Genomic DNA, 55575 nt, shown 5'->3' on the forward strand with positions numbered 1-55575 from the left:
AAAAAAATAGTAGGACAAACCAATGCCTTGGTTCGTCCTACTAATCTTAGTATGTTTTTTATGTTGAAAAATGTCAGGAAATGGTCTTGACCATATGATGGAAAGGCTCACCGATAATGGTCCAAGGCTCCGTTATGGAATAGCCCAGGCGTTTGTAGAGGCGGATCGCTCCTTCTTTACCAATATCCACATTCAACGAGAGTTTGCCGCCTCCTTCAGCCAACACGCGTTCTTCTGCGAATTCAAATAGCTTCGAGCCGATTCCTTGCCCCTGGTAGGCTGGATCGACTGAGACAGTATCGATATACCATTCGTCAAGATGGGCTTCCGGTTCAATGGAACGATCATGGCCTTGCTTTTTCAGTTGATCAATTAAATAGCGGTCCAGGGCTTCAGCTTGATTGCCGTGATAGAGCACCAAGGCGCCCGCAATAGTGCCATTGACTAAAGCGGTGTAGGTATAGTGATAGCTATGGCGTGTATGTTCCCCGCGTACCATCTCCGCAACTTTTTCCAATACGGCCCCTGGCTCTTTTTGTGCCGTCATATGATCGGCGATTTCACCGATGGCATTAATAATGAGCGGCGCTACGTTTTCTGCGTCTTCTGGCCGTGCTTGTCGTATAATGACATTCATACGGTATTCCTCCTTTTCTTACTCAACAATTAAATTATAGCAAGGAAGAAGCCATTTAACATGAAGGAGGTCAACAGATGGTAAAAACAAAGCACGTCCTGACATACGGAGATGCATTTGTGGATTATATCGCAGCGGATACTGATAATTCTTCGTTCAACCGCCATTTGGGTGGAGCGACAGTGAACGTGGCTGCAGGCATCAGCCGGTTAGGCCTGTCCTCGAGGTTTGTCACCATAACAGGGGACGATGAGACATCAGCTTTTGTACGCAACGAACTATTGAAAGAAGGCGTGGATTTGTCGCACGCTATTCAGGTGCCTGAAAAGCGGGTAAGCGGTGTTTACATCCACCTGACACCTGAATTTGACCGTGTGTTTGCAGATTACGTCAATGAAACGCCCGATCTTCAAGTTGGAGGACACGAACTGGAGAAGAAGGCTTTTGAAAAGGCCAGCATTTTTCATTTTTGTTCGGGAACACTATTCCATCCCGAAGCGAGGGAGACGACCCGGAAAGCTCTGGAACTGTCAAAAGAACATGGCGTCCTATGTTCATATGACGTCAATATTCGTCCATTGCGCTGGGAAAGTGAAGAGCTTTGCCGTGAAACAGTTCTCGAATTTCTGCCATCAGCAGATATCGTCAAACTGACGACAGCAGAATTGGATTTCTTAATGGAAACTGAGTCTATGGAGGAAGGGCTTGAACGGTTGTCCGGTTTTGCTATTCCTTTGGTTTTTGTAACGGATGGTGAAAATGGGACGCATGCTGTTTTCCAGAATAAAGTTCATCATGTGCCGGTTGTTCCGGTACAGCAAGTGGACACTACGGGAGCAGGAGATGCTTTTATGGCAGGTGTCATCCGCCACGTCCATTTGCAAGGCTTGCCTGGTACGGAGCAGGAGGTCATTGCCTGTGCTGATTTCGGCAACAAATTGGGAGCGCTTTGTGCGACAAAGGCCGGTGCGTTGACGGCGATGCCGCGCATTGAAGAAATAGCAAAAATCACTAATCAAGGGAGTGGAGCGTTATGACATTGCATAGCTTTCATTTAAAAGCAGATTGGCCAGGTCTCCGCAATGATGTGGGAGACATTGAAGTCGGGGGGCTAAAAACCCAAATATCCATTCCGCCTGAAATGGATGGACCGGGAATTGGTACAAATCCAGATGAAATGCTGTTGGGCGCTGCCGCGACTTGTTACATTATTACACTTGCAGCAATGATGGAACGCAGCAAATTGGAAAAGCAGTCTCTGACGATGGAATCAGAAGGGATTGTGGAAGTGGAAAAAGGCGTCATCACGTACAAACGCATCATCCATAAACCACTTGTGGTCCTAAAAGCCGATGCTTCCGAAAAAGATTTGGCTTTGGCACAGAAACTGGCTGAAAAAGCTGAAAGCTCCTGCATGATTACACGGGCTATCAAAGGCAATGTAGAAATTGAATTGCAGGCTCAGATTACAACAGGCCACTGAATTTCGAGAAATCCTTCATCCTTTATAGATGAAGGATTTTGTTTTGGCTGCCTTTTGCTCCCATGTTTATAAGGATATATACCGGGTAGGGTACTTAGAGAGCGAAACTAAAAGGAGGAATAAGATTATGTTTAATTACACAGTGGATACATCAAAGACAGTCAATGAGGCGGTTGAAGCTTTAGAAGAAAATTTAAAAGCAGAGAAATTCGGGATTCTCTGGAACTTTGATTTAACTGCCAAGCTCCAGGAAAAAGGAGAAGATTTCGATACCCCCTACACTATTCTGGAGGTCTGCAACCCGAAAGAAGCGAACCGTGTGTTATCGGAAAACTTGATGATCGGCTATTTCCTGCCATGCAAAATCGTTGTCTATAAAGAAAGCGATGGAGTGAAAATCGGAATGCCGAAGCCTACTGCCCTAATCAGTATGGTGGAAGACGAGAACATCAAATCGATTGCTGAAGATATTGAAGAGCGATTGATCAAGTGCATCGATCAATCTGCATAACTTGCTGCGCGGTCTGCGAACAGTTGATTTAACCATGTTTCTTAAATCGATTTTATTGCGAGCTAATAGGTTGACTTAATACCCTTAGGGGTATAATATAGGGGTTAGTTAAACATTCTTATATTATTTATGGGAGGCATAGTTAAGATGAAATACGACAAACTTGTTGAGAATCGATTGAAAAGAATAGAAGGCCAACTTCGCGGTGTCATCAAAATGGTTGAAAATGATGGAGAATGCAGAGACGTAGTCATGCAACTGTCCGCGGTAAGAAGCGCAGTTGATCGCGCCATTGGTGTTATTGTCAGCGATAACCTGGAGACATGTGTACGCGAAAGCATCGAAAAAGGCGAAAGCACTGAAGGCATGGTAAAAGAAGCTGTCGACTTGCTAGTGAAAAGCAGATAAAGAAATTTTTGTTTGACTTTCAGAAAGACATGCTTTAATATACCCTATAGGGTATGAAAGAAGTGCGGCGCCACTATAAAACGTCATTTTTTTTCGAAATAAAATATACCCCCACGGGTAATTGGAAATGGAGGCAATAAAATGGCACAAGAACAAAAGAAGACGACAATCGTATTATTCAGCGGGGATTACGATAAGGCAATGGCAGCTTACATTATCGCCAACGGTGCTGCTGCATACGATCATGAAGTGACAATCTTCCATACATTTTGGGGATTGAATGCATTACGGAAAGAAAATCCGCCAGCGTTGAAAAAAGGGCGTCTGGAAACGATGTTTGCGAAAATGATGCCAAGAGGTGCAGATAAACTTGGTTTATCGAATATGCAGTTCGGCGGAATGGGACCTAAAATGATCAAGCAAGTCATGAAAAAGCACAATGCACTGACCTTGCCCCAATTAATTGAAATGGCAGAAGAACAGGACGTAAAAATGATCGCTTGTACGATGACGATGGACCTTCTTGGTTTGCAGAAAGAAGAACTATTGGATGGAGTCGAGTATGCAGGAGTCGCTGCTTATCTTGGAGATGCCGAAGACGGCAACGTCAACCTATTCATCTAATCGCATTTACAGCAGAAGGGAAAGGTGCAGCATGGAATGGATACTATGGGTTCTAATTGGAGCGGCAGCTCTTTGGATAGCTTACCGATTTACTTCACCGGCTAAAGGAATTCAGTCGATATCTACAGAAGAAATGAAAACGCAGCTTGGCAAGAAAGATAAGCAGTATATCGATGTTCGGACACCGGGAGAGTTCAAAGGGAACCACATTAAGGGTTTTAAGAACATCCCATTAAATGAGTTGCCAAAACGGATGAATGAACTGTCAAAAGAAAAAGAAGTACTGGTCATTTGCCAAAGCGGTATGCGCAGCAGCAAAGCCAGCCAATTATTGAAGAAGAACGGATTCACCACCATCACAAATATTAGAGGCGGTATGAGTAGCTACCGCGCATAAAGGAGAAATTATAATGAAAACAATGACAACTCAGCAAGTTCGGGAATTAGTGGAAAGCAAACAAACAATCAATTTGATTGATGTTCGGGAAACCAATGAAGTTGCAGCCGGGAAGATTCCAGGCGCTATCAATATTCCTTTGGGCTTACTGGAATTTCGGATGAATGAGCTCGATAAATCGAAAGAATACATCATGGTTTGCCGTTCAGGCGGACGCAGCGGACAAGCCACCAATTTCCTTGAAAACCATGGTTATAAAGTGACCAATATGGATGGCGGAATGCTGGATTGGAATGGCGAAACAAACTAAACGCCTGCTGAAGAACAGGCAAATTTCCAAGGAGGAATATAAATGGTACAAACTGATTTAATATTAGATGCAAAAGGGCTGGCATGCCCGATGCCAATCGTGAAAACAAAAAAGATGATGAAGACGATGGATTCAGGAAAAGTATTGGAAATCCTTGCAACAGATAAAGGTTCAACAGCTGATCTGCAAGCATGGGCAAAGAGTTCAGGCCATCAATATATCGGCACTGAAACCGAAGGGGGCGTCTTACATCATTTCCTTCGCAAGGATGGAGCAGGAGCTCCGGAAGAAACCATCACTATTCCAAAAATTTCACTGGCTGATTTCACTCAAAAGGTGGAAGCTGATGAGCACATGACAATTTTGGATGTCCGTGAAAAAGATGAATTTGAAGAAGCCCATATTCCGGGAGCAATCCATATCCCTCTAGGCGAAGTCGAAGCACGAATGGATGAATTAGCCAAAGAAGATGCAATTTATATCATTTGCCATTCAGGCAGAAGAAGCGGCATTGCAGGAGATATGATGACCAAAAATGGTTTTGGCACTTTATACAATGTAGTACCTGGTATGAGCAACTGGACAGGGAAGACAGAGTAAAAAAATTTAGAAAAATATATACCCCTGGAGGTAATTTTAATATGACTGTAAATGCGATGAAAGCAAGTGAAGTAGCAAAGAAAGTAGTGAACAATCAGCCATTGTTCATTCTGGATGTACGAAATGGAGATGCCTTTGCAGATTGGAAAATTGAAGGTCGCAATGTTCAGTATTTGAATACTCCTTATTTCGATCTATTGGACGGCGTCGAAGAAGTGGTTTCAGACTTGCCGACGGACAGAGATATTTTAGTAGTCTGTGCAAAAGAGGGTTCTTCTGTTATGGTGGCGGAAATGCTATCCGAGGAAGGCATCGATGTGGCCTACCTTGAAGGCGGAATGAAAGCCTGGAGTGAGCACTTGGAACCAGTAAAAGTCGGTGACTTGCAGGGGGGCGGAGAATTATACCAATTTGTTCGTCTTGGCAAGGGATGTCTGTCTTATATGGCCATCTCTGAAGGCGAGGCAGCCGTTATCGATGCAACCCGCATGGCAGATATCTTCTTGGACTTCGCGCAGGAAAAAGGCGCAACGATCAAACATGTATTCGATACACATTTGCATGCGGATCATATTTCCGGTGGCCGTGCAATTGCAGTAGCAACAGGGGCAAGCTATTATTTGCCGCCTAAAGATGCAGAAGAAGTAGTGTTCGACTACACAGCTTTGGAGAATGGCTTGGAAGTGGCGATCGGAAGCTCGAAAATTGAAATTGAAGCGTTGTATTCACCGGGGCACACGATTGGATCTACATCATTCATCGTAGACCAACAATATTTGATGACAGGTGATATTTTATTCATCGACTCTATCGGCAGACCGGACCTTGCCGGCTTGGCTGACGACTGGGTTGGAGATTTAAGGGAATCATTATACACACGTTATCAGAAATTGGCGGATGAGCTCATTGTATTGCCTGCTCATTTCATGATCATCGAAGAATTGAACGAAGATGGCAGTGTCGCTAAAAAACTGGGCGATCTGTTCAAGGAAAACCACGGCTTGAATATCGCAGATGAGCAAGAATTTCGAGATATGGTTACCTTGAACTTGCCGCCGCAACCAAATGCTTATCAGGACATCCGCAAAACGAATATGGGCAAGATTACTCCTGACGAAGAAGTACAGCGTGAAATGGAAATCGGGCCAAACCGTTGTGCGGTTCGTTAAGCACCGATTTATGGCAATCGATATTCCGCAAAACAGCTGGCTTGCCTGGTGGCCCGTGTTGCTTTGCTTCATATTCAAGTGGCAGCTAAGCACCGAATCTTATAGAGAAAGAAACTTAACATTAAATAAAACCCAAAAGGAGAGATTTTGATGAACGCAGATAAAGTATTAGACGCAAAAGGGCTGGCATGCCCGATGCCGATCGTAAAAACAAGAAAAGAAATGAAGGAAATGGAAAGTGGGCAGGTTCTTGAAATCCTGGCAACCGACAAAGGCGCAAAGGCGGATCTGGTTGCATGGGCAAAATCAGGTGGACATGAGCTGCTGGATTCGCAGGAAAATGGCGATGTCTTTACATTCTGGATCAAGAAAGGCTAAGAGCCGGATTAAAGGGCATCGCCATGATGTCCTTTTCCCTTTTAGAGAGGTGAAAAGAAATGAGTCTGGACTTTATCATTGTCATTTTTCTCATTGGCTTTGTAGGTTCCTTTATTTCCGGAATGGTGGGGATCGGCGGTTCGATCATCAAGTATCCGATGCTGCTCTATATACCGGTGATGCTGGGCTTTACTGCATTCAGCGCACACGAAGTTTCGGGCATCAGTGCCATCCAAGTCTTTTTCGCGACCATTGCGGGTGTTTGGGCCTACCGTGGCAGCGGTTATTTAAATAAAACCTTAATCGCTTATATGGGGGGCGCCATTTTAGTGGGCAGTTTCATCGGCGGCTATGGTTCGACTTTGCTGTCTGAGCAGGCCATCAATATTGTCTATGCAGGATTGGCCACCATTGCAGTCGTGATGATGTTCATGCCGAAAAAAGGCGTCGATGACATCCCACTTGACCAAGTGTCTTTCAATAAATGGCTGGCAGCAGGATTGGCGTTTATCGTCGGTATTGCCGCTGGAATTGTGGGGGCGGCTGGGGCCTTCATCCTTGTGCCTATCATGCTTGTTGTCTTAAAAATTCCAACTCGAATGACAATTGCGACGTCGCTTGCGATTACATTTTTGTCATCCATTGGTTCGACAGTCGGCAAAATCGTTACGGATCAGATCCTTTATGGACCGGCAGCTGTCATGATTGTTGCAAGTATACTCGCAGCACCCCTTGGAGCGAAGCTGGGACAAAAAATGAATACCAAGTATCTACAATGGATTTTGGCCTTGCTGATTTTAGGCACAGCCATTAAAATTTGGACAGATATTCTTTAATTGAAAAAGAGAGGGTGCCATTTAAAGGCATCCTCTCTTATTTGTCGGCGCTTTGTGCGCTGATTTTCTCGATGCGGTCCGATGGATAGGTATAGTTGCCGGTCCGTTCGATTTGTGCGACTTCATACATAGCAAGCGCCACGTTCCTTGCTTCGACAGGTTTATATTTCTTCATTTTCCCTTTCAACAATTTGCTGATGGCTGGGCTTAAGACAGTTGCGGCTTTTTCGCCTAAGCGGAATTCCTGGCGATCGCCGAGCAGCAAAGAAGGCTGGAAAATATGAAGTGCCGTCAAGCCTGTTTTCTTCAAACGCACTTGGAGTTGTCCTTTGGTGCGGCTATAGAAGACTTTTGACTCCGCGTCCGCCCCTAAAGCCGTAATGATCAAAAAGTTCTTTACCTGCTGCGACTTTGCCAATTCAGCCATCCTTAGCGGATATTCGTAATCGACTTTTTTGAATGCACTTTGTGATCCCGCTTTTTTGATTGTGGTACCGAGGCAGCAATAAACATCGTCTACATCAAAGTGATTGGCATAATTGTCCAGTTTGTCGAAATCTGTGACCACCTGTTCGAGTTTTTCATGTGCCATGTCCAATGGGCGGCGAACCAGAACTTTTACCTCTTTGTAATGAGGGCTGTTTAAAAGGATATGGAGCAATTCGTTGCCGACCAGTCCGCTTGCACCTGCCAGTAAAGCAGTTTTGTTAGTCATAGTGAACGACTCCTTTTTCGATATGTTCTTTCTGTTAGAACTTACTATACCCCAATTTGCACGGAATTGTCTTTTTGCTTTTATTCTTTGGCTGAAGCAGTACAATAAGAGTAAGATCGAAGGGGAGGAAGAAGCGCATGAAACCAGTGATCGTCGCTGAAAAACCAAGCCAGGCTAAAGCCTATGCCGAAGCGTTCAAAAGCGTGAAACGCGATGGCTATATTGAAGTCGCTCCCGATGCGATTTTTCCGGAAGGCGCCTATATCACTTGGGGAATCGGACACCTTGTGGAACTGAAAGAACCGAAGGCCTATGATCCGAAATGGGGCAGATGGTCGCTGGCCGCGTTGCCGATTTTGCCGGACACTTACCAATTCCAGGTGGCAAGAGGCAAAGCGCAGCAATTCGGCATCATCAAAAAATTGATTTTTCAAACCGATACGGTCATCAACGCTTGTGATGTTGACCGGGAAGGATCCAATATATTCTATAGCATTTACTACCAGACGGGTGCAAAAAATAAAAAGATCAAACGTTTATGGATCAACTCCCTCGAAGTGGATGAAGTGCGGAAAGGCTTCCAGGAATTGCGCGACAATCGGCAGGACTTATTATTGTACCAGGAAGCCAAAGCGCGCCAGATCAGCGATTGGCTGGTGGGAATGAACGGATCCCGCCTGTATTCCTTATTGCTTCAGGAAAAAGGAATACGCGAGGTATTTGCGATTGGGCGTGTCCAGACGCCGACTGTCTTTCTGATTTATCAGCGGGAAAAGGAAATTGAAGCATTCGTGCCGGAGCCTTTCTATGAAATTGAAGGTGTATTCGATGCGGAAAAAGGCCGCTACAAAGGCAAGGCGAAGTTGCGGGCCAAGGAACGGAAAGAAGCGGAAGAGCTCTTGGCTAAACATGAGATTGCCGCAAAAGAGGAAGGCATCGTAACGCAGGTGAAAACTACGGAAAAGCGTACCCCACCGCCACAGCTTCATTCCTTATCGACATTGCAGGCAACAGCCAACCGTAAATGGAAATACAGCCCTGCGAAAGTTTTATCTGTCATGCAGGGCCTGTACGAAAAGAAACTTGTCAGCTACCCAAGAACCGATACCCAGCACATTACACCGGGCGAGTTCAGCTATTTGGCAGGCCAAGTTGAAAAGTATCAGAAGCTGATTGAAATGCCTTTTCCGATCGCCTCGAAAGCACCGAAAAAGCGTTTTGTGGACAGTTCCAAAGTACAGGAGCATTATGCTATCATTCCGACAAAAACCATACCGACAGCCAGAAAATTGGAAGGGTTGGCGAAAGACGAACGCAATCTGTATGAAGAGGTCTTGCGGACGACGTTGGCGATGTTCCATAAAGAGTACCGCTATGCTGAAACCAAAGTGACAACAGACGTCAAGGGGTTGACCTTTTTCACAACCGGCAAAACCGAGCTCGAAAAAGGGTGGAAAGAGCTTTTCCCTCCTGCCAAAGAAGCAAAAGCGGAACCGTCTTTGCCGGAACTGCGGGAGCAGGAACGGGTAAAAAGCAAAGTTGACATAAAAGAAGGCATGACGATTCCGCCAAAGCCTTATACCGAAGGCCAATTGATCGCCATGATGAAAACCTGCGGAAAGCTTGTCGAGGATGTGGAAGACACCGAGATCCTTAAAGAAATTGAAGGGCTTGGAACAGAAGCCACAAGAAGTGGAATCATTGAGACGATCAAGCGGCATGAATATATTTCGGTTTCTAAAAATATCGTTTCGATTACAGACAAAGGCCGAATCCTATGCCAGTCCATCGAAGGGAATCTATTGTCCAGTCCGTCGATGACTGCAAAATGGGAGACGTATTTAAAGAAAATAGGAAGAGGCGAAGGTTCGGCTGAAGTTTTCCTGGCTACCATCGGCAAATTTATCCAGAAGCTGCTTGATGAGGTACCGGGGCAAATGCAGAAAAACGGGTTGCCGGCACAGCTGGCGACGCCGAACGCCAAAGACGAAATTGCCCCTTGTCCAAGATGCAAGACAGGCATGATCGTCTCGAGAAGAGGCTCTTACAACTGCACTGAACACGCCAATGGCTGCAAGCAATCGTTTCCAGCAATTTTCTTGAAAAAACGATTGACCGCTAAACAAATTGAATACCTATGCACAAGAGGCAAGACGCCGGTCATTAAAGGTTTTGTTTCAAAAAATGGCAAAAAGTTCAACGCCAAACTGGTGTTGGAAGACGGTAAATTGAAAATGGAGTTTTAAGTGGGCAAGCGGATTTGCGAAGGGGCCAAAAGCCTGATTGGTTGCAAAGGTTCTAGTCTTTCTTTGATAATGAAAGTGAAGATAAAGCACAATGTCCAGAGGAAAGGGAGTTTCGCATGAAGTATAATTTCGATGAAATCGTCAACAGAAGAGGCACTTACTCCATGAAGTGGGATGGAGGAGAGCTGATCAAACAATTCGGGCTTACAGAAAGATATGACGAAGACACCATTCCGTTGTTCACTGCCGATATGGATTTGCCGGTTCCCCAGCCATTGGTGGAAGCATTGCATAAAACGGTGGATCACCGAATCTACGGGTATTCCGTGTTTCCGGATGAATATTTTGAGGCTATCCAATCCTGGCTGCAAAAGCGGCATGGCTGGAAAGTCGAAAAAGAGCAAATCGTCTATAGCCCAGGAACGGTGCATGCATTGAATATTGCGGTTAAGGCATTCACGAATGTGGAAGACGGCATCATCATCCAGCGTCCTGTTTATCCTCCGTTTACCTCAGTGATTGAAGGAAATGGCCGAAAAGTAGTCAATAACGCATTGAAACAAGATGCTGATGGCTATTATTCCATCGATTTTGAGGATTTTGAAGCTAAAGCAAAGGATGACCAAACGACAATGTTCATTCTCTGCAATCCGCATAATCCGACAGGCCGGCTGTTTAATGAAGAAGAGTTGAAAAAAATGGCGGCCATCTGCCATGAAAATAATGTATTGATTGTAGCGGATGAAATCCACGGAGACTTGCTGCGCCGTGGCAAGGAATTTATTCCGATGGCAAAAACAGCTGACCATACGGACCATATCATCACCTGTACCGCCATCAATAAAACATTCAATGTAGCGGGACTGCACTGCACCAACGTCATTATTTCCGATGAAGAGCTGCGGACTAAATTCGCTACTGAAATGGGCATGCAATTGGCGTCTCCATTCGCCATCTCCGCTTTGATTGCGGTTTATAACGAAGGTGAAGATTGGCTTGAGCAGTTGAAAGACTATGTCGATGGGACAATGGCATATATCAAGGAGTTTTTAGCTGAAAAGATGCCTGAAGTGAAAGTGGCCATTCCGGAAGGCACGTACATCATGTGGCTGGATTTCAGCGGCTACGGTATTTCAGCGAAAGATATCCACGACCGCATCTACAATAAAGCCAATGTTTTATTGGAAGACGGCAGTATGTTTGGTGAAGAAGGGGAATTCTATCAACGAATCTGTACGCCTTCCCCGCGGCCGCTCATTCAAGAAGCATTGGAAAGAATCGCTAAAGAATTCGAAGACCTATCCGGAAAAGGCAACAAATAAAACGAATTTCTGAATTTACACGCAATTGAATATGCTGATAACTTTACCTTGGATAAGAAGCCTAGTATAATAAAAACACTTGGAAAACAAATAGTGTTTCCGACTTTGCACACAATTTCTCTGCCCATTCTATTGCTTACTTACACATTTGGTAATTTCATATGATGGTTAAATATTTCAGACAATAGAGCTGATATAAAAGCCGAAAAGAATCCTTTGAAAAAGGGGGTTCTTTTCGGCTTTTTCTATTTCTGAAAAAGAAAGGAATGAATGGTATGTATTATTTCATTGACCATAAGAAAAAGCAGATTCACCAACGGCAATTTGCCGGCGATCGTTGTGGTTTCGTAGAAACACCTGTGGAAAAAAGAGAATTTACGGATGAGGTCGAATATATTGAGCAGCTGGAAGAAAAAAACTCTTATGAATTTTGCCCCTATTGCCAATCAGCTCAAACCATCAGCAGCTAGAAATAATTTTTAGAGAGCCAAAGTTGCTGTGCCAGCTGGTCAGGCTCCTTATAAAAAAAGACTATAGACAGCTCGAACCCTTCGAGTTTGCCTCTAGTCAGCAAAGCCGGCTGGACAGCTGGCTTTTTTTATTTAGGCGTTTCCAGCAACAGCACAATATACCCTTTATAGGTTATGAAATTCCAGTCAAGGAATACCTCCATAATGGGTTGCCCTAAGATGGCTTCAATCTGGGTCTGCAAAATCAATCGGCGTTCCAACGGCCGCTTAACCAATTTCAATTCTTCAATAAAGCCGCCTTTGATCAGCTCTTTTTCGATTTCCACAAAAATTCCCGAGCGCTCAATCAATAATGTTCGGTTATTCAGCCAATACAGTTCAGTGGACTCAGGTGTTTTTTGTGCTTTGCGGCTGGCTTCCATGACTTCCTCACGAATATTCTCCACTTGAATGTCCGAATCCCATTCAAAATCAGCTGCAGGCGTCTTATCAGGCATAATCGCCAAAATCATGCCTGTTTGATCATCTAAATTCCAGTCTGCATAGACATCTTCAATATCGATTTTGCCGATCTTCCATAATTCCAATTTGATATCGGCGACCAGTTGGTTCATCAGAAGGTCACGTGTTTCCAACACTCTTCGGTGCTCTTGCTGCTTCATTAGGATTTTTTCAGTGGGAGCCAAAAATCCACGAAGATGTATGGTAATAAAAGGAGGCTTGACTGTTACGAAGACCGATGTTGGGCCTTTTCCGAAATGGTCACGCAGTAAAGTGGAAATATAACTGCCGACTTCAGTGTGGATTGTTTTTTCATTGGGCATAATCTGCTCTCCTTTTATCCGTAAGTAGGCCGAGTTGGCCACTGGCGGCTAATTGGCTTTATTATACGGGATTCGTCAGATTTATTAAAGAAATCGGATAGCGATAGTGGAATTACGCTGAATTTGTTTGCGAGATGAGCTGATATGAAGGGTTTAGATTTATTGGTCTTATTGGCTCATGATTTTGGTTTTCTTATTGCGGTGATTGTTTTAGGCCTACAGAATAAGGGTATTATTTGGAAAAAGCTGAAATCTATACTTATGAGTTTTCAAAAAGCCGATTTAATGAGAAAGGAGAATTCCATGCCTTCAACTACAGTCAAAACCACTGACTACACAAAGGAGAAAAACCGAAGAGTCCATGCCAAAAGAAACGTTTGGTCAGGCTTCCTGTTTGGAGTCGGGTTGGTGGCTTTCATTGATGAAACGGTCTTTCATCAATTACTGCATTGGCATCATTTTTACGATAAGTCTACAAGCGATGCAGGATTGGTATCAGATGGTTTTTTTCACGCCTTCAGCTGGTTTGCGACCGTAGCTTCCTTATTTCTCCTTGCTGATCTTCAGCGCCGCAAAGCCTGGTGGCCCAAGCGCTGGCTAGGAGGAATGCTGATGGGTGCTGGAGCCTTTCAGCTTTATGACGGTATTGTCCACCACAAATTATTGGAGCTCCATCAAATTCGCTATGGGGTGGAGTTGCTGCCCTATGACCTTGTATGGAATATAACAGCAGTAGTCATACTGGCCTTAGGGATATTTTTGCTTTATAGAACACCCAATACGCCAGTAAAGTCGAATGGCAGCAGAGAATAGAGTCGACGCAATGAATGGATAGGATAAAGAAGCGCTTCACATGAAGGAACTCGATGTGAAACGCATTTTTTATTTTTCATATTTGCCTTTTAAAGGAACGAATAACACTTCGTTCAGTAGCGTTGTGTGGATTTTGCCCTGGTCATCTTTTTCAATCAACCGCAATTCCTGGCTGAAAGAACTTCCGACAGGAATGACCATTTTCCCGCCGATTTCCAATTGTTCCAGGAGCTCTTTTGGCACTTCTGCAGCGGCAGCTGTCACCATAATCCGGTCATAGGGAGCGAACTCTTTCCAACCTTCACTGCCATCCCCCAATTTAAAATGGATATTTTGGAAGTTCAATTGAGCCAACCGTTCTTTTGCGCGAGCATGCAGTTCTTCGATTCGTTCGATGGTATAGACGGATTCTGAGAAAGCGGCAAGCAGAGCAGTTTGAAAACCTGACCCTGTGCCCAGCTCTAAAACTTTCTGTTCTGGATGAAGATCAAGCGCCAGCGTCATTTCGAGAACCAGGGACGGCTGTGAAATCGTTTGTTCAAATCCAATAGGCAGGGCTTGGTCAAATACGGCCAGGTCTTTATTGGAGTCCATGAAAAAGCTGCGGTCCATTTGCTTAAAGTAAGAAATGATTTCCTTTCTTTGGCTTTTCATCGCGTATCCCTGCTTTCTTTTGCTATTGTTTTCTTATTTGAGTACGTATGCCATGCATTTTCGAATAGGTCTTGTTACATTGATTTTAAAGGATGTAACTAACGACTGTATAGTATTTGCTCTGTGCTTTCTTGCGCAGCGGCAGAAGAACCAGAAAGGTGGGTGCTCAGCCAATGAACATTGAAACAATCGAAAAAGGCCTTTATCAAAACGGGGGACAGCTGGAGCTGGCCACTTTTGGAATGGGTTGTTTCTGGGGGCCGGAAGCCCGATTCGGCAGTATGCCTGGAGTTATACGCACCCGTGTCGGTTTTGCAGGCGGCCACACAGACTCGCCGACATACCGGGAAATGGGTGACCATACGGAAACCGTCCAAATTGAATTTGATCCTTCCATCATCAGCTATACAGAGGTACTTAAAGAATTTTGGCAAAACCATTACCCGAATAGGGACAATTATAAAGGAAGACAGTATATTTCATTGCTTCATTACCATACAGAACAGCAGCACAAACTAATTGCCGAAGCCAAAAAAGAAATGGAAGGTCAGTTGAGGGAGACGGTCGAGACGGAAATTTCACCTTTTACTGAGTTCACCACAGCTGAAGAACGCCATCAAAAATATTATTTGAAACGATATCCCAAGGCTTTGGAACAATTGTCAGGGCTGTATCAGGACCAAGAACTGCTGAGGGATTCAACTTTTGCCGCACGGCTGAACGGTTTTGTGAAAGGTTACGGAACAAAAAAAGGTGTAATCGAAGAGCTGGAAAAATGGAACATCGGAAGAGCCGAGAAGCTGTTTTTAATCGATCTCTTTTCAAAGATGAAGTGGTAAGCCGAAAAGGGAGTTCATGCCCCAGCTCTGTCTGACAAGTCAGGAGGGATATGATGGACTTGCTGCCGACAGATTATATGGAGATTGTGACCCGTTTGCTGGCTGCAGCTTTTTTTAGTGGCTTGATTGGCATTGAAAGGGAAGCGAAAAACCAGCCAGCGGGACTTCGGACACATTTATTGGTCGGGATTGGTTCATGTCTGATGATGATTTTGTCGATAACCGGCTTCGATTCCTTTCTCAACAGCGACAACAGTGCAATCCGTTTTGACCCTGCCCGGATTCCTTCCTATGTCATCAGTGGCATCGGTTTCCTGGGAGCGGGCACCATCATCGTCCATCGGGGCTCTGTCAGAGGGCTGACGACTGCTGCTTCTGTCTGGGTAGCATCGGGCATTGGATTGACCATTGGCGCAGGAATGTACTATTCAGCAGTGCTGGCCACGGTTATTGTCTTACTGACTTTGTATGTCCTGTATCATATCGAAAACAAGTTTTTTAAAAATCGGCTGCAGAAGAATGTTGCGGTAACAGCTGAAGATCGGGAAAACCTGTTTTCAGAGTTGGTTGCCGTTTTTGAAGAATCAAAAATGGATATCCATGAATTCCAGATTGAAAATGCCGTATCATATGGCGGTAACAACTTTTCTACCTATAATTTCACAGTCAGCGAAAGCAAAATCAGCAATGAAATCAATTTAGTCAAGAAATTGCAGGAAATTGATGGAGTAACCAAGATCATGATGTAGAATAAAAGGAAAAGACCGAACGATTACCAGCTTCGGTTTTTTCGTGTTTCCACTAAAAACTAACATCAGCAAACGGAATTCATCATGAAAAGTTGTTTTATCAATACGAATATGAGGAGAAAAAACATGGACCAAACAACAATGCTTTTGGCTTTACTGCCGATATTTGTCATTCAAATCGGCTTGATGATTTTTGCTTTAGTGGATTTAATCAAAAACCCAAATCCAAACGGTCCAAAATGGATGTGGGGCATCATTATTGTCGTCGTTAATATTATTGGACCTATTGTGTACTTTGTTGTTGGGAGGAGAAATTATTGAGCTTAATGGAAGTCAACAATCTAACGAAGCAGTATGGACAGGAACTTGCAGTGGAAAATCTTTCTTTCGGGTTGGAAAAAGGTACAGCGACGGCTTTGATTGGGCCCAATGGTGCAGGCAAGACGACAACGCTGTCCATGTTGGCAGATTTATTATCTCCTTCGAGCGGTACAATCAGTTTGGCCGATGGTCTGACAGTCGGCTTTCTGCCACAGTATCCGCAATTTTTCCCGTGGCTGACAGCGCTGGAATTCACTGAGATGGCTGCCAGATTAAGTGGAGTCGATACAAAGAAAGCAAAGCTGCAGGCAATGCGTACATTGGAATTTGTCGGGCTTGAAGGAGCCTTGCGCAAAAATATCGGTGCTTTTTCCGGCGGGATGAAACAGCGATTGGGCTTGGCACAAGCGATTGTCCATGAGCCTAAACTTCTTTTGTTGGATGAACCGATTTCAGCACTTGATCCCACCGGCCGCCGGGAAATCATGGATTTACTGAAATCACTGCAGCAAGACACGACGATTTTGTATTCTACCCACATTTTGAACGATGCAGAAGAAATGACAGATCAGCTGCTGTTTATGAAAGACGGGCGCTTAATCGAACATGGATCATTGGACGAAGTCAAAAGCCGGCATGCCAATCCCCGCATCCGGATCCGGTTTCACAATCCTGCCGAGGCTGTGAAGTTTGCGGGGGAACATCCTTGGAAAACGCACGTTTCAGCAAATTCTGTTTATCTCTCTGTCGATGAAGAAGGTCCCGGCATGCAACAGGTGCTCTACACTTTATCTTCAGAAAAGCAGGACATCTTAGGAGTGGAATTTCAAACTGCTTCTTTGGAAGAAATCTTTTTGAAGGTTGTTGCTGGCCAATGAAACAGTTCGGTATTTTATTGCAAAAAGAATGGCGAGAAAACGTGCGGAATTATAAAATTTTCTGGATCCCTTGTGTTTTTATTCTGCTGGGTATCACTGAGCCTGTCGTGAATTACTTTATGCCTCAGATTTTAGAGGCATCCGGAGGTTTGCCGGAAGGGGCGGTATTTGAATTTCCCACCCCATCTCCTGATCAGATTTTAATGGCTGTCATGGAACAATTCCAAACAATCGGTATAGTTGTGCTGATTTTGGCTTATATGGGAACAATCGCTGGGGAGCGGAAAAGTGGAACAGCGACTTTGCTGTACGTCCGTCCCCTGTCTTTTCTTTCCTACTTTTTGAGTAAATGGACGATGGCAGCGGCCATTTCTCTAATCAGTCTGTGGCTTGGATTTTTAGCAGGGTATTACTATACGTTATTGTTTTTTGAAGAGCTTGAATTTAGCGCTCTTCTTCAAATGATGGGATCCTACAGCATCTGGATTTTGCTGATTCTTACACTTACACTGGCTGCCAGCGCTATTTTTCCAAATGGTGGACTTGCAGCGGCTGCAGCATTTGCGGTATACCTGCTCGTTCAGTTGGCCGATGGATTGCTAGGAGCAAATTGGGCGACTTCCCCGATGAAACTGCCTGGATATGCAGCAGCTTGGTTAACCGGAAATCCCCGTCTCAGCGAATTTGTTGGAGCGATTGGGCTTGCTGTACTGGCCATTATAGGATTGATTGTTTTAGGCAGTTGGGCTGCTTGGAAAAATAAAGCGAAAACCAAAGTTTGATCAGCTGCTTCACGCGCACAAGTGGACGCCGGTACTGAAAAGATGCGACAATGGAGAGCGCGTATCTTTTATGGGGATTTCCATTCCTATGCAATACTTATAAAAGTTACTGAACTTCGGAAATTTGAAGTTGCCGCACCGGAAAAAACGGGGGCATAAATAAGTCTGAAACGTGGATTATCAGGATCTGCCGTTAGTTAAGCCAGAGAAGAAAGAACAGATTAGTGGGCTGCGCAGACACAATCGACTTAAACAGAATCGAATAGAGGTTAAGTTTTATGAAGAAACTCGCAGTATTTTTACTGCTTATATTATTAGTATGGGGCTTATTTTGGGGCAGCAACCACTGGGTGCAAACAACAGAGTATACAGTAGCCTCCCCAGAACTGCCGCAAGCCTTTGATGGATCAAGAATTGTTCAGGTGTCGGATCTGCATGACGCCACATTCGGAAAAAATCAATCATCCTTGATTGAAAAGGTGAAGGCGGCCAATCCGGATGCCATCTTTTTGACTGGAGACCTTATTGACAGCAACCGCTACGACTTGGATTCCAGTCTAGTGTTAGTGGATGCCCTGATAGAAATGAGTGAAGTTTATTACGTTACGGGAAACCATGAAGTGGCCTCCAATAAAGTTGATGAAATTTTAGGGGCGCTTCAGGAACGTGGTGTGACAGTCTTGGAAAATGATTCGGTTGAATGGGTGAAAGACGGAGAGTCGGTCCAAATTGCAGGAATCGATGATCCATTGATGGTGCCGGACATTCATGAAGAAGAAGTTACAGGGCAAAGCCTAGCAAATGCTCGGCTTACAGAAGATTTCACACTTCTGCTGGCACATCGACCGGAATACCTGCCGATTTATGCCGAATACGGTGTGGATTTGGTCTTTTCCGGCCATGCCCATGGCGGCCAGGTCCGTATACCGGGGATTGGCGGCTTGATTGCACCAGGTCAAGGCTGGTTTCCGAAAGTGACGGAAGGTATCTTCGAAGTGGACCAATCGCAAATGGTTGTAAGCCGAGGGCTAGGCAATAGCACGTTTCCCGTGCGAATTTTCAATTTGCCGGAAATTGTTGTCGTGACATTGGAAAAAGGAAACAGCTAAAGTCGGCATATTGGATTTAGCGAACCCGTTATTCGGCTGTTTTTAAAATAGTGGATGAACAGCGAATGTAAATAAGGAGGCCGCTTCACGTGATTAAGAAAAGAGAAGTTACATTGCACCGCTATTCTTCAGGAGTTTCGATTGATTATGATTTGCCATCAGATCAATTGGAATTTACACGTCTGCCTAAGGAAATTGTAGAAAAAGATGCAAAAGACCGATCGAAACATTTCATCATCATAAAGGCACGTGGCGAAGACGCGGGTTTTTTTGAACTGGATGAATCAGAAGACCGAAAAAAGTATTCGGATAATCCGAAAGCCTTGTTGCTGAGAGGATTTTCGGTGAATCCTAAATTCCAAGGCAGAGGCATCGCTACAGGCTCCATTTATGCGCTTCCTGAATTTATGAAGACGGAATTTCCGGGCTTTGATGAAGTGGTACTAGGCGTCAATGCCCGTAATCTTCCGGCTCAACGCCTTTACCAAAAAGCCGGATTCAAAGATACAGGCAGACGGATTATGCGGACCAAAGGCGAACAGCATGTAATGTCCCTATATTTGAATGAAAAAGAGTGAAAGCAGAAATGCTTTCGCTCTTTTATTTTCAACTGGAAAATGCACGCCTTTCAGCTCCTTATCCGAAGTATAGGTGTTTATGCAAATTACAGCCTGGATTGAATGGCGATGAACAGGTAGGGCAGGTTGAAGCGCAGTCTAGATAGTCTTCGACCGACAGTTCATGTCCGCACGTTCCGCATAGGACCGCCTTTTCATCGAAACGGTCTTTGGGCCAAACCTCATGCTTGCCGCAACCTTCCGCTTGATGGCATTCAAAGCAGGGAAAGTATTCCTGGCAGCAAAAAAACTTAATGGCAATCCGGTCGATTGGAGAATGATAATGCGCACAGCGTGTTTCGGCATCGACTTTAATGCCTTTGACAATTTGGTGATGGGCCATGTTAAAACCATCCTTTCTACAGCATGATTTGCTCGTGATAAGGTTTCAGAAAACTATAGGTAATTTGGGTTTTTTGAAACAATTTACCGATTGGTACCGGTGGAATATGGCATATGAAAAGCAAACAGCACTGCTCCCAAAGACCAATTTCTTGTAATTTCTATAGTTCAGTTTCTTTCTATGCTACTATGAAAGGGACGAAACTACGAATCTAATTCTTCGGGGCAAGGTGAAATTCCTTACCGGCGGTGAGCAGGGAACTGCAAGTCCGTGACCCGGTTAAGCGAATGCAGGCATAGGCCACTATGTTTAAAGCGCTTAAGCGGTGGAGCTGGTGAAATTCCGGCACCGACAGTTACAGTCTGGATGGGAGAAGAATTCAGAGATCGGTTTCGTTATGTGCCTCTTCTTTTCAATCGTTTGAAATTGAAAGGAGGAATTTGTATGACCAAAATACCTGAACAGGGACCCGTCTCTGGAAATGCAACACACCGATCTTTAATGCTGCTCTTTTCCTCCGTGGAAACCGGGCTTTTTAAAGGTACCCAAAATTGTCGGGAAACCGGCCATCTTGTTAAAGAAGCAAGGCACATGCAAACAACCTTCAGCACCATCCTTTCCTCACCACCCATACGCCCCATGGTGGAAAGCACCCAACTACTTGTACGAAAACGAATTAAATCTGCTCCGGCGACCGGAATGGAGGAGTGTGCCTAAATGTTTACAGGTATAGTCGAAGAAGTCGGCCGCGTTGCGCAAGTCCGCGCAAAACCGCAGGCTATGGAACTGACGATTTTCTGTGTGTTGATTTTGGAGGATATGAAGCGTGGAGACAGTATTTCCATAAACGGAGTGTGTTTGACTGTTTCTTCCTTCGATTCTCAAACGTTCACAGTCGATGTCATTCCAGAAACGGTCAAATCTTCAACAATGATGGAATTAAAAACAGGAGCGCGCGTAAATCTAGAGCGTGCCATGCCAGCCACCGGCCGCTTTGGCGGCCATTTCGTCAGCGGCCATATCGATGGCGTCGGCGTAATCCGTTCAGTGAAGAAAGAAGCCAATGCTGTCACCAAAACAATTGAACTCGATCCTCACCTGATGAAATACATGATGCTCAAGGGCTCAATAGCGGTTGATGGAACTTCATTGACGATTTTTAAACTTGGCCACAATACGGTTGCCATTTCCCTCATCCCGACCACACGGGAGGATTCGTTATTAGGCGAAAAAGGCATTGGCGCTAAGGTCAATATTGAGTGTGATCTCTTGGCGAAGTATACCGAACGAGTTCAAACCGCAGAACCGAAAATCAGCAGAAGCTGGCTTGCGGAAAATGGATTTTAAAGGGAGATGCTGAAATGATGTTCTACACTGTAGAAAAAGCCGTCGAAGATTTAAAGGCTGGAAAAGCAGTTATTGTAATCGATGATGAAGACAGAGAAAATGAAGGCGATTTTATCGCATTGGCAGAGTTTGCTTCACCTGAGATTGTCAATTTGATGGCGACGGAAGGACGAGGATTAATTTGTGTCCCGATTGCCGGTTCCATCGCACAGCGATTGGAGTTTGGCTTGATGACTGATCAAAATACGGATGAATTCGGCACCGCCTTCACCATCAGCATTGACCATAGAGATACAACCACGGGTATCAGCGCTTTTGAGCGTTCCCACACCATCACCAGCCTAATCAAGCAAGAGGCGAAGGCTGCAGACTTTAAACGTCCGGGCCATATTTTTCCATTGATTGCGAAAGATGGCGGCGTGCTTGAACGGGCAGGCCATACGGAAGCGGCTGTCGATTTGGCGAAGCTTGCGGGATCTGCTCCGGCAGGGGTCATCTGCGAAATCATGAACCCAGACGGCACGATGGCACGTGTGGATGATTTGGAGAAAGTGGCAGAGCGGCTCAACCTTGGTATGTTGACAATCAAGGATTTGGTTGCGTATCAGCAGAAAAATCAGCATACAACAGCGTATTAATTCAGTAGAGGAGATGGAAAAATGACTGTTCATTTTGAAGGATATTTAAACGGTGAAGGGTTGCGGATCGGCATCGTGGTCGGACGCTTTAATGAATTTATCACCAGCAAACTATTGAGCGGAGCAGAAGACGCATTAAAACGCCATGGCGTTGGAGAAGATGACGTCTCGATCGCCTGGGTACCGGGAGCTTTTGAAATTCCACTGGTGGCCAAAAAGATGGCGATGAGCGGGAACTATGACGCCGTCATTACTCTCGGCACAGTCATCAGAGGTGCGACGCCTCATTTCGACTATGTCTGCAGCGAAGTGGCGAAAGGCGTATCTCGGGCCAGTGACCAAGCAAATATTCCGGTCATTTTTGGAGTCTTGACCACAGATTCCATTGAACAGGCGATTGAACGTGCAGGTACAAAAGCCGGCAACAAAGGCTGGGAATCTGCAGCGGGTGCGATTGAAATGGCCAATCTTATGAAAAAATTATAAACTACCAAAACCTGGGCTTTTGCCCGGGTTTTTTTGATTAACAAATGAAATTTAGGGAATGTGAGGTATAACAGTAACAGGACTGACGTATCATGGTTATGGTACATATAGGAGAGTACAGTACGGTTGTGTAGTAGGGCGGCAACATAGTTTTCGAAATCGCCAGCGTGTGCTTCCGTCAAGCTCTATTGAATGGATTTACTGGTTCTGATAAAAGATAAATGGGGTAGGGTGGAAAAAGTATGAAAAAAACAATCTACTTGATTAGGCATTGCCAAGCAAGCGGACAGGCACCGGATGCAGAGTTGACCGAAACAGGCAGGCAGCAAGCGTATAAATTGGCGGATTTTCTGGAAAATCAGAGAGTGGCCCATCTTGTCGCCAGTCCATTCACCCGTGCTATCCAATCGATCGAACCGGCAGCAGCACAATTAGGTTTGCCGATTGAAGTGGATGGCCGACTGGCTGAACGCGTATTGAGCACGCAGGACTTGCCAGACTGGATGGAAAAACTGAAGGAATCGTTCGGTGATGAAGAGCTGAAGTTTGCGGGAGGCGAATCGGGAAAAGAAGCGATTGACCGCGCGATGGAAGTGATGAATGAAATGGAAGATGGGACGGCAGCGGTGACACATGGAAACTTATTAGGTCTGCTCTTGAAAAAAATCGATTCAGGCTATGGATTTTCAGAATGGCAAAAGCTGACGAATCCGGATGTCTATAAAGTGGAAGTGGAAAATGGCCATTCCTCAATGGCGCGGATATGGAAATGACCATTTAAAAAGGCCAACAGCTGAGGGGGCTGTTGGCTGTTTAGCGGCACGTCATTCCAGCGTATTTCCTTCATTTGGAATGGGATTATTCTTGAGCATGCCAGCTAAATGATAGGTGTTATAAGCAAGCCGCTGAATTGCGGATTTGGTGAATTCATTGTTGCGCCCGGCATCCATATAAGAATCGCCAGGTCCTGCTTCACCGACCCAATAAGCATCAACATTCGGCGGGATAACAAAACCGATATGGGAAAGCCCGTATAGAATGGAAGCCGCTGAATGTTTTGCTCCATCTTCGTTGCCGGTTACAACCACGCCGCCAACTTTATTGTAGAAAACGGCTTGCCCTTTGTCGTTGGTGACGCTGCTGCTTCCATAAAGGCGTTCAATGGCTTGCGTCGCCAAGGAACTTTTTTCGCCTAGCCAAATGGGGGTGCCGATAATGACAATATCTGCAGCCAATACTTTCTCAAGGATTTGGGGCCATTCATCACCGTCGCCCATGTCTTCCTGAACACCATAGGCGATGGAGTAATCAGCCAAACGCAAGGTTTCAGATTCTACTCCCAATTGATTATAATGGTATTGAACATCCTTGATAAATCCTTCTGTATGAGAAGGTTCTTTGGAATTTTTCAACGAAGTGTTAAGGAAAAGTGCTTTTAAGGGTTGCATTTTATCGCTCCTTTTATATTTTCGTTTCTGTTTAGTCCTTGTTTTCCCTTTTACCAGGAATATATGCAACAATCGATTCGAGCAATCGTCTGAAGAAAAGAGGTGTTTCAAATGAAAAAAAATGATGCCCTGCCCTATATACTGATTTTCCTCTTGTTATTAATTAAAGTGAGTGCTTTTCGTGTGCTTATTTTTGATACAAAATCGATTTTGCATATTGTTTTGATTGAATTTCCGATGTGGGCACTGCTGTTATCTGCTGTTTTGCTGCTGGCAAAAAAACGGATATGGTTGACTGTCTTTATTTTTAATCTGCTGACTTCCGTCATTTTCTTTACTGTCACGTTGTATATACGCTATTATTCCACCATCCCTTCTTACTACGATTTACAGCAGCTGACGCAGTCGAGTTCTGTCAGCAATACCATTTCGATGCTTGCAAATCCTTGGGATTTCCTATTCTTTCTGGATGTTATTTTGCTGGTGTTCATTGCCCGCCGCTTCGAAAAACCGGTGAAAATTGTTGCCATGAAATATACGGCAGTCACTATGGCCGCGATTTGTGCGATCACCATTGTGTATGCGCTGCAACAACCGGTCATTGATGTTTCTTATTTTGCGAAAGAAAATGGATTTTTGCAGTCTCAGCTGGCTCAATTGTATAACCGTTCCACAGAAACCGCACATGCCTCTTCCAGCAAGCTGTCAGCCAAAGAATTGGAAGAGTTGAAAGGCAATAAGTATGTGGAAGTCAGTGAACACGACAATTTTGGAATCGCGGAAGGGCGGCATTTATTCGTCATCCAAGTAGAATCACTGCAGAATTTCGTCATTGGCCGAACCTTGCACGGCCAGGAAATCACACCAAACCTCAATAAGCTGTTGAGTGAAAGTGCCTACTTCTCAAATGTCTTTCAGCAAGTGGGCGCGGGGACGACTTCTGATGCAGAATGGATTGCCAATACCGGACTGTATCCGCAAGGCATGATTCCGACGGCCAACAGCCTCACCGGGAAAGAAGTGCCTTCCCTGGCCCGTACATTAAAAGACGAAGGTTATGGATCTGCAACCTACCATGCGGACGATGTGACATTTTGGAACCGGGATGTGCTTTATCCGGTTCTTGGCTACGAAGAGGTCTTCTCGATCGATGACCTCCCAAATATCAAAAATGTCGGTTTTGGTCCGGCAGATGAAGTGCTGTTTGATTTTGTAGCAGGAGAACTGCCGCGCCAGCTCGACACTTACGAGCGCATCTACGCCAACATCGTTACAGTCACCAGCCATACCCCATTTGAAATGCCCAATGCTATGGAGTATCTTGAACTCCCGGCAGAATACGAAGGCATGTACATCGGGAATTATCTACAGTCCATCCGCTATGCAGACGAACAAATCGGCTTATTTATACAGGAACTGAAAGATCGAGGGATTTATGAAGAATCCTTAATTGCCATTTTTGGAGACCACTCAGGTATGCACGGCACTTTAGTGACGGAAGAAGACCGGCAGCTATTAAGCAACTTCTTGGGGCATACGTATTCTTTAAAAGATCAATTTACCATTCCGCTGATTTTTACAGGTGGAAATCTGTTTGAAGAAGCTGAAATGACGCGTCTCGGCGGCCAGGCCGACATTATGCCGACATTATTGGCGCTGCTTGGGGTTGAGCACGACGAGCCGATGATGGGGCACAATCTGTTCCATTACAAAAAAAATCTGCTGGGCATGCGTTATTATATGCCTGGAGGGTCTTACATCCAGTCGGAACAATTCTATAAAGCACCTGGGGCAAAACTGCCTGAAGTGCTGTACGATTTGAAAAGTATGGAAAAGCGCAGTAAAAACAGCGAAGCTAAAAAACATATCCGGGATACGGAAACCTTGATGAACTATGCGGATACGTTATTAAAAGACTATATCGAGGAATAATTCCATCCGGTATAGGGAAGCCGTTATACTAGACAGTAAGTACGAAATGAGGGGGAAACCGGTCTATGGTAAAAGAATTTGAAAAAGAAGTCATGCAGGCAATGGACAAGATGTTTGAAAATGAAATGAAAAAAGTCAATGATGCACTGGATCAAGATCTTCTGATTTCCTTAATCGGAGAAGTGAACGCGGGCAAATCATCCACCGTCAATAAAATCATCGGTGAAGATATTGCCAGCACCAACCCGATGCCAGGGGAAACAGTCAGTGTGGATCCCTACAATATCCACGGTCTCGAGAATATCAAATTCATGGATACACCGGGCTTGAATGATCCGAATGATGAGAACCCTAAGAAAACACTGGAGTTCGTCCAGAAATCCGACGTCGTGCTGTTCTTCCTGAATGCAGCAGGCACAGTGTTCTCTGAAAGCGAAAAAGAGAAATTCAATGAAATTGAAAAACACAATAAAGATATTTTGATTGTCTTGAATAAAATCGATGCAGCAGAGAATATTCCGTCCATTGTCCAGTTCGTCAAAGAGCATACCGCCCATAAATACAAAGTCATTCCGATTTCTTCGAAAACAGAAGAAAATCTGGAAACCTTAAAGAAGGAAATCCTTTTTTTGCTCGAAAAGAAAGGTAAAGACCTGCTCTTCGCCAAAAGTATGAAAGAAAAGTCTTCAGCTGCTACACGCTGGATCATCGGGGCTGGCGTTTCAGCCGGTGTGATCGGTGCATCGCCGATTCCTGGTTCCGATGTTTTGCCGTTGACTACCTTGCAAGTTGGGTTGATCATCAAATTATCGAACCTTTACGATAAGCCATTAACCAAAAAAGCGGCAAAAGACATGATTGTCATTACGGCTACTCAAACCATCGGCCATACAATTTACCGCCAAGCCTTGAAATTCATTCCTGGAGCAGGATCCATTATTGGAGGGACTGTTGCTTCGTCCATGACCTTGGCACTGGGTTATGGTGTCAAATATGCGTATGAAAACAATATCGCCATTGATTACGACATGATCGGCGATATCTTTGAGAAGCTTAAAAACCGTGAAAAAAAAGCCTGATCGCTTGCTGAACCGCTCTTCGAATGTTGAAGGGCGGTTTTCAAGTTGCTTGCGTCATTTGGATTTGTCATTTACCTTTAGGAGAAAGAACGACGGAGGTGCAGGATGAAGATATTGGTGGTGGAAGATAACCCAAGCGTCAGTTCCATGCTGGAGCTGTTCTTTTCAAAAGAAGGCATACAAGGTGAATTCGCAGCTGATGGACTGGAAGGATACCGTAAATACAAAGACGGAATATACGATCTGCTGATCTTGGACTGGATGCTTCCCGGGATGGATGGCATTGCACTATGCCGCAAAATCCGTGAGGAAGGGAACGCCGTACCGATCATCATGCTGACGGCAAAAGACAGTGAATCCGACCAGGTCATCGGTTTTGAAATGGGAGCAGACGATTATGTCACGAAACCATTCAGTCCGCTAACGCTGATGGCACGTATCAAAGCGGTGACACGCCGAACACAGAAAGTCGAGCCTGTATCGGACTCCATCCAAACCGCCCATTTCACCGTCAACAAAGAGACGCGGGATGTACTGAAGGATGGGCAGGCGGTAGACAGCTTGACCCCGAAGGAATTCGATTTATTGGTGTTTTTCCTGCAGCATCCGAAGCAGGTGTTCAGCCGGGAACAATTATTGGAACAGGTATGGGGCTATCAGTTTTACGGCGACGAGCGAACGGTAGACGTTCATATCAAACGGTTGCGCAAGAAAATCGATGGCGGAGACAAGCTGTTCCATACGGTATGGGGAGTTGGCTATAAATTTGAAGAACACGCGAATTAAGTATTTCTATCAGCTGATTGCCAGCCATATGAGCATTTTGCTGATCGCATTTTTAATTTTAAGTATTTTATTCGTCCGCTATGTGGATGATTTTGCCTATGATGAAAAAGCGGAAGAACTCGAGAATTACGGGGAACAGATTATTGCCGAGCTCGAACGGGTGCGTCCAGGCACCAATCTGCAGGCTTATGTATCGATCCTGGAAGCGCAGAACATCAGTTTCATCGTTTTTGATCAGCAAAGCCGAATTTTGTATCCGGTCTCCGGCTCTTTCCCGCCTGTAGAACTGACCCAGAAAGAATGGAATGTCATCGAACAGGGCGAGACATTGGTCGTCAACCGGGATGTCGAAAGGTTTGAGCTCACAGTGACGTTTGTGGCGATGCCTTATTTCGATAATAACCAATTGGCAGGCGGCGTCCTGCTTGCTTCGCCCGTCAGCGGCGTCAGCGAAATGATTGCCGAGTTGAATAAAACCTTGATCACGACAATCCTGGTGGCTTTGGCGAGCGCCTTGCTGCTCAGCCTATGGTTATCAAAATTGCATGTCAGCCGGATTCAGCGGATGCGAAAAGCAACCTCGATGATCAGCGAAGGCCATTATGATGTCAATCTGCCGGAATCGAATTTTGATGAGTTTGGGGATCTGGCACATGACTTCAATAAGATGGCCGCCAAACTCCGGAAATCAAACGAGGAGATCGACCGGCTTGAAAATCGCCGTCGCCAATTTATGGCGGATGTCTCACATGAAATGCGGACGCCTTTAACCACGATTGCTGGCATTATCGAAGGTTTGCGGAACAATATGATTGAAGAAGGCCAGCGGGAAAAAGGCATCCGCCTGGCAAGCGATGAGACGAAACGGCTGATGCGCCTGGTCAATGAAAATCTGGATTATGAAAAAATAAGATCCAATCAAGTGGTACTGACAAAAGAGGAAATCGAAGCAGATGAGCTTTTGGAAATTATTCAGGAACAGCTTTATCTGCAGGCGAAAGAAAAAGGCGATTCAATCGTCATCAACACCAATCCTGGCGACATCATCTACGGGGATATGGACCGACTGATTCAAATTCTGATGAACATTACTAAAAATGCGATCCAATTTACCGAAAACGGCACGATTTCGCTTTCTACTTTCTCAGAGGGTGATTACATGGTGATCACCGTGGAAGACGACGGGTCAGGAATCGACGTCAAAGAAATCGATATGATCTGGCGCCGTTTCTACAAAGCTGATTTGTCACGCGGAATCGGGCAATTTGGGCTTGGTTTGTCAATCGTCAAGCAATTGGTGGCGCTGCATGAGGGAGAAGTTCGCGTTGAAAGCGAAAAAGGGCAAGGTACGAAATTTATTATCCGCCTTCCTCACAAAAAATAACCCTGGGATTTTCCCTCGGGTTATTTTTTGTGCCAAACTTTCTCTTTCTGTTAAAACTCTGGTCATAGTTTATTCATAACTGCTTGATAAGCTTTGTATAACGACTCAGGAGAAGAGGTACAGAGATGAAAAAGTTTTACTATATTGCCATTGGTGCGGTAGCGGCAGCGGCTATCATTATGCTGGTTGCATTTTCAGGAGATGAAACAGTGGCTTCAGTAGGAGATACAAAAATCACAAAAGATGCATTATATGAAAAAATGGCGGCTTCTACGGGACCGGCGACACTGGAAGCTTTGATTTCCAACGAAGTGGTGAACCAGGAAGCGGATAAAGCAGGAATCGAAGTGACGCAAAAAGAGCTGGATGCAGAAATGGCGGTTTATGAAGAAAGCTATGGCGGAACTGAAGCTCTTGAACAAGCTCTTACAGCAAGCGGTATGACAATGGCAGACTTGAAAGAGGAGATGGACATCTACTTGAAGGTCGAGAAAATCGTCGGGCCTGATATTAAGATAAGCGATGAGCAGATCAAAACCTACTTCGAAGAAAATAAGGATTCATTCAATCAGCCATCACAGGTGGAAGCAAGCCATATATTGGTGGCTACTGAGGAAGAAGCCGACGAAGTCAAAGCCAAGTTGGATGACGGCAGCGACTTCGCTGAAATGGCAGCGGAATATTCGACAGATACAAGCAATGCTGAAAACGGCGGTGCATTGGGAGCTTTTGGTGCCGGTGAGATGGCCCCTGAATTCGAGGAAGCTGCATTCAGTATGGAAGTAGATGAAATCAGTGAACCTGTCCAGACAGATTATGGATTCCATATTATCCAGATGACAGGAAAAACCGCTGCAGTCGAGGCGAACTTGGAAGACAGCAAAGAGCAAATCAAAGAAACTTTATTTGATGAAGCGTTGAATACGAAATACGCAGAATGGCTGGCCGAAAAAACGGAGTCATACGACATCGTTAATACATTGACAGAATAAGGAGGACATATGATGGGATATTATAATTCAAATGACAAGAAAACGGGCAAACGAGGCTATTTCGCTTCGAGCTTTACAGGATTGGTTGCAGGGGCGTTATTGGTGGGGGTCATTTTGCCTGGTGTGACAGACGCAGAACCGGAAGCGGCTGTAGGAGCAACTACAACCGAGTCGGTCAGTGGCGTGCAGACAACTTCCACAGTGGTCACTTCGGATGTGACGGAAATTGTAGAACAGACCAATGATGCGGTCGTTGGCGTTTCAAATTTGCAGATGGCACAGCAAAATCCATTTTCTGCTCCAACTGCCACAGACAGTGAAGCGCAGGAGGCCGGTGCCGGTTCAGGGGTGATCTATAAGAAAGACGGAGACACTGCCTATATTGTCACCAATAACCATGTAGTAGAAGGTGCCGAAGACGTCATGGTCACCTTGTCAGATGGAACTGAATTGGATGCAGAAGTGCTTGGGACGGATGTGTGGACTGATTTGGCTGTTTTGAAAGTTCCAAGTAAAAGTATTGAAACAGTTGCTGAATTTGGAGATTCTTCAGTCTTGAAAGCCGGAGAACCGGTAATCGCAATTGGTAACCCATTAGGCCTTCAATTCTCGGGATCGGTGACCACAGGGGTCATTTCGGGAACTGAGCGCTTGATTCCCATTGATGTAAACCAGGACGGCACAGAAGATTGGCAGTCGGAAGTTCTTCAAACCGATGCTGCCATCAACCCGGGCAATAGTGGTGGCGCGCTGATCAACGCTAAGGGTCAATTGATTGGCATCAACTCCATGAAAATTGCGCAAGCAGCAGTAGAAGGAATTGGTTTGGCGATCCCAATCAATACCGCTATCCCGATCATTGCAGATCTGGAGACCGAAGGCGCAGTTGAGCGTCCTTCGATGGGTGTCGCTATATTGGATTTAGCTGAAGTGCCAGCACAGTACCGCACTGGCCAATTAGGGTTGCCTGCAGAAGTGGAAGGCGGCATTGTCGTCCAATCCGTGGTCGAAGGATCCGGAGCGGCAACAGCCGGAATGGAAGCGTATGATGTCATTGTTGAACTGGACGGCAAGCCGGTGAAATCAATTCTCGAGCTTCGCCAATACCTTTACAACGAAACGGAAGTTGGGGATACGTTGGAAGTGAAGGCTTATAGAGGCGGCGAACTCATGAGTTTCGAATTGGAATTGACGGAAAGCATGTAAGTGAAAAAGAGAAAGAATTCGGCATTAAAATAAAAGCTGCGAGTTTTTGAACAGCAAAAAAGGGGCTGTCCCAAAAGGTCATGAAAAATGACTTTTAGGGTGCAGTCCCTGTTTGCGTTCTAAAGAAAAGGCTGACATCCATTTCGACGGACGCTTTCCGCGGGCACGGCCTCAGCCGGTTGCACCGTCTTCACCACGCGCTGTTCCAGCAGGAGTCGCCGTCTCCATTCCCGTCAGCCATTCTGAAGCTAAAAAAGTATACAAAAAAACCGTCCATTTCTGTAAATTGACATAGAAAGTGTGTTCGGCCATATCAAGGGCAATCGGTCGTTCCGGAGATTTTACCTCCGAGGCATCGACAAAGTACACACTGAGTTCGGGATTGTGGCAATGACCCACAATCTCCTGAAAGAAGCCGGCATCCGCCAGCTGCTTTCAGAAAAACCATTCTCAAATCGAAAAACAGACGGAGAAAAAGGACTTTTTTTCTCCGTCTGTTTTATTTTGGGGGCTTATGAGACAGCCCCTTTTTGTGTGGGAATTTCTAAATGGCTCATGTAAGAAAGGGATCAGTTGAAAATTCCGAACCAATCTGTTGCAATTCCAAAACCGACAAGGATGAGAACGAGAACAACAAAAATAATGATGCCCAGCTGCAAAGGCTTGTAGCCTGTGGTTTTAGGTTCTTGCAATCCTTCTTTTTGCTCGTTCGGACGGCGCTTCGCTTCTTCTTCGGTTTCTTTCATGTAATCGTCTTTTTCATTATTGCTCATTTGAATGCCTCCTTGGACTTGCCGTTAATAGTCTTTACCCTTAAAAATAAGAGTTCAATCCACTAATTTTTCTTCTGTTTTCAGTTCGCGTTGTTTCAATTTTTGTGCCAATTCACGGCCAAAGAGCTGTGAAGATTGCGGATCTCGACCTGTTAGGATTTGTTTGCTGCCCCAAACAACATAGGCATCCTGTTCTTTTTCTTCATGGTAATCTGCGATTCTGCTCAATTCATCCTCTAAGCTGAAAGGCAGCAAATCCACCACTTCTTCAGGCTCATTTGCATTGGGATAGCCGGTTACTTTCAGCCCTTCAAGAATTCCACGGCCTTCTCTGGTTTTCGTATAGATGAGTGGTGCCGGCCCGTGACAAACTGCAGAAACGATACCGCCCAATTCATACACAATATTAATGACAGCATGCAAATCTTCATTATGCGCCAAATCGAACATGGCTCCATGTCCACCAACAATCATGATGGCATCGTAGTCACTGGCTTTGACGTCCACAATCGGAGTTGTTTTATCTGCCATACCTGATTCATATTGTTTTTTATAAATTCCATCTGGATCATAATCCTTGCTGAGGCTTAATGGATCGACGACCGGTTTTCCACCATCAATAGAAGCAAGTCCTACGGTATGGCCTTCTTTTTCAAGTTCCAATGCAGGTGCGAAAAGTTCTTCTGCCCACCAACCTGTTACATAATTATGTTCTTCGTCTGTATAGCCATTCGATAATACCGCCAATACTTTTGCCATGGTATCTTCCTCCTACTTTTAAAAAAGTCCTTGTTTCTTCATTTACCCTGTAAAGGAATCCTGAAACGTGGCAAATGAGCAGTTCGTGGATTTGGTTAGGGGGATTATGCTACGATTATTGCATGAATGGAAAGAAGAGGTGGACCACTTGAAAGAACTTACCCAAGAAACGCAAGTAACCTTGCTGGAAGCCATGCTTGATGGCAGTAAAGTCGGGACGATCGTAACGGATCCGTCGCAACAGGATAATCCGATCATCTACACCAATCGAACGTTTATTGAAATGACGGGCTATGCACAACAAGAGGTAATCGGAAAGAACTGTCGATTTTTGCAAGGGCCAGAAACGGATAAAGAAGATATAGAGAAAATGAGGAAAGCCATTGCTGCTAAAGAACCGATTACATTAACGTTGCGGAATTACCGAAAAGACGGTTCACCGTTTTGGAATCGTCTAGCCATCGAACCGGTCCAAATAGAAGGCAAGCTGTACTTCATCGGTACGCAGACAGATATTACGCTGGAGCGTTCCCAGCAACAGGCAATTATGGCTAATGAAGACGAAATCGAAAAGCTGATGCTTCCTATTTTATCGATACAAGAAAATGTTGCTACTGTCGCACTGGTCGGTACGATGAATCTTCAGCGTTTTGAAACCTTAAAAGTTAAAATCTGTGAGTATGTTCAAGAACATCGAATTGAGCATGCCATCATCGATATTACAGGCTTGTCCTGGAATGAAAAATCACCGCTTTATTGGTTCCGGCAGATTTACGAAGCGCTTCGGATTATGGGAAGCAATCTCTATGTAACAGGAATCTCTCCGGCCGCTGCACGGCAATTTGCCGACGATTTAGATCGGGACAGCCAGTTGATTACTTTTTCCACAATTGAAAGAGCTTTGAGTTTCATTACTCAAAAAACCACTGGAGAAAACCATTTCAGTTGACTAAGGATCGCCATAAGAGGTAAGTTTTAAGTGTTCTCAAATACAAATCAGGAAAGAGGTTGGAAAAATGTCAGCATTATTCACAACATCCGTAACAGCCACTGGTGGCCGTGAAGGAAGAGTCATTTCCGAAGACAATGTATTGGATCTTCAATTGGTTTCGCCGAAAGAATTGGGCGGTCCCGGAGGAGAAGGCACAAACCCTGAACAATTATTTGCAGCAGGCTACTCCGCTTGTTTTGACGGAGCATTGAACTTAATCATCAAAAGAGAAAAAGCAGATGTCTCCAGCACTTCCATTAAAGCGGATGTTCACTTCCTGAAAGATGAAGGAAATGACGGTTTTAAAATCGGTGTTACTTTAAATGCTCATTTAGAAGGTGTGGATGAAGCAACAGCGAAAGACCTTGTAGAAAAAGCACATGCGTTCTGCCCTTACTCCAAAGCAACAAGAGGCAATGTCGACGTAGAATTGAAAATCGTATAAAAATTAGAAAAAGCCGGAAAGCTTCACTTTCCGGCTTTTTCTTATGGTGAAAAACTGAAGTAGTTGCAGTGGGAAATACAGAATATGGTTTTAAAAAAATAGAGCGGGGTAGAAAGATGATGCAGAGTCACAACGAAAAACGAGGAGGATGGAGGGAATGGATAAAGAACAGAAAAAGCAGCAGACTTCAGAAGACAACAAAATTACTGACCAAGATTCAAGTGAATCGACGAATCAGTTTAATGCAGGCGGCAACGACTCTGATTATGATGGGGGGCATCCAGGAGATGCCTTGAGTGAAGAACAAAAGAAAGAACAGCAGAAACATAAAACCGGTACGTCTTATAACTCAGGCGGCAACGACTCTGATTACGACGGCGGGCATCCAGGAGATGCCGAGCCTGAAAGTAAGGGGCATATAGGTTACGAAGACGAAGACTAAAATCATACAGGAGGTTTTAATTATGTTTTTTCACACAGGAGAACTTCAATACCACGCAAAACCGGATGCTCCAGATCCAGTCTTCGCTAAACAAGTGCAGGAACTGATCGGCGGTCAATTCGGTGAAATGTCAGTTGCCATGCAATACTTATTCCAAGGGTGGAGCACAAGAGGAAACGAAAAATATAGAGATCTTCTGATGGATACAGGAACGCAGGAGTTGGGGCATATTGAAATGCTCGCAACAATGGTGGCCAGACTCCTTGAAGGGGCTCCTGTTTATGAACAGGAAAAAGCTGCAAGCGATCCGATTATAGGCGCCATCATGGGTGGCATGAATCCGCAGCATGCCATTGTCCACGGATTAGGCGCTTCTCCAAAAGATAGCAACGGTGTACCTTGGAATGCGGGATATATCGTAGCAAGTGGAAACCTGTTGGCGGATTTCCGCGCCAACGTCAATGCAGAATCACAGGGCCGTCTTCAAGTAGCCCGCCTTTACAGCATGACAGATGACAGAGGCGTAAAAGATCTGTTCTCATTCTTGCTTGCACGTGATACGATGCACCAAAACCAATGGCTTGCTGCCATAAAAGAATTGGAAGCGAAGGAAGGTCCGATTGTACCAGGAACACTTCCTCCAGAATGGGAAGCGACAGAATTCTCCCATATCCTTTACACGAACTCAGAAAGCAGCAAGGATCTGAAATGGATGAATGAGCCAGCACCGGATGGCCATGAATTTACATTCGGCAAACCAGAGCCGTTGAGTGAAAAACCGCAATTGAAACCAGCTCCTCCGGAAGCGCATAACTCATTGCCGGAAGACAAATTAAAATAAACAACCCAGGCTGTCCCGAAGTCAGAAACACTGGCTTTCAGGGACGGCCTTTGCTTTTTGCCAGAACATCTGCTGAGGGAGGAGAGGAAGGAGTGGCTACAAGACTTTGGCTTATGAAACAGGAATGGAAAGCCGTCGTTTTTCTGCACTGGCCTGTAAAATCTGAATGGCTGCGCCGATTTGTTCCCGATGAGCTGGAAGTCGATTTATATGACGATCAAGCTTGGCTTGGAGTGGTGTTTTTTCAAGCGAAAGCAACACGTCTACGATTTCTGCCTCCAGTTCCGGGAACACGTTCTTTTTTGGAGCTGAATGTCAGGACTTATGTGAAGTATGGAGACAGGAGAGGGGTATATTTCTTTAGTTTGGATGCCAGCAGCCCGCTTGCAGTGAAAACCGCTTCTCATAGAGGTTTTTTGCCCTATCGCTATGCCGAAATAAGCATGACAAAAAAAGCCGCCGACTGGAGATTTTCCAGTCGGCGAATCGAAGCCGGACGGTTCCCTGAATCTTTCGACATGAGCTATACACCTGTTTCTATACCCATTGCATCCAGCCCAATAGAACAATGGCTAACAGAACGTTATTGTTTATGGACACAACCTGAAAACCGGCTTTATCGAGTTGATATCGCGCACTCCCCTTGGGCATTGCATTATTTAAAAGGACATATCGATCAAAATAAAATGGCATCTTTTCTTCCTGCTTCTTTGCATCGACAGCAGCCAATGGCTCATTATTCGCGAAAGCAAAGAGTATGTTTTTATGCGCCTGTAAAAGAGCAGAAAGAGATTGGTTGCGGGAAACTAAACTTGGGTAATTTGAAGTTTACCCCCAAACTAAAAACACCGGGCAGCCGCCTCGGTGTTTTTCAATGGCAATTATTTTCGGTTGGGCTCTTGTTTTAATGTATGGGAAGTCTCTTTTTGTTCCCAGACGCGCTTTGTTAAATAAATATGGAAAAACCATTCGCCGACAGCAATAAGCAAGGCTGAAAAGATTGCAGGCATGACAAGCGAAAAATCAGGATTATTAATCAGCCATAGCCCGCCCAGCCAGACAATCAGAAATACCAGAACAAAGTCGCCTCCGGTTGCCACTTTATTGGAGGTTTTCGGATAAATCATTAAATCTCCGATAAAGCCGACAGCGGTGATGATCAGACTGAGGATGGAAATTTCAAAGACTTCCACTCCATAAGCGATGCCAAGTACGACAAACAATACTGAGAAGGCCATAACGAATTTAATCAGGATTGCCTCCAGATACTTCATGTTTTCCAACTCGTTGAAAAAGCTGTTGTTACTTTTCGTATACCCATTTAACTCAATTCAATTCCTCAAACCTGTAAAAAAAGGACAAAAAAAGACCCGGCTTTTGCCAGGTCTGCCAGTGGTCAGGAACTGATGAAATCGCCGCCATTTATATGGATTGCCTGACCTGTCACATAGGTCGAGTCTTTGGAAGCCAAGTAAACATACGCAGGCGCTACTTCAGAAGGCTGTCCACGTCGCTCCATTGGCGTGTCGCCGCCGTGTTCGCCGACTTTTTCTGCTCCAAAGGTCGCTGGGATCAATGGCGTCCAGATAGGTCCTGGAGCCACTGAGTTGACGCGTATGCCTTTCTCAGCGATATTGGCCGACAAGGAACGTGTAAAGCTGGTGATTGCGCCTTTTGTAGACGAATAATCAATCAGCTCAGGAGAGCCGCGATAAGCCGTGACCGAAGACGTATTGATGATGCTGTCGCCTTTTTGGAGATGCGGCAATGCAGCTTGCGTTAAATAGAACATACTGAAGATGTTGGTCGAAAAAGTTTCCATCAACTGATCTGGACTGATAGCTAAAAAATCATCCTGCGGAAATTGTTTTCCTGCATTATTGACCAAAATATTCAATTGGCCGAATTCGGAAATGACATCGACTACCAGCTGATTGCATTTCTCTACATCGCTGACATCTGTAGCGAATTTTGCACTTTTGACTCCATAAGATTCAATCGCTTTTATCGTTTCGTCAGCATCGTCGTGCTCATCCAAATAAGCAATTGCGACGTTGGCGCCTTCCTTCGCATAAGCTACTGCAACAGCGCGGCCGATGCCACTGTCGCCTCCTGTCACCAATGCAACTTTCCCTTCCAGTTTTCCGGAACCTTTATAGTCTTTATCATCATAAATCGGTTCTGGATTCATTTGCTCTTCAGAACCGGGTTGTTTGGATTGCTCTTGCGGATCTACCTGTTCATCAATTTCTTCAAATTTATCTTTAGCCATAATAAATCCTCCTCTAATTAAGTAACCTGTTTTCATTATTCCCGTTCGGATTCAATTGGTTTCACGAAACGTCTAAGATTCTCCTGTGACTACACCACAGGCAATTCGATCACCCGAGTCACCGGAAGGATCCGTCGTTTGATCATCTTCACCGGCGTGTATGACAAGAGCCGTACCGCCTTCTTTGAGCAATGAGTTTTCTTCACCGATAGCGAGCGTTACATTTTCAGCTGTGAACTCCTGTGAAGCGGTGCCGTCAGAGCTGGCTTCAATATTCGGTAAATCACCGGCGTGAGGACCGTCGGGGTTGTCCATGCCATGCATGGCATCGGCCGGATTGAAATGGCCGCCAGCCGATTCGAAGTCAGGTCCTTCGCACATTCCGGTTTCATGGAAATGAATGCCATGAATGCCTTCTTCCAAGCCTTCAACTTCAAGTGCTACCTTAACTCCGGCATCTTCTTCAGATAATTCCGCGGTGCCGATAGCATTTCCATCACTGTCCATCATTTCAACAGTAAGCATCAAAATTTCTTCGCTGCTGCCTTCCTCTGTTTCCGCTTCATCCGCTTCTTCACCTTCGGGTGGACTTTCTTCTTCTCCTTCAATATCTTCAGTGTTTTCAGCCGGTGCACCATCTGATTCTGTAGGTGGATCTTCTGTGCTTTCATTGCCGCAGGCTGTTAAAAATAATAAGAAAGCCAGTGCCAAAACAAGCATAAGCCATCGCTTCATCTGAACTCCTCCTCGAAATCGTGTTATTCTACATTACACATAATGGTCGATGAATAAACGCAATTTTCTGAAATGCATTCTTTTGTAGGAGAAAAAGAGCTATTCTTTTCTTTTACGGAATACGAGCATCAGTCCAAGCAAGGCAGACACAACACTGATGATGAGTGCAGGTTTGAAGAAAGGTGGGCTGTAGCTAAATGACACTTGATTATCTCCTGATTCTAAAGGTACCGCGATAAAAGCAAAATCCGCCTTTAACACCTCTACTTTTTGGCCATTTACAGAAGCCTTCCAGCCTCGCTCATAAGGAATGGGCAACTTCAAGTACTCCTCATTTTCTGGATTGGCGTAATTCAGGCTGACATTGCTGCCGTCGATAATCAGGTTGCTGGATAAATCAGGCTGATCAGCTTGCTGCCGCAGGGTCTTATAGTCTTCGGCAGAGAGCTGGATTCCGGTTAACTCGTAATCGCCTTTCGGAAGGCGGATTTCGATTTGTTGTTCAGCAGGAATACGGATTGTGAGGTCATCTACAAATGTTTTGTAGACAGACTGGTTGGATTTTCTGGTCGTGTGATAATCATTGACAGCAAGCGGAAATCCTTTGTCTGCAGCTTTGTTTTCCAAGTGGAAGGAGACGAACAAATCGTTCACGGATTCGGGAAGAGCTTCTATGTCTATGCTTAAGCCTCCGCTTTCTTCCGTAACCTGCAGATGATTGCCGTCATAAGACCCGCCCACCGCTGTCACGTCAAAATCAGGGGAGGCGCCAGCGTCTGCTTCGAGTACCTCCGTGCCTTTTGCTTGCTCGAGAATGATACCTGTGAGCATGGCCTGTTCGCGCATCAATGGAGACATTTCCAACACTTGCTGTTCTTCATAGACTGTCGAAGTAGAGCGTGCAAATGGCAAGACATGATTGTTTTCGAAGACAGCGAAATTTTCTGTCGCATAAATTTCAGTAAAGCCGTATGGAATGTTGGCATCCCCATGCGCGCGAATGACGTATTTTCCCTGCAGCATGCTGTGCAGATTAGCACGGTTGCCAAGCGTTGCGTAACGGCTCACGCTTTCACGCCCCATGTCTATTTCAAGATCATATAAGTAAAAGTACAAGAGGTTTTTATTCAAAATACTGGAATAGGCACTCAAGCCTTGGAAGTCCTGAACAATGGGTGTGTTGTTGCGGACGCCTTCCATCCATTCAATGCGGTAAGGGCCGCCGGTTTCTTTGGCCTGCACATCATCCAGCAGTTCCTGGATCTCAGGGTCATCATAATCCGCCCCAGTCATCAGTTCTTCACCAACTTGAGCAATATCACCATCGTAAAGAATCTTCTCGACTTGGTAGGTATTTGCGAACAGCAAAGTCCATGCAAATAAGAAAGCCATCAAAAAACCTTTAAACACAGGTTTTTTGAATTGAACGTAAAGGAATAGCAGGAACATCGTGATCAGCAGGTTGATGAAAGTGAGAACCGAAACCCGCGAACCAATCGCTAATAATTCATCGCTCCAAGCATACAAGGCAAAACAGAAAGTCGCTCCAACTGCTGCAATTGCAAATCGCCGCATTGTGAATTGGTGCAAGTGGTCAAATGCAACGGCAACTGCACCACCCATCACCAGCGACAAAAAGTATTCCCAGCGGTATTGAGGAGCAGAGAAACCATTAAAAACGCTGCCGATCAAGGGACTGTGGTGCATGATAACTCCGGCGATGCCAAGGATTGCAAACAATCGGAAGGTTTTATGACGATACAGGAAACCACAAAACAGCAGCAAGACGAAAAATGCGGGCAAGACGATAAAACGGCTATTGAACAAAATATTGTCAGTTAGATCAAGCCACGGAATGTCCTGCTGAAATGGCGGGCGGTGATTGTTCAAGTAGGCATAGACGGCAGGGATGAAGGAAACAGCACTGATGCCAGCTCCAATAAGCCCTGACACGACGAAGTTCAGCAATATTTTCTTTTTGTCTCTTTCACTTTCAGTCAACGGGATGAACAGCCGGACCAGAATATAAATGGCAGCCAGCAAAAAATTGATGTAGGCAAAGTAAAAATTGTCGATCATCGAAATAGCGACTGCTGCCAAAAACCAGCCTGGCTTTTTTTCGCGGAAAATCTTTTCGGCACCGAACAATAAAATCGGCAGCCATATAAAGGCATCAGCGAAAAATTCCCAATAGGTCACATGGCGGAAATACATACCTGAAATGCCGTATAGGGAAGCACCGAGAAGTGCTGCGTATTTCGAGATTTTCATATACATAAAAAAACGTGTTGTAATGAACAAGACAGCAGCCAAGCGGATGATGCTGATAAAGACAGCGGCATTCGCCCAAAACAGCACATCCGTTGTCTGGATGATGTTGATTGTTTTTAAAATGAAGACAATGGCGACTGAAATCAGAAATACGATAGACGTGGAAAAGTAATAAGACAGTTCACTGAATGTGCCTGCTCCAAGTCCGAAATCAAACGAGTAGAAAAATTCCCCACGGGTATATTGTTCATATAGAAGATGCTTGAAAGGCATCATCTGTGAAAGACCATCGTTGATTCCCACCATAAAATGGCCGTGCGACCATTGATACAAGAAAACAGCATGCCCGATTGCTGATAAGATTAAACTGAATAATAACAGAAGAAGTGCAGGGCGTAGCTTTTGCATAGAGTCACCGTCTTTTTGGTTATTTTGGATGGACTTTATCTTTGAGAATTTTGCTTGATACCACAAAAGTTATCGGAACTGTAAACAATACGGCGGCAAAAGGCGCAATATTGCTATTCAGGTGAAGAAACTCAACGAAAATGAAAATAAGGGCTGTTGAAACGGACATATTGACAACCTGAGTCAACGGGAAGTACAGGTACTTTTTAAGCGTAGGCTTGATCCGGTAAGTCACATAACAGTTTAAGAAAAAGGAAATGTTCAAACTGATGAGAAAGCCGACAATATGGGCCAGCAGATAAGGCAGTGCAAATACATTATGGAGCACCAGGTAGATGCTGTAATAGCTTATGGTGTTGACCACACCAACAAAAATGAAGCGGGTGAACTCGGTGTTTAATGTTTTAAGGCTCATCGTATTCATCCACGTTGCTGATGTCTACAAGAAAATGCGGACGCTGTTTGGTTTCATTATAGATGCGTCCGATGTATTCGCCGATGACTCCGAGACTGATCAGCTGGATGCCTCCGAGCAAAAGAATGGCTGTAATTGTTGTAAAGTAACCGGGAGCTCCGATGCCTTCACGCAGAATGCTGTACAGTGTGAAGAAAATGTAGATGAGTGACAGGAAAAGAACGAGAAAGCCCGTATAAAAACAAACGCGCAACGGCTTCATATTGAACGAAATGATTCCATCGATGCCATAATTGACCAAACTGTTGAATGACCATTTTGAATCACCGTCAGTCCGCAGGACATTTTCATAATTGATCGTCTTTTTGCTGAGGCCGATCCAAGAAAACAGCCCTTTGGAAAAACGGTTGCTTTCACTCAATGCCAAAATCGCATTAATGGCTTTGCGGCTTAATAATCGGAAATCGCCTTCGCCATCCTGCAAGTCGACGTCGGTGATTGAGTTGATCAGTTTGTAGTACAGTGAAGAAAACAGGGAGCGGATTTTGGAATCGCCGGTGCGTGAGCGCCTTGCCACAACTTGATTGAATCCTTCTTCGTAACCTTTGACCATTTCACCGATAAGAGTAGGCGGATGCTGCAAGTCGCTGTCCATGACAATGGCAGCATCGCCTTTGATGCGTTTCAAACCGGCGAGCATGGCGGACTCTTTTCCAAAATTCCGCGTCAGCGAAATATATTTAACGGTGTCATGCACTGCTGCCAATTTTAAAATTTCCTGCAATGTACCGTCACTGCTGCCATCATTGATGAACATAATTTCATAACGATATGGAAGCTCCTCAAGTTCCTTCACCAATTTGGCATACATGGAAGCGATATTGGCTTCTTCGTTAAATGCCGGAATTACAATGGAGATAAGCTTCATGTTTAATTCCCCTTTCAAACTGCTTCTGAAAAGTCTTCTTTAGTTTTATTACCCGGGCCATTTAATAAGTATGCCTGACGAAAATGAAACTTCCTGGCCCTCGATACGTATTAGTATACGTCAGGTGTTTTGAGAAAACATTTGTCTGAAAATTCAGCGTCCCTTCACTGATGTCTAAAAGACTTGAAGCAATTGGATCTACAGCGCTGGAGACTTGGCGTTGGAATCGAATGATAGTCTTTATTCGTTGAATTTTACTTGTTGGACCGATACCATTAAAATAGAATACATACTGATGAATGGAGAGTGTTAAGAATGGCGATCAATCTCGTAAAAGGTCAGAAAATCGATTTAACAAAAGGACGTTCATCGCTTTCAAGCATCATGGTAGGCCTTGGCTGGGATCCTGTTGCGACTAAAAAAAGCGGCGGATTTTTAAGCGGCCTATTAGGCGGCGGAGGCGGAGCTGATGTTGACTGTGACGCATCCGTATTGCTGCTGGATGAAAACGGCAAGCTGACTGCTAAAGAAAACCTGATTTATTTCGGGAACAAGAAAAGCAAAGACGGCAGTGTTGTCCATTCCGGTGATAATTTGACCGGTGAAGGCGAAGGCGACGACGAAGTGATCAACATCGACTTGAAGCGTATTTCGCCTTCTATTCATCGCTTGGTTTTTGTCGTTAATATTTACAATGCAAAACAGAAAAAACAGGATTTCGGCATGATTGAAAATGCTTTTATCCGCCTGGTCGACAACCAGTCGAAAGAAGAGCTGGTTCATTACAACCTTACTGATAATTATGCAGGCAAGATGTCGCTGATTACAGGAGAATTATACCGCCAAGGTGCAGAATGGAAATTTTCAGCGATAGGCGAAGGTGCTTCAGAACCCGATATTGGATCAATTGCAAACAAATATTCTTGAGGAGTGAAATGACGAATGGCTATTAACTTATCAAAAGGGCAAAAAGTAGATTTGACGAAAAGTAACCCAGGTCTGTCTAAAGTGATCGTAGGACTAGGCTGGGATACCAATAAATATGATGGAGGACAGGATTTCGACTTGGACTCATCGGTCTTTCTGTTGAACAGTGAAGGGAAAACGGCTTCAGAAGCCGACTTTATCTTCTACAACAATACAATAGGAGCCGGCGGGGCAGTGGAACACACTGGAGATAACAAAACCGGAGAAGGCGAAGGAGACGACGAACAGGTTAACGTCAACCTTTCAGCTATTCCGGCATCAATCGAAAAAGCGACCTTCACCATTACCATCCATGACGCTGAAACACGCGGGCAGAACTTTGGCCAGGTCAGCAACTCATATGTCCGTATCATCAATGGAGACACAAACGAAGAACTGATCCGCTATGATCTGGGAGAAGATTTTTCAATTGAAACAGCAGTCGTGGTCGGTGAACTTTACCGTCACGGTGGAGAGTGGAAATTCAACGCCATTGGCAGCGGTTATCAAGGCGGCTTAGAGTCTCTTGTTAAGGACTTTGGCTTAAACAGCTGAGGAAACGATGGAAAAGCAAGGAGACTTTCTCCTTGCTTTTTCTCCATTCATATATGAAATGATAATTTGAAAGGGCTATAGTCAGCCGCATGCCGGGAGGATCACACATGAGACATTTTAACATATTGACCGATTCTGATTTAAAGACCTTTTTTAAATATTCCCCGGCAGAATTCAACCGTGATACGGAACGGGAAACCCTAGGATTGGCATTGGGCGCAGCGCTTTACACACCGGGATCCAGGGTGGATTTTGCCCAAAAGATTTTAAGCGGAAATTACAGCACAGGAACATTTGCAGGCTTGACGACATTGATCATCTGTCTGGAAGATGCAGTTGCCGATTCGGAACTGGGACAGGCAGAAGCGAATGTTATCGAAGAGCTGAAAAAGCTGGGATCTGCCAAAACTGAGCAATTGGCCGCCGGACCGGTACTTTTTTTGCGTGTCCGGACCCCTGAACAATTGGATATGCTGATTGACCAGGCGGGAGATGCATTGAATGTATTAACGGGGATTGTGTTTCCAAAATGTCTTCCGACCACCTTGCCGCTGTTTTTCGAGGCATTGGATCGTGCTAGCGAAAGAGCCGGCAGAAAACTCTATGCACTGCCTTTACTTGAAACCAAAGAAGTGCTGTACAGTGAACTCCGGGAACAGACATTAGCAGAGCTGCATCAAATTATGCAGTCGGAAGCTGACCGGATTTTGACTGTTCGGGTAGGAGCGACTGATTTTTCCAGTTTATACGGACTGCGGCGTCCGGCAGAACGAACAATTTACGATGTCCACATCATCCGTGATTGCCTGACGGCCATTTTGAACCGTTTTGGCCGCGCAGAAGATGGTTTTACGGTTTCGGGTCCTGTGTACGAACACTTTTCCGGCGGAGAACGCCTTTGGCTTTCCTCTAAGCCCGAAGCGACGCTGTGGGAGGAAGTCCAACTGGATATACTAAATGGGTTTAAAGGGAAAACCTGCATCCACCCATCGCAGATTTCCATTGTCAATGCAGGGTATATCGTCTCGCTCGAAGCTTATGATGATGCTAAAGTGATTCTAAATGAAAGTGCCAAGCGCAACGGTGTTCTGCAAAGTCCAAAACGCAATAAAATGAACGAAGTAAAACCGCATTTGAGCTGGGCAAGGAAAATTGCCGCTCAAGCGGAAGTCTATGGGGTGCTGAATGAAAACTATCAACCAATCGACGTCCTCAACCATATCCGGGCAAAGCAATTATCAAATCAATACTAAGTTGTGGGACAATCTGGATATCAATATTTCCATAAAGAACGCTTATCCCGGCCTGTCACCGGAATCGCTTTTTTCTGTGGCGCTGCGTGTCAATAAAAAACGTCAATTTTTGTTCGTCAGCAAGCTGATTGCCAAGCATTTGGCTGTCCATCCTTCTTTGGCTCTTGGGACAGGCACTTTACTGGCGTCGCTGTTGGTGGAAGAAATGGGGCTCGAAAGCTTTCCTGATACGGAAGCTCTTGTGAAAATGATTGAAACTGGAGCGGCTGACCGTGAAACGACTCTCACATCGCTCCAATTTAAAGAAATCCTGCCGAAGAAAACTGTGTTTATTGGCATGGCTGAAACGGCGACGGGCCTTGGCCATTCGGTTTTTCAGCATTTTGACGAGGCTGCCTATATTCATACGACACGCGAAGAAATTATCGGCATGACCCCATCTTTTGTCTTTGAAGAAGAACATTCCCACGCAACATCCCATAAAGTGTACGCGCCGTCCGGTATGCTTGAAGACGCCGATACTATCGTCCTGATTGATGATGAAATCTCAACAGGCAATACCTTATTGAATCTGGTTTGTGCACTTGACGATCAGTTTCCTGGGAAAAACTATGCTTCTCTTTCGATTCTCGATTGGCGAAATGACAGCCAAAAAGAGAAAATGGAAAAAATGGCTGCCGACCGGAAAATCAACCTGACTGTTTTGTCGTTGATGGCAGGCCATTTCGAATTGGTCCACAGTTCGGCTCCAGAAGAACCTGAACAGTCTGTTTTAACCGGAGGAGGTTCCAGGATTCCGGATATCGAATTGGCTGGAGAAAGGCTCTCTGTCGGTTCAAAGGCTGGACAGCATTACATCCCGTATACAGGCCGTTTCGGCATCAGCAGCCAACAGCAGGATGAAATCGGTGCTTGGGCTGAAGCCGCTGCAAAACAGCTCAAATCCACGAGCCAGCAGGCATTGGTTATCGGTATAGGTGAAAATATGTACCTGCCTTTGCGTTTCGCGTTGGCGCTGGGCGGCAATCCACTTGTCCAAACGACGACCCGCAGTCCGATTTTTGCTTCTGAGACAGCTGGCTATCCGATCAAGGAAAAAGCAAAATTCGAGTTGCCGGATGCTGAGGAAACAAGCCAATTCATCTATAATTTGAATAAATTGGATATTGACCGAATTTACTTGTTGGCTGAATCTGTCGTCGAACAATCCGAATGGCAGCCGCTGCTCACATATCTGGAGAAAAAAGCGCCAGTGGAATGGATATCCCTGACAACCACCAAAAGGAGTGACGGAGTCGAATGATAACAACCGGTCTAGTGAAAACGAGTTACCCGAAAGAAGATATCACGTTCCTGTTGAAAGACGTAAGTGAGGAATTTGTCGAAAGTACCTTGGAGGAACGGGAAAAAGCCGTTCAAACAGGAGCCCATTATGCAGAACGGCTGCCGATGGAATATCGCCCATCTGATGAGTATACGGATCTTTACCATGAAACCGTCGTCAAGACCAAAAAGCAATTGGCTTATCTGGTAGGGCTGGTGACACGCCGTATCTTTATGAATGCCGGAACGGATGATGTTGTCCTTGTGTCATTAGCGCGTGCTGGCAGTCCAATCGGGATCTTAATCCGCCGTTATGCCCAGCAAATGATGGGAATGGACTGGCCGCATTACAGCGTATCGATTTTACGTGATAAAGGCATCGATGAAAAAGCGATCAATACGATTCGCGCTGCCCATCCGAACAGCCGCATCCAATTTGTGGATGGCTGGACAGGAAAAGGCGCTATCCAAAAAGAGTTGACGAAATCGGTCAACAGACTCAATGAAGAAAAAGACATGAAACTGCACGATGACATGGCTGTATTGGCAGACCCGGGAGCATGTGCCGTATTGTTCGGGACACGTGAAGACTTCCTTATTCCAAGTGCTTGTTTGAATGCGACCGTCTCAGGCTTGGTAAGCCGCACCATCCTTAACGAGCTTTACATCGGTGAAGACGATTTCCACGGTGCCAAGTTCTACGGGGAGTTGCTGGGAGAAGATTTGTCGAATGATTTTGTCGATCAAATCACAGAATGCTTTGCCGAAACGCGCGGCCAGGTCGAAACGGATGCTGTTTCTTCGCCGGTGACTGCGGAAAGAACCTGGCAGGGCATGAAAGAAGTCGAAGCGATCGGCCAAGAAATGTACAGCGAAACCGACTATCATCTGATTAAACCGGGAGTCGGTGAAACGACACGTGTGCTGCTGCGCAGAAGCCCATGGAAGGTATTGGTCAACAGCCTTGATAACCCCGACGTCCATCATATCCTCATGTTGGCAAAAGAAAAAGAAGTGCCGGTGGAAGTCGTTCCTGACTTATTTTATCGTGCCATCGGCTTGATCCGATCAGGTAAAGAAATATGACGGTATTATTCGCCAGTGACTTGGATCAAACTTTAATCTATTCCCGCAATTCGATGGGGATGGATGTGTCAGAAGAAGAATTGGTGGAAGTGGAGCGTTATGAAGGCCAACCTTTGTCTTACATGACGAAAAAAAGTCAGTCGGAGTTATGGAAAATCAATGATTCCGCTTTCTTCTTGCCGGTGACCACACGCACGCAGGCTCAATACGAGCGGGTGACGGGAATTTTTGAAGGCAAGGCTCCGCGCTTTGCCGTCATTTCAAATGGTGCCGTCATTTTGGAAAATGGCCAGCCGATCAAAGAATGGTCGGATGGGATTCGTCAGCAATGCGTCAGCCGAAAAACCATCATTACGGAATTGTTGCCGGAAATCGAACGCCATTTTTCAGAAGACTGGGTATTGAAAGTACGGGAAGCGGACGATTGGTTCGTTTATCTGATTGTGGACCGGGCCCGTTTCCCGGAAGACAAGTTGGATTTCTATACCGAGACGTTCAAAAAACTTGGATGGGGAATGTCACTCCAAGGCAGAAAACTTTATTTCATGCCGGAAAGCATCACGAAAGCAGGCGCCATGAAGTATATCAAAAAACGTCTGGAAGCAAGCTATGTCATTGCTGCTGGTGATTCGCTGCTGGATCTTGATCTATTGGAAAGTGCCGATTATAGTATGCTCGCTTCCCATGGCGAAGCGGTGAGAAGTGCGGTGCCCGTATCCGGACATGTTCATAAAACGGAAAAACACGGCATTAAAGCAGGAGAAGAAATTTTGGCCCGTGTTGCCGAAATTTCATTGCAGCGCAAGTAAGCAACAAAGCAAGGAGAGATTCCGATGGTTCAATTGCATCCGATCCCCGCAAAAACCTGGGATCCAGAAAAAATTGGGGAATGGCTGAAAAAACCGATTGTGGATCACAGTGAGACAAAAATTGAAGAAGACCAGATTACGTATCCGCAGCTGCTTGGACAGGTTACAGGGATGCTCCTTGATGCCGATGAATATTTTGCAGCCATCTATGATGTCATCGAAGCATCAGAAGGACGGCTGATCCGGCTTTCCGATAAAATGGACAAGCATATTGAACAGGACCGGCTGCGGACTTTGCAGGATTTGTTTGAAATGAATAAAAAAGAAAAAGGCCTGTCGCCAAACCGCATGGTGGCATTTCTTGACGGCAAAGGGCTGCTGCCAAGATTGAAAGATCCAGGCCTTAACAGAAGGCTGCGCATTGTACTGATTGATATCCTGAAAGCGTTTCAAGAGCAGTCCAGTGGAAATACGACCCATTCTTCCTTCCGCCGCGTAACGACTGATTTGGTCAAATGGATGTTCAACCATATAGAGCCTGAAATTGAAAAGCTGGATCTGGAAAAAGGATTGCCGGGCTTTCTATGGTACGGCAGTGCTTCGGAAAGTGAAACCTGGTTCTTGAAGCTGTCAGCCGCTTATGGCTTCCATGTCATCGTCTATGATCCAAAAGGAGAAGGGTGGTTGGAGCAGGCACTTGGAAAAGAAGGGCTGCACAGCCATAGCTTCCAGGTAAATGCCGAGTCGCTCCTCCCATTCCCGGAAGAAAAGCCGAAGCGTGTCGGGACAGTGGCTTATCGGGCTACTCAGGAAGTGGACCGGCTATTGCATCATGATGATTCTGGACTTTATAAGCCATTCCAATTCAAATCTTACCGGACGCATTCAGTTCGCCTGAAAACGACGATGGATGAAGCTTTCATGCTTGCCAAAGAACGCGCGATGGTTCGCCCCTCGTTTTCAGTAGCGAGCGGAAGCGTCAACATTCCCGTAGTTTTCTCGAAAATGATGGGCATCGAAAAAGACCGAAAGCGCTTCTGGGATAATGTCCATAACCTGACCGAGCGGGAAGATACGAAGCTGGTCCGCAGCTTTCCGTTTATAGAAGAGCGAAAAGGCAACCAGCAATTCCATTACCGGGCTGCGCTTGGAAGAGACGGGCGCCTCGACCCTGAAAAAATGAAAGCCGCCCATTGGTGGAAATACAATAAATTGCCGGATGGGGTACAGACGGCAATCGCAGCGGCAATTGCAAGACATGTAGAGAAACCGATTCTGCTGCCTCAAAACGGCGAATCGTTTGAAGACTTGCAGCTCTATGCTTTTTCTCAATCGATGTCGTTGCCGGATTCGGTGATTCAACTGATCCAGTTATTCGATTATCCGCAATTCGTACCGACTCTGTTGTTCTACAATGAAGAAAAAGATGGCGAGTTGAGTCGTGCAGACGCAAATGCGATTGCCTTGATCCACATATTCGGCCTTGATGTCATCATCATCAATCCACAAGGGCATCAAGACATTGAACGATGGGTCGACCCGGAATCGTTCGATACCCATTGGCTGGATGAGCGGAGCTTCAACGAGCCTTACCGTGAACCTTCAGTCGTGAAAAAAATATTCAAAAAATGGCTATAGCCAAAAAGGAGTGAAATGGGATGACCAATATGCCAGATCAAATCGAACAGCAAGAATTGGTGATGAAAGATGAAAACCAGCTTAAAGTTCAATTGAAGAAAGATCCAGAAGTCCTTCAATTGGCTTCGAAGATCGATCCGAAAAACCAAATCGCTTTATTGGAATTCGGCCGTGAGCCTGCCAATGAAATTTCTGCTTTTACAGGAAAAGTGTTGAATTCCGTACAGTCAAACAGCATGGAAGAATCCAGTGAATTGCTGAAGCAACTTGGTAAGATCATGGACAAGTTCGACAAAAAAGATTTTGTTGAAAAGAAAGGCTTCCTCAATAAGATCTTCAATAAAGGCAATAAAGTGATTGAGCAGCTGTTCAATAAATACCAGACGATGGGTACGGAAATCGATAAAGTATATGTTGAAATCACCAAGTATGAAGGCGAAATGAAAAAATCGACGACCACTTTGGAAGAGCTGTATAACCAGAACTTCAACTATTTTATGGAGTTGGAGAAATACATTGCGGCCGGCGACATCAAAGTCGAAGAACTGAAAGCCCAGGAACCGGCTGTCCGTGCAAAAGCGGAATCTGGTGACCAAATGGCTCTCATGGAATTGAACTCTCTGCAAAATGCCATCGAACTTCTGGAACAGCGCGTCTACGATCTTGAAATGGCGAAACAGGTTTCCTATCAATCAGCGCCTCAAATCCGCATGCTTCAGCGTGGGAATACAAAGTTGATCGGGAAAATCAACTCAGCTTTTGTGACGACCATTCCGATATTCAAAACAGGCTTGATCAATGCCATTGCAGCCAAACGGCAAAATCTGGTAGCTGAATCGATGAGCGAGCTGGATCGCCGCACCAATGAAATGCTGTTAAATAACGCTAATGACATTTCACGCCAAAGCGTAGACATTGCCAGAATGTCTGGACAGCCAAGCATCAAGATTGAAACCATTGAACAGACATGGGAGACTATTATGCAGGGGATGAACGATACGCGGGAGATTGAACAGGAAAATCGCAAAATGCGTGAAGAAGGACGTCTCCGCATCGAAGAACTGCAGAAAAAGTACGAAGACACACAACGTAAAGCTAAATAATCGGAGGAGGAAACAATATGTCAACAATCAACCTTTCAAAAGGGCAGAAAATCGACTTAACGAAAACAAATCCTGGGCTTACTAAGGTGGTCGTCGGTTTAGGCTGGGACACCAATAAATACAGCGGCGGCGGAGACTTCGACTTGGACGCTTCAATTTTCCTTGTAGGGGAAAACGGTAAATCACGCGGACCGGAAGATTTCGTCTTCTACAACAACCTTGAAGGCGGCAATGGTTCGGTTGTCCATACAGGCGATAACCTGACAGGAGAAGGCGAAGGCGATGACGAGCAAGTAATCGTTGATTTGCCGAACGTACCTGCAGACATCCATAAAGTGGTGTTTACAGTGACGATCCATGAAGCAGACAGCCGCGGACAAAACTTTGGCCAGGTGTCGAATGCCTTTATCCGTATCGTCAACGAAAGTTCAAACGAAGAATTGATCCGCTATGACTTGGGAGAAGACTTTTCGATTGAAACAGCTTTAGTGGTCGGTGAATTATACCGCCACGGAGGCGAATGGAAGTTCAACGCAATCGGCAGCGGTTACCAAGGCGGCCTTGCCTCATTGGTAAATGATTTTGGCTTAGGTTGATTTAAAAAACGTTTATCAGTTCAATGAACTGATAAACGTTTTTTTTGCAGGAAACTATTGATTACTGAACTTTTATAAGGTTTGATCGGCTTTCAGCAAAGCGTTCAAGAGGACATTTGCGCTTTTCTCGATGTCTTCGGGAAGGCTAAATTCCTGTGGACTGTGGCTGATTCCGTTTATGCTTTTAACGAAGACCATGACAGACTTGGTCATTGCCGCCAAATTCATAGCATCATGTCCTGCCATGCTTGGCAACACGGCATAAGGAATCCCCATTTCCGTCGCGGCTTCTTCTAAAAAGTTGATAAGTTCTTTGTCGAAGTCGCATTCCTGCATATTGTAGCTGTTTACAATAGTCAGATTGACCTCATGTTTTTCTTGAATTGAATGAAACGAGTCATGGATGCGCCGGATTAACGCATCGCGTTCCGTTTTATCGGCAGAGCGCACTTCCAACGTGAAGTCCACACGTCCTGGAATAATATTAGCGGCGTTCGGAAAGACTTCAAATTTTCCTATTGTGGCGACTGTATCGCTGTCGAGAGCAATCGCCAGCTTCTGTACTTCTGCCACCATTTCACCAGCAGCCACAAGTGCATCTTTCCGGTTTTTCATGACGGTGGTGCCGGAATGATTCTGCTGTCCTTCAACTGTAACTAGGTCGCGGTAGATTCCGACAATACTATCGACGATCCCGACGGATAAATTTTGGTTTTCCAACTTGCTGCCTTGTTCGATATGCAATTCGAAATAGGCGGCCATTGCATTCTGTTGGCCGGCATCGATCTTGGAAAGGTCGCCGCCGGCTTTTTTGACTGCGGCCTCCAAGGTTGTTCCTGTTTTATCCGATGCACCCCGCAATTCTTCAGCGTGGAGCCTTCTGCTCAAAGTGCGGCTTCCCATAGTTGAAAAATTAAATTCATTGGCTTCTTCAGCGGTAAAGGAGACGATTTGCAGTGGATGAGCCAATGTGACTTCGTATTCTCTTAAAGTCTCTATAATTTCCTTGGCGACCAAAACGCCAAGAGCTCCGTCGTATTTTCCGCCATTTGGGACAGTGTCCAAATGGGAGCCCATTACTATCGGCTTTTCTTTCTCACCGGTCCCGGGCAAAGTTCCCCAAATATTAGCGATGGCGTCCACCGTGACGGTCATGCCCAAATCCTTGAGTTCCTGAATGAAAAGATTCCGTACTTGATAATCAGCTTTTGAAAAACTGGGCCGAGTTACCCCACAGCCTTCGACTTGTCCATAAGTAGCGTAAGACTCGATGGCTGACATCAATCGGTTTATATTAATTTTCATTGATACTCATCCTTTCATCTGAGCTTATCCACCAATAGTATCACAGTAATCATTAAATTCAGAATATTGTTCAAAGCTTTTTTCAACTGTGCTATTCTCAAAATGAGTCAATAAAACAGAGAGGATGAAAAGCGATGGCATTAATCGACCAAGTAAAGGAAATCAGAAGAGCTCTGCATCAAAACCCGGAACTGGGTGGAGAAGAATGGGAAACTTCTAAGCGGATACAAGAAGAGCTGCAAAAGGCAGGAATTCCTTTTAAAACCGGTTTTGCAAAAACGGGTGTACTGGGCATTATCGAAGGCAACGAAGAAGGTGGAACTGTGGCCTTGCGTGCGGATATTGATGCACTGCCGATTCTGGAGAAAACCGCTGTTGAATTTAAATCGAAAGTGGATGGCAAGATGCATGCTTGCGGTCATGATGCGCATACGTCAATGCTCTTAGGAACAGCCTTTAAGCTGCAAAAAATGAAGGAGCAGCTGCCTGGTCGCGTGCTGCTCGTTTTTCAGCCGAATGAAGAGTCATCGCCCATCGGTGGGGCAAGGCCGATGATGGAAGATGGCGTTTTTGATGAATTTCAGCCAGACGTCATTTTTGGCCAACACGTATGGCCAGATTTAGCTGTCGGACAGATTGGAGTGCGCGAAAAGGAAATGATGGGCGCCTCTGATAAGTTATCTTTCACAATCAAAGGCGCGGGAGGGCATGCCAGCATGCCGCATCAGGGAAAAGATGCAATAGTAGTGACTGCCGAATTCATCTCGGCTCTTCAATCTGTTGTCAGCCGAAATGTGAATCCATTGGAATCTGCTGTGATCACCATCGGGACAATCGAAGGGGGCTATCGCTATAACGTCATAGCTGATCAGGTCATGCTGAAAGGAACTGTTCGTACCTACAGCAAAAAAGCTAAAGATACCGTAAAACGGCGTCTGGAAAATTTAGTGAAAGGTTTTGAGATTGCTTATGAAGTGAAAATTGATTTTGACTATGCAGAGGGTTATGGAGCTACCATAAACACTCCTGAATGGTCAGAGTTAGTGCGTGAAAGTGCTAGTGGTCTACTAGGAGAAGACGCTTTACCGGAAGTCGATCCATCTATGGCAGGTGAGGATTTTTCCCGTTTCCTGGAGAAAATCCCCGGTGCATTCTATTGGCTGGGATGTTCGAAAGCAGGAGAAGAATCGCCTAAACCTTTGCACGATCCGGAATTTTTCTTTGACGAATCTGCTTTAGAAGTTGGAATCGAAACGATGACAAAAGTGACAGTAGATGCTTTGAATAAGCTAAAAGGCGAATAGAGTAAAACACCTAAAGCACAATATGATATGTGTTTTATTGTCAGAATTCCTTGATTATTCACAGTGTGTTTGACTATAATATTTTAAAAGTTAAGATTTCAGGGGATGAGGAGGCGTATTATGAAAAAGCCGGAACAGAATGGGGAACAGAAGGGAATCTTTATCCGTTTTCTAAATGCTATTGAAAAGCTGGGGAATAAGCTGCCCGATCCATTTATGATTTTTGTATACTTAGCGATCGCTGTAATTATTGCGTCATTTATCTTCAGTTTATTTGATGCTTCAGTTGTCCATCCAGGAACCGGGGAGACCCTGGCGATCCAAAACTTATTATCCGGATTAGGGCTTCAGTATATAGTGACTTCTATGCTGGAGAATTTTACAGGGTTTGCGCCATTGGGAACTGTGTTGGCGATTATGCTTGGAATTGGGTTGGCGGAAAAAGTAGGATTGCTGGAAATCGTCATTCGAAAAACCATTCTAAAAGCGCCGCCGGCTTTGGTGACTTACGCCATTGCATTTGTTGGAATCATGGGGAATATAGCTTCTGATGCAGCTCAAATTTTAATTCCACCTTTGGCGGCAATGGTCTTCTACAAAATCGGCCGTCATCCTCTTGCCGGACTTGCTGTCGGATTTGCAAGTGCTGGAGCTGGGTTTACCGCAAACTTGCTGATTGTAGGGACGGATGCATTGCTATCAGGGATTTCAACAGAAGCCGCTGCCATCCTTAATGATCAAATCATCGTCACACCTGCAGACAACTGGTACTTCAATATCGTTTCCGTTTTCGTACTGACAGTTGTTGCAGCTTTAGTGACAGAAAAAATTATAGAACCGAAACTCGGTAAATACGAAGGCGATAAAATAATTGATGTCAGTGCTGAAGAAAATCCGAAAGCGAATAAGGGATTGCGCAATGCTGGATTAGCTGCGTTTGCATATATTGTGCTTATAGTCGTGTTGATTGCTTGGCCAGATTCAACTTTACGCAATGAAGAAGGCGGATTGATTCCGTCCCCAT

The 55575-nt window shown here is 45.1% G+C and carries 63 protein-coding genes, 2 pseudogenes and 1 riboswitch (1 of these 66 only partly in view); of the genes and pseudogenes, 50 read left to right on the forward strand and 15 right to left on the reverse strand.

The features are described from left to right. Positions 1-73: 73 nt before the first annotated feature. Positions 74-637, reverse strand: a complete 564-nt coding sequence (locus IRE19_RS00005; protein WP_191714931.1) for a GNAT family N-acetyltransferase — start codon at positions 635-637, stop codon at positions 74-76. 77 nt (positions 638-714) lie between these two features. Between IRE19_RS00005 and IRE19_RS00010 the strand changes: the two genes are divergently transcribed. From IRE19_RS00010 to IRE19_RS00060, 11 genes are all read left to right on the forward strand, one after another. Beyond that, positions 715-1674 (forward strand): carbohydrate kinase family protein, encoded by a 960-nt coding sequence (locus tag IRE19_RS00010; protein WP_203338848.1) that lies wholly within the window; start codon positions 715-717, stop codon positions 1672-1674. Further along, positions 1671-2120 carry an OsmC family protein gene (locus IRE19_RS00015; RefSeq protein WP_203338849.1) on the forward strand — a complete coding sequence of 150 codons (450 nt, stop codon included), beginning with the start codon at positions 1671-1673 and terminating at the stop codon, positions 2118-2120. Before IRE19_RS00010 ends, IRE19_RS00015 begins: the two co-directional genes overlap by 4 nt. Before the next feature lie 127 nt (positions 2121-2247). Beyond that, positions 2248-2631 (forward strand): DUF302 domain-containing protein, encoded by a 384-nt coding sequence (locus IRE19_RS00020; RefSeq protein ID WP_203338850.1) that lies wholly within the window; start codon positions 2248-2250, stop codon positions 2629-2631. Between the two features lie 147 nt (positions 2632-2778). Next, positions 2779-3039 carry a metal-sensitive transcriptional regulator gene (locus tag IRE19_RS00025; protein ID WP_191714934.1) on the forward strand — a complete coding sequence of 87 codons (261 nt, stop codon included), beginning with the start codon at positions 2779-2781 and terminating at the stop codon, positions 3037-3039. 141 nt (positions 3040-3180) lie between these two features. Continuing rightward, positions 3181-3663 (forward strand): DsrE/DsrF/DrsH-like family protein, encoded by a 483-nt coding sequence (locus tag IRE19_RS00030; RefSeq protein ID WP_191714935.1) that lies wholly within the window; start codon positions 3181-3183, stop codon positions 3661-3663. 31 nt (positions 3664-3694) lie between these two features. Further along, positions 3695-4060: a rhodanese-like domain-containing protein gene (locus tag IRE19_RS00035; protein WP_203338851.1), complete on the forward strand. Its 366-nt coding sequence runs from the start codon at positions 3695-3697 to the stop codon at positions 4058-4060. A 13-nt stretch (positions 4061-4073) separates the two neighbouring features. Beyond that, positions 4074-4370 carry a rhodanese-like domain-containing protein gene (locus IRE19_RS00040; RefSeq protein WP_203338852.1) on the forward strand — a complete coding sequence of 99 codons (297 nt, stop codon included), beginning with the start codon at positions 4074-4076 and terminating at the stop codon, positions 4368-4370. Between the two features lie 42 nt (positions 4371-4412). After that, entirely contained in the window at positions 4413-4970 is a 558-nt protein-coding gene (locus IRE19_RS00045) for a sulfurtransferase TusA family protein (protein ID WP_203338853.1), read from the forward strand. 41 nt (positions 4971-5011) lie between these two features. Further along, positions 5012-6139: an MBL fold metallo-hydrolase gene (locus tag IRE19_RS00050; protein ID WP_203338854.1), complete on the forward strand. Its 1128-nt coding sequence runs from the start codon at positions 5012-5014 to the stop codon at positions 6137-6139. Positions 6140-6289: 150 nt separating this feature from the next. Next, the gene (locus IRE19_RS00055; RefSeq protein ID WP_203338855.1) at positions 6290-6517 is read left to right on the forward strand and encodes a sulfurtransferase TusA family protein; all 228 of its coding nucleotides are present in this window, start codon (positions 6290-6292) and stop codon (positions 6515-6517) included. Between the two features lie 59 nt (positions 6518-6576). After that, positions 6577-7353 carry a sulfite exporter TauE/SafE family protein gene (locus tag IRE19_RS00060; protein WP_203338856.1) on the forward strand — a complete coding sequence of 259 codons (777 nt, stop codon included), beginning with the start codon at positions 6577-6579 and terminating at the stop codon, positions 7351-7353. Positions 7354-7390: 37 nt separating this feature from the next. Here the strand turns inward: IRE19_RS00060 and IRE19_RS00065 are convergent, their stop codons facing one another. Further along, positions 7391-8068, reverse strand: a complete 678-nt coding sequence (locus tag IRE19_RS00065) for an NAD(P)H-binding protein (protein ID WP_203338857.1) — start codon at positions 8066-8068, stop codon at positions 7391-7393. 137 nt (positions 8069-8205) lie between these two features. Here IRE19_RS00065 and IRE19_RS00070 point away from each other — a divergent pair, with 137 nt between their 5' ends. The 3 genes from IRE19_RS00070 (at position 8206) to IRE19_RS00080 (ending at position 12106) form a co-directional block, all read left to right on the forward strand. Continuing rightward, complete coding sequence (locus IRE19_RS00070; protein WP_203338858.1) at positions 8206-10314, forward strand: type IA DNA topoisomerase; 2109 nt, start codon at positions 8206-8208, stop codon at positions 10312-10314. Between the two features lie 116 nt (positions 10315-10430). Next, positions 10431-11636, forward strand: coding sequence for a MalY/PatB family protein (locus IRE19_RS00075; RefSeq protein ID WP_203338859.1), 1206 nt, complete (start codon positions 10431-10433; stop codon positions 11634-11636). A gap of 275 nt (positions 11637-11911) precedes the next feature. After that, the gene (locus IRE19_RS00080; protein ID WP_225218428.1) at positions 11912-12106 is read left to right on the forward strand and encodes a hypothetical protein; all 195 of its coding nucleotides are present in this window, start codon (positions 11912-11914) and stop codon (positions 12104-12106) included. 128 nt (positions 12107-12234) lie between these two features. Here IRE19_RS00080 and IRE19_RS00085 read toward each other — a convergent pair whose 3' ends face one another. Then, positions 12235-12930 (reverse strand): Na-translocating system protein MpsC family protein, encoded by a 696-nt coding sequence (locus tag IRE19_RS00085; protein ID WP_203338860.1) that lies wholly within the window; start codon positions 12928-12930, stop codon positions 12235-12237. A 303-nt stretch (positions 12931-13233) separates the two neighbouring features. On the opposite strand from IRE19_RS00085, the gene IRE19_RS00090 reads away from it, so the two are divergent. Next, positions 13234-13743, forward strand: coding sequence for a DUF2243 domain-containing protein (locus IRE19_RS00090; protein WP_203339665.1), 510 nt, complete (start codon positions 13234-13236; stop codon positions 13741-13743). A gap of 69 nt (positions 13744-13812) precedes the next feature. On the opposite strand, the gene IRE19_RS00095 is transcribed toward IRE19_RS00090, so the two are convergent. After that, the gene (locus tag IRE19_RS00095) at positions 13813-14397 is read right to left on the reverse strand and encodes a protein-L-isoaspartate(D-aspartate) O-methyltransferase (protein ID WP_203338861.1); all 585 of its coding nucleotides are present in this window, start codon (positions 14395-14397) and stop codon (positions 13813-13815) included. Between the two features lie 173 nt (positions 14398-14570). Here IRE19_RS00095 and msrA point away from each other — a divergent pair, with 173 nt between their 5' ends. The 7 genes from msrA to IRE19_RS00130 all read left to right on the forward strand — a co-directional run bounded on the left by msrA (position 14571) and on the right by IRE19_RS00130 (position 19653). Then, entirely contained in the window at positions 14571-15236 is a 666-nt protein-coding gene (msrA, locus tag IRE19_RS00100; protein WP_238943020.1) for a peptide-methionine (S)-S-oxide reductase MsrA, read from the forward strand. A 50-nt stretch (positions 15237-15286) separates the two neighbouring features. Further along, a complete protein-coding gene (locus IRE19_RS00105) occupies positions 15287-15985 on the forward strand; it encodes an MgtC/SapB family protein (RefSeq protein ID WP_203338863.1) in 699 nt (232 codons plus the stop codon). Between the two features lie 126 nt (positions 15986-16111). Then, on the forward strand, positions 16112-16306 hold the full coding sequence (locus IRE19_RS00110) for a PLDc N-terminal domain-containing protein (RefSeq protein WP_191714950.1): 195 nt from the start codon (positions 16112-16114) through the stop codon (positions 16304-16306). Next, on the forward strand, positions 16303-17184 hold the full coding sequence (locus IRE19_RS00115; RefSeq protein ID WP_203338864.1) for an ABC transporter ATP-binding protein: 882 nt from the start codon (positions 16303-16305) through the stop codon (positions 17182-17184). The genes IRE19_RS00110 and IRE19_RS00115 overlap by 4 nt, the downstream gene beginning before the upstream one ends. Further along, positions 17181-17966: an ABC transporter permease gene (locus IRE19_RS00120; RefSeq protein ID WP_203338865.1), complete on the forward strand. Its 786-nt coding sequence runs from the start codon at positions 17181-17183 to the stop codon at positions 17964-17966. Before IRE19_RS00115 ends, IRE19_RS00120 begins: the two co-directional genes overlap by 4 nt. Before the next feature lie 278 nt (positions 17967-18244). Continuing rightward, a complete protein-coding gene (locus tag IRE19_RS00125; RefSeq protein WP_203338866.1) occupies positions 18245-19075 on the forward strand; it encodes a metallophosphoesterase in 831 nt (276 codons plus the stop codon). A gap of 89 nt (positions 19076-19164) precedes the next feature. Next, positions 19165-19653, forward strand: coding sequence for a GNAT family N-acetyltransferase (locus tag IRE19_RS00130; protein WP_191714954.1), 489 nt, complete (start codon positions 19165-19167; stop codon positions 19651-19653). Between the two features lie 58 nt (positions 19654-19711). On the opposite strand, the gene IRE19_RS00135 is transcribed toward IRE19_RS00130, so the two are convergent. Further along, positions 19712-20035 carry a CHY zinc finger protein gene (locus IRE19_RS00135; RefSeq protein WP_203338867.1) on the reverse strand — a complete coding sequence of 108 codons (324 nt, stop codon included), beginning with the start codon at positions 20033-20035 and terminating at the stop codon, positions 19712-19714. 211 nt (positions 20036-20246) lie between these two features. Continuing rightward, a riboswitch (FMN riboswitch) is annotated at positions 20247-20417 on the forward strand. A gap of 62 nt (positions 20418-20479) precedes the next feature. Between IRE19_RS00135 and IRE19_RS00140 the strand changes: the two genes are divergently transcribed. The 5 genes and pseudogenes from IRE19_RS00140 (at position 20480) to IRE19_RS00160 (ending at position 23279) form a co-directional block, all read left to right on the forward strand. Continuing rightward, positions 20480-20752 (forward strand): hypothetical protein, encoded by a 273-nt coding sequence (locus tag IRE19_RS00140; RefSeq protein WP_203338868.1) that lies wholly within the window; start codon positions 20480-20482, stop codon positions 20750-20752. Further along, positions 20753-21382 (forward strand): riboflavin synthase, encoded by a 630-nt coding sequence (ribE, locus tag IRE19_RS00145; RefSeq protein ID WP_203338869.1) that lies wholly within the window; start codon positions 20753-20755, stop codon positions 21380-21382. Between the two features lie 17 nt (positions 21383-21399). After that, positions 21400-22002 (forward strand): annotated as a pseudogene (gene ribB, locus IRE19_RS00150) (3,4-dihydroxy-2-butanone-4-phosphate synthase); the annotation flags it as partial. Between the two features lie 39 nt (positions 22003-22041). Next, positions 22042-22506, forward strand: coding sequence for a 6,7-dimethyl-8-ribityllumazine synthase (gene ribH, locus IRE19_RS00155; protein ID WP_191714958.1), 465 nt, complete (start codon positions 22042-22044; stop codon positions 22504-22506). 242 nt (positions 22507-22748) lie between these two features. Beyond that, positions 22749-23279 carry a histidine phosphatase family protein gene (locus IRE19_RS00160; protein WP_203338870.1) on the forward strand — a complete coding sequence of 177 codons (531 nt, stop codon included), beginning with the start codon at positions 22749-22751 and terminating at the stop codon, positions 23277-23279. A gap of 51 nt (positions 23280-23330) precedes the next feature. On the opposite strand, the gene IRE19_RS00165 is transcribed toward IRE19_RS00160, so the two are convergent. Further along, positions 23331-23954 carry a flavodoxin family protein gene (locus IRE19_RS00165; protein WP_203338871.1) on the reverse strand — a complete coding sequence of 208 codons (624 nt, stop codon included), beginning with the start codon at positions 23952-23954 and terminating at the stop codon, positions 23331-23333. A 111-nt stretch (positions 23955-24065) separates the two neighbouring features. On the opposite strand from IRE19_RS00165, the gene IRE19_RS00170 reads away from it, so the two are divergent. From IRE19_RS00170 to IRE19_RS18545, 7 genes and pseudogenes are all read left to right on the forward strand, one after another. Continuing rightward, a complete protein-coding gene (locus IRE19_RS00170) occupies positions 24066-25886 on the forward strand; it encodes an LTA synthase family protein (protein ID WP_203338872.1) in 1821 nt (606 codons plus the stop codon). Between the two features lie 65 nt (positions 25887-25951). Beyond that, positions 25952-26965 (forward strand): YcjF family protein, encoded by a 1014-nt coding sequence (locus IRE19_RS00175; RefSeq protein ID WP_191714963.1) that lies wholly within the window; start codon positions 25952-25954, stop codon positions 26963-26965. 105 nt (positions 26966-27070) lie between these two features. Then, complete coding sequence (locus tag IRE19_RS00180) at positions 27071-27751, forward strand: response regulator transcription factor (protein WP_203338873.1); 681 nt, start codon at positions 27071-27073, stop codon at positions 27749-27751. After that, on the forward strand, positions 27732-29135 hold the full coding sequence (locus IRE19_RS00185; RefSeq protein ID WP_238943021.1) for a sensor histidine kinase: 1404 nt from the start codon (positions 27732-27734) through the stop codon (positions 29133-29135). Before IRE19_RS00180 ends, IRE19_RS00185 begins: the two co-directional genes overlap by 20 nt. Positions 29136-29260: 125 nt before the next feature. Further along, positions 29261-30127 (forward strand): peptidylprolyl isomerase, encoded by an 867-nt coding sequence (locus tag IRE19_RS00190; RefSeq protein WP_203338874.1) that lies wholly within the window; start codon positions 29261-29263, stop codon positions 30125-30127. A gap of 12 nt (positions 30128-30139) precedes the next feature. Next, positions 30140-31333, forward strand: a complete 1194-nt coding sequence (locus tag IRE19_RS00195) for a S1C family serine protease (RefSeq protein ID WP_203338875.1) — start codon at positions 30140-30142, stop codon at positions 31331-31333. Positions 31334-31618: 285 nt separating this feature from the next. Further along, a pseudogene (locus IRE19_RS18545) lies at positions 31619-31748 on the forward strand (transposase); the annotation flags it as partial. A 154-nt stretch (positions 31749-31902) separates the two neighbouring features. On the opposite strand, the gene IRE19_RS00210 reads toward IRE19_RS18545, so the two are convergent. Further along, entirely contained in the window at positions 31903-32106 is a 204-nt protein-coding gene (locus tag IRE19_RS00210; protein WP_203338877.1) for a hypothetical protein, read from the reverse strand. Positions 32107-32160: 54 nt separating this feature from the next. Beyond that, a complete protein-coding gene (locus IRE19_RS00215) occupies positions 32161-32865 on the reverse strand; it encodes a type 1 glutamine amidotransferase domain-containing protein (RefSeq protein WP_203338878.1) in 705 nt (234 codons plus the stop codon). Positions 32866-32971: 106 nt separating this feature from the next. Here IRE19_RS00215 and ytvA point away from each other — a divergent pair, with 106 nt between their 5' ends. From ytvA to IRE19_RS00240, 5 genes are all read left to right on the forward strand, one after another. Then, complete coding sequence (gene ytvA, locus IRE19_RS00220; protein WP_203338879.1) at positions 32972-33814, forward strand: YtvA family blue-light photoreceptor; 843 nt, start codon at positions 32972-32974, stop codon at positions 33812-33814. 67 nt (positions 33815-33881) lie between these two features. Continuing rightward, entirely contained in the window at positions 33882-34301 is a 420-nt protein-coding gene (locus IRE19_RS00225) for an organic hydroperoxide resistance protein (protein ID WP_191714970.1), read from the forward strand. A 157-nt stretch (positions 34302-34458) separates the two neighbouring features. Beyond that, positions 34459-34743, forward strand: coding sequence for a hypothetical protein (locus IRE19_RS00230; RefSeq protein ID WP_203338880.1), 285 nt, complete (start codon positions 34459-34461; stop codon positions 34741-34743). 22 nt (positions 34744-34765) lie between these two features. Then, positions 34766-35584 (forward strand): manganese catalase, encoded by an 819-nt coding sequence (locus tag IRE19_RS00235; RefSeq protein ID WP_203338881.1) that lies wholly within the window; start codon positions 34766-34768, stop codon positions 35582-35584. 92 nt (positions 35585-35676) lie between these two features. Then, positions 35677-36492 carry a DUF2071 domain-containing protein gene (locus IRE19_RS00240; protein WP_203338882.1) on the forward strand — a complete coding sequence of 272 codons (816 nt, stop codon included), beginning with the start codon at positions 35677-35679 and terminating at the stop codon, positions 36490-36492. Here IRE19_RS00240 and IRE19_RS00245 read toward each other — a convergent pair. From IRE19_RS00245 to IRE19_RS00270, 6 genes are all read right to left on the reverse strand, one after another. After that, a complete protein-coding gene (locus tag IRE19_RS00245; protein ID WP_203338883.1) occupies positions 36466-36858 on the reverse strand; it encodes a DUF2512 family protein in 393 nt (130 codons plus the stop codon). The two genes, IRE19_RS00240 and IRE19_RS00245, sit on opposite strands and share 27 nt — an antisense overlap. A gap of 122 nt (positions 36859-36980) precedes the next feature. After that, the gene (locus IRE19_RS00250; RefSeq protein ID WP_203338884.1) at positions 36981-37856 is read right to left on the reverse strand and encodes an SDR family oxidoreductase; all 876 of its coding nucleotides are present in this window, start codon (positions 37854-37856) and stop codon (positions 36981-36983) included. A 72-nt stretch (positions 37857-37928) separates the two neighbouring features. Beyond that, positions 37929-38591 carry a superoxide dismutase family protein gene (locus IRE19_RS00255; protein WP_203338885.1) on the reverse strand — a complete coding sequence of 221 codons (663 nt, stop codon included), beginning with the start codon at positions 38589-38591 and terminating at the stop codon, positions 37929-37931. A gap of 99 nt (positions 38592-38690) precedes the next feature. Next, complete coding sequence (locus IRE19_RS00260; protein WP_203338886.1) at positions 38691-41270, reverse strand: YfhO family protein; 2580 nt, start codon at positions 41268-41270, stop codon at positions 38691-38693. A gap of 19 nt (positions 41271-41289) precedes the next feature. Further along, positions 41290-41685, reverse strand: a complete 396-nt coding sequence (locus IRE19_RS00265) for a GtrA family protein (RefSeq protein ID WP_203338887.1) — start codon at positions 41683-41685, stop codon at positions 41290-41292. Further along, positions 41675-42613: a glycosyltransferase family 2 protein gene (locus tag IRE19_RS00270; RefSeq protein ID WP_191714979.1), complete on the reverse strand. Its 939-nt coding sequence runs from the start codon at positions 42611-42613 to the stop codon at positions 41675-41677. Before IRE19_RS00270 ends, IRE19_RS00265 begins: the two co-directional genes overlap by 11 nt. Before the next feature lie 315 nt (positions 42614-42928). Between IRE19_RS00270 and IRE19_RS00275 the strand changes: the two genes are divergently transcribed. The 9 genes from IRE19_RS00275 (at position 42929) to IRE19_RS00315 (ending at position 51942) form a co-directional block, all read left to right on the forward strand. Beyond that, entirely contained in the window at positions 42929-43540 is a 612-nt protein-coding gene (locus IRE19_RS00275) for a TerD family protein (protein WP_146555821.1), read from the forward strand. A 15-nt stretch (positions 43541-43555) separates the two neighbouring features. Further along, complete coding sequence (locus IRE19_RS00280) at positions 43556-44134, forward strand: TerD family protein (RefSeq protein WP_203338888.1); 579 nt, start codon at positions 43556-43558, stop codon at positions 44132-44134. A 107-nt stretch (positions 44135-44241) separates the two neighbouring features. Next, positions 44242-45387 (forward strand): HpcH/HpaI aldolase/citrate lyase family protein, encoded by a 1146-nt coding sequence (locus IRE19_RS00285; protein WP_203338889.1) that lies wholly within the window; start codon positions 44242-44244, stop codon positions 45385-45387. Beyond that, positions 45320-46690, forward strand: coding sequence for a phosphoribosyltransferase domain-containing protein (locus IRE19_RS00290; protein ID WP_203338890.1), 1371 nt, complete (start codon positions 45320-45322; stop codon positions 46688-46690). The genes IRE19_RS00285 and IRE19_RS00290 overlap by 68 nt, the downstream gene beginning before the upstream one ends. Next, on the forward strand, positions 46687-47796 hold the full coding sequence (locus tag IRE19_RS00295; protein WP_203338891.1) for a cysteine protease StiP family protein: 1110 nt from the start codon (positions 46687-46689) through the stop codon (positions 47794-47796). Before IRE19_RS00290 ends, IRE19_RS00295 begins: the two co-directional genes overlap by 4 nt. Continuing rightward, positions 47793-48605 (forward strand): HAD family hydrolase, encoded by an 813-nt coding sequence (locus IRE19_RS00300; RefSeq protein ID WP_203338892.1) that lies wholly within the window; start codon positions 47793-47795, stop codon positions 48603-48605. The genes IRE19_RS00295 and IRE19_RS00300 overlap by 4 nt, the downstream gene beginning before the upstream one ends. A 24-nt stretch (positions 48606-48629) precedes the next feature. Continuing rightward, positions 48630-50243, forward strand: a complete 1614-nt coding sequence (locus tag IRE19_RS00305; protein ID WP_203338893.1) for a YceG family protein — start codon at positions 48630-48632, stop codon at positions 50241-50243. 20 nt (positions 50244-50263) lie between these two features. Further along, positions 50264-51346: a toxic anion resistance protein gene (locus IRE19_RS00310; protein WP_203338894.1), complete on the forward strand. Its 1083-nt coding sequence runs from the start codon at positions 50264-50266 to the stop codon at positions 51344-51346. Positions 51347-51363: 17 nt separating this feature from the next. After that, complete coding sequence (locus IRE19_RS00315) at positions 51364-51942, forward strand: TerD family protein (protein ID WP_191714987.1); 579 nt, start codon at positions 51364-51366, stop codon at positions 51940-51942. Between the two features lie 72 nt (positions 51943-52014). Here the strand turns inward: IRE19_RS00315 and IRE19_RS00320 are convergent, their stop codons facing one another. After that, entirely contained in the window at positions 52015-53247 is a 1233-nt protein-coding gene (locus IRE19_RS00320) for a Zn-dependent hydrolase (protein WP_203338895.1), read from the reverse strand. 134 nt (positions 53248-53381) lie between these two features. On the opposite strand from IRE19_RS00320, the gene IRE19_RS00325 reads away from it, so the two are divergent. Both IRE19_RS00325 and IRE19_RS00330 read left to right on the forward strand, forming a co-directional pair. Continuing rightward, positions 53382-54551 (forward strand): M20 metallopeptidase family protein, encoded by a 1170-nt coding sequence (locus tag IRE19_RS00325; protein WP_203338896.1) that lies wholly within the window; start codon positions 53382-53384, stop codon positions 54549-54551. Between the two features lie 120 nt (positions 54552-54671). Next, positions 54672-55575, forward strand: partial view of an AbgT family transporter gene (locus tag IRE19_RS00330; RefSeq protein WP_238943022.1) — the 5' portion only. 626 nt of this gene lie beyond the right edge of the window; 904 of the gene's 1530 nt are visible here — the first part of the coding sequence; it begins with the start codon at positions 54672-54674; its stop codon lies beyond the right edge, outside the window.

The sequence above is a fragment of the Planococcus beijingensis genome, from assembly GCF_016820615.1.
GTDB lineage: Bacteria > Bacillota > Bacilli > Bacillales_A > Planococcaceae > Planococcus > Planococcus notacanthi.

What these genes read in the sequence shown, in the direction of transcription:
- IRE19_RS00265 (WP_203338887.1), bottom strand. Translation starts at nt 41,685, where the DNA reads ATGAGCCTTAAAACATTAAACACCGAGTTCACCCGCTTCATTTTTGTT.
- IRE19_RS00110 (WP_191714950.1), top strand. Translation starts at nt 16,112, where the DNA reads ATGGACCAAACAACAATGCTTTTGGCTTTACTGCCGATATTTGTCATT.
- IRE19_RS00225 (WP_191714970.1), top strand. Translation starts at nt 33,882, where the DNA reads ATGTCAGCATTATTCACAACATCCGTAACAGCCACTGGTGGCCGTGAA.
- IRE19_RS00190 (WP_203338874.1), top strand. Translation starts at nt 29,261, where the DNA reads ATGAAAAAGTTTTACTATATTGCCATTGGTGCGGTAGCGGCAGCGGCT.
- IRE19_RS00030 (WP_191714935.1), top strand. Translation starts at nt 3,181, where the DNA reads ATGGCACAAGAACAAAAGAAGACGACAATCGTATTATTCAGCGGGGAT.
- IRE19_RS00015 (WP_203338849.1), top strand. Translation starts at nt 1,671, where the DNA reads ATGACATTGCATAGCTTTCATTTAAAAGCAGATTGGCCAGGTCTCCGC.
- IRE19_RS00080 (WP_225218428.1), top strand. Translation starts at nt 11,912, where the DNA reads ATGTATTATTTCATTGACCATAAGAAAAAGCAGATTCACCAACGGCAA.
- IRE19_RS00170 (WP_203338872.1), top strand. Translation starts at nt 24,066, where the DNA reads ATGAAAAAAAATGATGCCCTGCCCTATATACTGATTTTCCTCTTGTTA.
- IRE19_RS00295 (WP_203338891.1), top strand. Translation starts at nt 46,687, where the DNA reads ATGATAACAACCGGTCTAGTGAAAACGAGTTACCCGAAAGAAGATATC.
- IRE19_RS00010 (WP_203338848.1), top strand. Translation starts at nt 715, where the DNA reads ATGGTAAAAACAAAGCACGTCCTGACATACGGAGATGCATTTGTGGAT.
- IRE19_RS00085 (WP_203338860.1), bottom strand. Translation starts at nt 12,930, where the DNA reads ATGCCCAATGAAAAAACAATCCACACTGAAGTCGGCAGTTATATTTCC.
- IRE19_RS00180 (WP_203338873.1), top strand. Translation starts at nt 27,071, where the DNA reads ATGAAGATATTGGTGGTGGAAGATAACCCAAGCGTCAGTTCCATGCTG.
- IRE19_RS00290 (WP_203338890.1), top strand. Translation starts at nt 45,320, where the DNA reads ATGAAAACTATCAACCAATCGACGTCCTCAACCATATCCGGGCAAAGC.
- IRE19_RS00060 (WP_203338856.1), top strand. Translation starts at nt 6,577, where the DNA reads ATGAGTCTGGACTTTATCATTGTCATTTTTCTCATTGGCTTTGTAGGT.
- IRE19_RS00245 (WP_203338883.1), bottom strand. Translation starts at nt 36,858, where the DNA reads ATGAAGTATCTGGAGGCAATCCTGATTAAATTCGTTATGGCCTTCTCA.
- IRE19_RS00195 (WP_203338875.1), top strand. Translation starts at nt 30,140, where the DNA reads ATGGGATATTATAATTCAAATGACAAGAAAACGGGCAAACGAGGCTAT.
- IRE19_RS00050 (WP_203338854.1), top strand. Translation starts at nt 5,012, where the DNA reads ATGACTGTAAATGCGATGAAAGCAAGTGAAGTAGCAAAGAAAGTAGTG.
- IRE19_RS00140 (WP_203338868.1), top strand. Translation starts at nt 20,480, where the DNA reads ATGACCAAAATACCTGAACAGGGACCCGTCTCTGGAAATGCAACACAC.
- IRE19_RS00040 (WP_203338852.1), top strand. Translation starts at nt 4,074, where the DNA reads ATGAAAACAATGACAACTCAGCAAGTTCGGGAATTAGTGGAAAGCAAA.
- IRE19_RS00285 (WP_203338889.1), top strand. Translation starts at nt 44,242, where the DNA reads ATGAGACATTTTAACATATTGACCGATTCTGATTTAAAGACCTTTTTT.
- msrA (WP_238943020.1), top strand. Translation starts at nt 14,571, where the DNA reads ATGAACATTGAAACAATCGAAAAAGGCCTTTATCAAAACGGGGGACAG.
- IRE19_RS00020 (WP_203338850.1), top strand. Translation starts at nt 2,248, where the DNA reads ATGTTTAATTACACAGTGGATACATCAAAGACAGTCAATGAGGCGGTT.
- IRE19_RS00165 (WP_203338871.1), bottom strand. Translation starts at nt 23,954, where the DNA reads ATGCAACCCTTAAAAGCACTTTTCCTTAACACTTCGTTGAAAAATTCC.
- IRE19_RS00095 (WP_203338861.1), bottom strand. Translation starts at nt 14,397, where the DNA reads ATGAAAAGCCAAAGAAAGGAAATCATTTCTTACTTTAAGCAAATGGAC.
- IRE19_RS00075 (WP_203338859.1), top strand. Translation starts at nt 10,431, where the DNA reads ATGAAGTATAATTTCGATGAAATCGTCAACAGAAGAGGCACTTACTCC.
- IRE19_RS00210 (WP_203338877.1), bottom strand. Translation starts at nt 32,106, where the DNA reads ATGAGCAATAATGAAAAAGACGATTACATGAAAGAAACCGAAGAAGAA.
- IRE19_RS00070 (WP_203338858.1), top strand. Translation starts at nt 8,206, where the DNA reads ATGAAACCAGTGATCGTCGCTGAAAAACCAAGCCAGGCTAAAGCCTAT.
- IRE19_RS00160 (WP_203338870.1), top strand. Translation starts at nt 22,749, where the DNA reads ATGAAAAAAACAATCTACTTGATTAGGCATTGCCAAGCAAGCGGACAG.
- IRE19_RS00230 (WP_203338880.1), top strand. Translation starts at nt 34,459, where the DNA reads ATGGATAAAGAACAGAAAAAGCAGCAGACTTCAGAAGACAACAAAATT.
- IRE19_RS00315 (WP_191714987.1), top strand. Translation starts at nt 51,364, where the DNA reads ATGTCAACAATCAACCTTTCAAAAGGGCAGAAAATCGACTTAACGAAA.
- IRE19_RS00320 (WP_203338895.1), bottom strand. Translation starts at nt 53,247, where the DNA reads ATGAAAATTAATATAAACCGATTGATGTCAGCCATCGAGTCTTACGCT.
- IRE19_RS00280 (WP_203338888.1), top strand. Translation starts at nt 43,556, where the DNA reads ATGGCTATTAACTTATCAAAAGGGCAAAAAGTAGATTTGACGAAAAGT.
- IRE19_RS00125 (WP_203338866.1), top strand. Translation starts at nt 18,245, where the DNA reads ATGAAGAAACTCGCAGTATTTTTACTGCTTATATTATTAGTATGGGGC.
- IRE19_RS00045 (WP_203338853.1), top strand. Translation starts at nt 4,413, where the DNA reads ATGGTACAAACTGATTTAATATTAGATGCAAAAGGGCTGGCATGCCCG.
- IRE19_RS00325 (WP_203338896.1), top strand. Translation starts at nt 53,382, where the DNA reads ATGGCATTAATCGACCAAGTAAAGGAAATCAGAAGAGCTCTGCATCAA.
- IRE19_RS00120 (WP_203338865.1), top strand. Translation starts at nt 17,181, where the DNA reads ATGAAACAGTTCGGTATTTTATTGCAAAAAGAATGGCGAGAAAACGTG.
- IRE19_RS00065 (WP_203338857.1), bottom strand. Translation starts at nt 8,068, where the DNA reads ATGACTAACAAAACTGCTTTACTGGCAGGTGCAAGCGGACTGGTCGGC.
- ribE (WP_203338869.1), top strand. Translation starts at nt 20,753, where the DNA reads ATGTTTACAGGTATAGTCGAAGAAGTCGGCCGCGTTGCGCAAGTCCGC.
- IRE19_RS00215 (WP_203338878.1), bottom strand. Translation starts at nt 32,865, where the DNA reads ATGGCAAAAGTATTGGCGGTATTATCGAATGGCTATACAGACGAAGAA.
- IRE19_RS00260 (WP_203338886.1), bottom strand. Translation starts at nt 41,270, where the DNA reads ATGCAAAAGCTACGCCCTGCACTTCTTCTGTTATTATTCAGTTTAATC.
- IRE19_RS00135 (WP_203338867.1), bottom strand. Translation starts at nt 20,035, where the DNA reads ATGGCCCATCACCAAATTGTCAAAGGCATTAAAGTCGATGCCGAAACA.
- IRE19_RS00105 (WP_203338863.1), top strand. Translation starts at nt 15,287, where the DNA reads ATGATGGACTTGCTGCCGACAGATTATATGGAGATTGTGACCCGTTTG.
- IRE19_RS00090 (WP_203339665.1), top strand. Translation starts at nt 13,234, where the DNA reads ATGCCTTCAACTACAGTCAAAACCACTGACTACACAAAGGAGAAAAAC.
- IRE19_RS00275 (WP_146555821.1), top strand. Translation starts at nt 42,929, where the DNA reads ATGGCGATCAATCTCGTAAAAGGTCAGAAAATCGATTTAACAAAAGGA.
- IRE19_RS00055 (WP_203338855.1), top strand. Translation starts at nt 6,290, where the DNA reads ATGAACGCAGATAAAGTATTAGACGCAAAAGGGCTGGCATGCCCGATG.
- IRE19_RS00305 (WP_203338893.1), top strand. Translation starts at nt 48,630, where the DNA reads ATGGTTCAATTGCATCCGATCCCCGCAAAAACCTGGGATCCAGAAAAA.
- IRE19_RS00035 (WP_203338851.1), top strand. Translation starts at nt 3,695, where the DNA reads ATGGAATGGATACTATGGGTTCTAATTGGAGCGGCAGCTCTTTGGATA.
- IRE19_RS00310 (WP_203338894.1), top strand. Translation starts at nt 50,264, where the DNA reads ATGACCAATATGCCAGATCAAATCGAACAGCAAGAATTGGTGATGAAA.
- IRE19_RS00300 (WP_203338892.1), top strand. Translation starts at nt 47,793, where the DNA reads ATGACGGTATTATTCGCCAGTGACTTGGATCAAACTTTAATCTATTCC.
- IRE19_RS00175 (WP_191714963.1), top strand. Translation starts at nt 25,952, where the DNA reads ATGGTAAAAGAATTTGAAAAAGAAGTCATGCAGGCAATGGACAAGATG.
- IRE19_RS00235 (WP_203338881.1), top strand. Translation starts at nt 34,766, where the DNA reads ATGTTTTTTCACACAGGAGAACTTCAATACCACGCAAAACCGGATGCT.
- ytvA (WP_203338879.1), top strand. Translation starts at nt 32,972, where the DNA reads ATGCTACGATTATTGCATGAATGGAAAGAAGAGGTGGACCACTTGAAA.
- IRE19_RS00005 (WP_191714931.1), bottom strand. Translation starts at nt 637, where the DNA reads ATGAATGTCATTATACGACAAGCACGGCCAGAAGACGCAGAAAACGTA.
- IRE19_RS00270 (WP_191714979.1), bottom strand. Translation starts at nt 42,613, where the DNA reads ATGAAGCTTATCTCCATTGTAATTCCGGCATTTAACGAAGAAGCCAAT.
- IRE19_RS00250 (WP_203338884.1), bottom strand. Translation starts at nt 37,856, where the DNA reads ATGGCTAAAGATAAATTTGAAGAAATTGATGAACAGGTAGATCCGCAA.
- ribH (WP_191714958.1), top strand. Translation starts at nt 22,042, where the DNA reads ATGACTGTTCATTTTGAAGGATATTTAAACGGTGAAGGGTTGCGGATC.
- IRE19_RS00025 (WP_191714934.1), top strand. Translation starts at nt 2,779, where the DNA reads ATGAAATACGACAAACTTGTTGAGAATCGATTGAAAAGAATAGAAGGC.
- IRE19_RS00255 (WP_203338885.1), bottom strand. Translation starts at nt 38,591, where the DNA reads ATGAAGCGATGGCTTATGCTTGTTTTGGCACTGGCTTTCTTATTATTT.